Source organism: Rhizobium sp. B21/90 (assembly GCF_019355815.1).
Taxonomy (GTDB): domain Bacteria; phylum Pseudomonadota; class Alphaproteobacteria; order Rhizobiales; family Rhizobiaceae; genus Rhizobium; species Rhizobium rhododendri.
This window is the reverse complement of sequence record NZ_CP072162.1, coordinates 821,515-876,734: the sequence shown is the minus strand read 5'-3', so window position 1 is coordinate 876,734 and position 55,220 is coordinate 821,515. Positions and strand designations below refer to the sequence as shown.

Genomic DNA, 55,220 nt, shown 5'->3' with positions numbered 1-55,220 from the left:
CGACCCCGACCAGGGCAACTTCGACGGCGACAACAACCAGCCGCCGCGCAGGCGCCAGCAGCAGGATCAGCAAGATCAGCAGCAACCCCAGCAGCAGCAACGCCCGCAGCGCGACCAGCCTCCCCAGGGCCAGCCGCCGCGTCAGCAGCCTCCACAGGCTCAGCCGCAGCCGCCGCAGCCTCCGCAGCAGCCTGCTCCGCCGCCGCCGCGTGCTCAGCCCGAGGCCCCTCGCCCGCAACCACAGCCCCAGGCTCAGCAGCCGAGCAGGAGCGAGCCGCCGCGCGTCATTCGTCGTAATGATGGTCAGGTCATAGTGTGCCCGGACGCCGGCCCTGCCTGCAACGAGCCGCACTCGTCGCACAATTGAGCATTGAAGATGCAGGAGGTCTCTCTGAGGCCTCCTGTCCCACCTGACCAGCAGGGCGCGTCAGCTTGCGGCCGTTTCAGTGAGTTGTCAGGTCTGCTTCGCGCGTTGCCGACATGAAGATCTCACGAGCTTCCTCGGCTGACCGCCGGCCTGCTATCGCAGCACGGCAGACGCTGCGCGCAGCCACATAAAGAGGCCCGCGCCGATCAGGCCACATGTCCATCAGGCAGTGCAACGCATCGGATGGACCACTGATCACCCGGGCGTCATCCTGGCTGAAACCCACCTCTACCGGATTGCTCCATTTAACGTGTCGCATGAGCCTGTCTCCTCCTGACCTATGCTTGAGCGTCATCCTCCTCGATGACGCGCAGGCGACATTGTCCATTAGTCCCGATAAAAACACAACCGGTGAAATACGGGGGAGCCGGGCAGCAACGCTTGGTCATCCGAAGGACCAGATGGCAAAGATGTGCGGCTGAAATGTTGGCCTTAGAAATTGCCTCTTGCGCCATCGGCGGTCAGCATCTTGAAGTTGGTCCCATCTGTCAGGATCTTGGCGCAACCGGTGCTGCCATTTGGCGACCGGATGCAAATGCTGCCGTTCGACACCTTGTAACCCTTGCTGCTGCCTTCCTTGTAGGTGAAGCCGTTGGCATTGGTCTTGCCTGCAGCGTTAGGACCGAGGTGCTTGACGATTTCAGCTTTGGTTGCCGAACGAAGCTCGGCGGAATATGCCGGTGCTGAGAGGGCGCACAGGGACAAGGAACCTGCGACGAACAGGTTGGCAATTTTCACGATCATGGTGACATAGACCTCTTGGGGAGCAGGACGGTGCTGCAACGGCGGTAGTCCAAACAGGACGCCAACTCATGCCAAAAATACAGAGGGGCGTGAGATGTGCAATGCAGTTGTTGATTTTTGCAGTGCAAAAATTGTTTCCGGGCCCTTGGGGCCAGCACGATTGCTGTCCAGACGTGGGTCGGGCGGCGCGTGCGCCGCCCGACGAATAGGCTAATTTTATCGATCGACAGTCAGATCGCGGCATCCGGCGTGGGCCGGATTGTTGCAGCGACGGGATCGTTCGGGTTCAGGTCGTCTTCCGGTTGGATAATCGGCGGGACCGCCGGCTTTTCCTGCGTGCGGTCGGGGATACCCGGCGTAAACGTAGGACCGCGTGGCGTCTCGGCGTCTGGCTGTGGAAGAGGATCGCGATTAGGCATGGATTTCTCCTTCATCAATTAGCGGCACCTAGACTAACGACACCGCCTGCCATTCGTTCCGCCTTGTATAAGGAATCTGGAATGAGCCTGCGCATAACGAGAAAAGAGCCCCGAAGGGCTCTTTTCAGACTTGTTACAGGCGGATGATGACGCCGTTGCGGCGGTGATGGCGATGCCATTCGCGACGGTTGTGGTAGCCGCGATCACGACGCCACTCTCCGCGACCATGGCGGAATTCACGACGATCGTGACGCCAGTTCCGGCGCTCATGGCGATTGTGGCGCCAGCGTTCGTCGCGGACCTGCACCACGTCGGACGACTGTGTGATCTGGACTGGAGCCAACGGAGCGGCAGCTACCGGAGCGGATACGGCAAACAGCGAACCTATCGCCATGGACGCAGTCAGAAACGCTGTGGCAAAAATCTTCATAATCGATCCCTCATTGAACAAAAAATATGCAGTCGCTTACCAAATGCGCGAGCAGCCTTTGTGTTCCACAACGAAGAGATGAAGTGTCAGGTCTCGGAGATACGAATGCATGCACGGACGGAAGCTATAAGGCACCGCAAAGATGTCTGCACCCTGCAGCGCCAGTGAAAACTACAAACCGATCCGCATCCCGACGACGAGAATGGGGAGTGCCGCAATCATGCAGGTTATTGCCAGAGCCGCAGCAAACTTGTGCAGTTGCGCCCGCCTCGCCTTACGCTCGTCCCACTCGATACTCATCGACCGCCCCCTCGGCTCCACAGAATACAAATGAAACATCGAACATGCAGGAAGTCGAGTGGGGCCGCGCTCAAAGATATTGACTCTCCGACACAGAACGGGAGCGTTCATTGCGCGGAGAGGTAGAGGCATCGATGAAGAGCGGATTTCGGCTTGCCGATCAAATAGTACACATCCGACCACAAACTGTTGATCGGGATATGGAAAACCCGTGCCGCCTTTAACATCCCCTTAAATCGCCGCATTTAAAGTTCAACCGACAGCTGGGTCGTGGGGCACCTTTTTGCAGGGACTTTGCCTGTCGGCCCGCGTGCAGCATCATCACCGAAGGGTTGACCGGTCCGCAATGGCAGGAAAAGGCAGATCAGGTCAGCGCATCGAACCGTCCTTCGCCGGCAAGTCCGACCGCGATGACGACGAGCTGACAATCGACGCCGACGATCGCATAGTCGGTGGCTCGCCCGCTAAGGGCTCCGGCAAGGCGCGCGAAAAATATCCCAAGGGTCGAAAGACTGCCCGGAGCGGGCGTGGCGGAGGCCGCAACAGAGCGCAGCGCCGCGAAGGCCTCGGCTTCATTGGCCTGATCCGACGGCTTATATACTGGTGTCTGGTGCTGGCCCTGTGGGGCGGCATCGGCGTTGCCGGCATCGTTCTCTACTATGGGTCGCGCATGCCGAGCGCCAGCACGTGGCAGATCCCGGCCCGCCCGCCCAACGTCAAGATAAACGCCATGGACGGGACGTCGCTTGCCAACCGCGGCGCCACCGGCGGCGAGGCGCTTGCCCTCGAGGACATGTCGCCCTTCATCCCCGAGGCCATCGTCGCCATCGAGGACCGGCGGTTCTATTCGCATTTCGGCGTCGACCCCATTGGTCTCGCCCGCGCGTTCACGACCAACCTGTTGACCGGCCACACGGTTCAGGGTGGGTCGACCCTGACGCAGCAACTCGCCAAGAACCTCTTCCTGTCACCCGACCGAACGATGGAGCGCAAGGTCCAGGAGGTGTTGCTCGCCCTCTGGCTGGAGCACACCTACACCAAGGACCAGATCCTTGCGATGTACCTCAACCGCGTGTTCTTCGGCTCGAATGCCTTTGGCGTCGAGGCCGCCTCGCGGCGCTATTTCAACAAATCCGCCCGTGATGTGAACCTGGGCGAAGCCGCTATGCTCGCCGGCCTCGTCAAGGCGCCCTCGAAACTGTCGCCGATACGTGATCCAGCGGCAGCCCATGCTCGCCAGCAAGTCGTGCTGCAGGCGATGCGCGACCAGGGTTATGTCACAGATGCCGATATCAAGACGGCACTGGCAGCCCCTCCGACCCGCGCCAAGAGTTTCTGGAATGGCGCCCAGAATTATGCGGCCGACATGGTGATGGACCAGCTGCCGGGCCTGATCGGCCCGATCAAGGAAGATGTCGTCGTCGAGACCACCATCGACATGGCGATGGAGGCCAAGGCCGAGCAGGCGCTGGGCGATGTGCTCGATCACGATGGTAAAAGGCTAGATGCCTCGCAGGCAGCGTTGATCTCGGTCGACGGAACAGGCGCCATCCGCGCCATGGTCGGCGGTCGCGACTATGCAGAAAGCCAGTACAACCGAGCCGTCACCGCCAAGCGCCAGCCGGGATCGGCCTTCAAACCATTCGTTTACGCTGCGGCGATGGAAATGGGCCTGACGCCGACATCCGTGCGCAATGATGCGCCCATCAAGATCGGCAACTGGACGCCGGAAAACTACGAGCAGAAATATTCCGGCGTCGTGACGCTGGCGACTGCCCTTGCCCATTCTCTCAACACCATTGCAGCCCAGCTGGTGATGGAGGTCGGCCCGCCGAACGTGATCAAGCTTGCCCATCGCCTCGGCATCGATTCAGAACTGCAGGACAATGCCTCGATCGCGCTTGGAACATCCGAAGTGTCGCTGCTGGAGCTGACATCCTCCTATGCGGCCTTCATGAACGGTGGCTACAAGGCCACACCGCACGTCATCACCAAGGTGACGTCCGCCTCCGGCAAGGTGCTTTATACCGCGAATTTCAGCGATCCGCCCCGCGTCCTCAGCCCGAGCGTCGTTACCAACATGAACTACATGATGGAAGGCGTCATGGCATCGGGCACAGGCAAGGCGGCCCGGATTCCGGGCTGGCAGACGGCCGGCAAGTCCGGCACGACGCAATCCTTCCGCGACGCGCTGTTCGTAGGCTTCACCAACGACTTTACGACAGGCGTCTGGTTTGGCAACGACGACGGCAAGTCGATGAAGAAGGTCACCGGCGGCAGCCTGCCGGCAAAGGCGTGGAAGGAATTCATGATCGCTGCCCACAAGGGCCTGACGCAAGCACCGCTGTTCGGCGGCGGCCAGGTGATCGACGGCAGCATGCCGATGGCGCAGTCCGGCGGCGATGCCGGCGACCAGTCGACGATCTCGGGCATCATCTCCGGGGTGCTCGGCGGCCCGACAACCGGCAACATTCCCCCGAAGACGCCAGCGAATTCTCCAGCCGGCACCTATCCTCCAGCGCCGGTCAATCCGGCAGTGTCGGCAAGACCCGCTGCTGTGCCGCAGCAGGCACCGGCTGCTATCGCCAACAACGACGAGCCTGTCGACATGCCGCCGGTCGGACCCGGCGCGGACAGCAACCCCTATGCCTCGCAAAGCCCGACGCCGCCCGCCGATATCGGCGAATCGCCGTCCGATGCGCGCCCTCGCCGAACCACCCTGCTCGACTATCTCATGGGCCGATAACACCCCTTGACGTTTGATTTGACCGTTGCCACTTGCAGGATGGACCAAGGGCTGGTCTGATGCGGGTTCACGCCTCTTTCCGGGGTTGCCGCCAGAAGCTGCAACACCTTGAAATAAAGCATGGGCTTTGCCGGATTCCGCTTCATTTCCAGCCTTGCAGTCCGCAAAATCGCTACTTATATAGCCGACATCACCGCAGCTAAGACTGCGCAAACCGCAAGACTATCCCGTAAGGGGCTGTCCCAGAAATGCCTGACAGGGGTTTCGACAGTCTGCTTCAATGGAGAGAATGACATGGCAAAAGTAATTGGTATCGACCTTGGAACGACGAATTCCTGCGTATCCGTCATGGACGGGAAGGACGCCAAGGTCATCGAGAACGCAGAAGGCGCGCGTACGACCCCATCGATGGTGGCTTTCTCCGAAGACGGCGAACGCCTCGTCGGTCAGCCGGCCAAGCGCCAGGCGGTGACCAACCCAACGAACACACTCTTCGCTGTCAAGCGCCTGATCGGCCGCCGCTTCGAAGATCCGACTGTTGGCAAGGACAAGGACCTCGTCCCGTTCAATATCGTCAAGGGCGATAATGGCGACGCATGGGTCGAAGCCAACGGCAAGGGCTATTCCCCTGCACAGATTTCCGCGATGATCCTTCAGAAGATGAAGGAAACGGCTGAAGCCTATCTCGGCGAGAAGGTCACCCAGGCCGTCATCACCGTACCAGCCTACTTCAACGACGCGCAGCGTCAGGCCACCAAGGATGCAGGCCGCATCGCCGGCCTCGAAGTCCTGCGCATCATCAACGAGCCGACGGCAGCAGCGCTCGCCTACGGTCTCGACAAGAAGGAAGGCAAGACCATTGCCGTGTACGACTTGGGTGGTGGTACCTTCGATATCTCGATCCTCGAAATCGGTGATGGCGTCTTCGAAGTGAAGTCGACCAACGGCGACACCTTCCTCGGCGGCGAAGACTTCGACATGCGCCTGGTTGAATATCTGGCAGCCGAGTTCAAGAAGGACAACGGGATCGACCTGAAGGGCGACAAGCTTGCACTGCAGCGCCTGAAGGAAGCCGCTGAAAAAGCCAAGATCGAACTGTCCTCGTCGCAGCAGACCGAAATCAACCTGCCCTTCATCACCGCCGACGCAACCGGCCCGAAGCATCTGACGCTGAAGCTGACGCGCGCCAAGCTGGAAAGCCTGGTCGACGATCTGGTCCAGCGTACAGTTGCGCCATGCAAGGCAGCCCTTAAGGATGCCGGCGTAACCGCAGCCGAGATCGACGAAGTCGTTCTGGTCGGCGGCATGAGCCGCATGCCGAAGGTTCAGGAAATCGTCAAGCAGCTGTTCGGCAAGGAGCCTCACAAGGGCGTCAACCCTGACGAAGTCGTTGCCATGGGCGCGGCCATCCAGGGCGGCGTTCTGCAGGGCGACGTCAAGGACGTCCTGCTGCTCGACGTGACGCCGCTGTCGCTCGGCATCGAAACCCTCGGCGGCGTGTTCACGCGCCTCATCGAGCGTAACACGACGATCCCGACCAAGAAGAGCCAGACCTTCTCGACCGCAGACGACAATCAGTCGGCCGTGACGATCCGCGTTTCCCAAGGCGAACGCGAAATGGCGCAGGACAACAAGCTGCTCGGCCAGTTCGACCTCGTCGGCCTGCCGCCAGCTCCGCGCGGCGTACCGCAGATCGAAGTCACCTTCGATATCGACGCCAACGGCATCGTCCAGGTTTCGGCCAAGGACAAGGGCACCGGCAAGGAACAGCAGATCCGCATCCAGGCCTCGGGCGGCCTTTCCGACGCCGAGATCGAGAAGATGGTCAAGGACGCCGAAGCCAACGCCGAGACCGACAAGAAGCGTCGTGACGGCGTAGAAGCCAAGAACCAGGCCGAAAGCCTGATCCACTCCAGCGAGAAGTCGCTGAAGGACTTTGGCGACAAGGTTTCGGAAGCCGACCGCACGGCGATTGCCGACGCGATTGCGGCGCTGAAGAGTGCAACCGAAGCCTCCGAGCCGGACGCCGAGGACATCAAGGCGAAGACCCAGACTTTGATGGAAGCGTCCATGAAGCTCGGCCAGGCGATCTATGAAGCTCAGCAGGGTGGCGATGAGGCCGCAGCTGCAGCCGATGCCGCAAGGCACTCTGCCGCTGACGACCACGTCGTCGACGCCGACTACGAGGAAATCAAGGACGACAAGAAGTCCGCATAAGTCACAAGCGCAAGCCGAAACGGTTTTGCGGAAACTTAAGTCCGGCTGCCTTTTGGCAGCCGGAAATCCATTTCCGGGGTCTAATCCTGCATGGCTAAAGCAGACTATTACGAAATTCTCGGTGTCTCGCGCTCTGCGGACGACAAAGAGCTCAAATCTGCGTTTCGCAAGTTGGCAATGGTGCATCACCCCGACAAGAACCCGGGTGATCATGAAGCCGAGCGCAAGTTCAAGGAATTGAACGAAGCCTACGAAATGCTGAAGGACCCGCAGAAGCGGGCAGCATACGATCGATACGGTCACGCGGCTTTTGAGCATGGCGGCATGGGCAATGCTGGCGGCGGCATGGGCGGCGGCGGCGGTTTCTCCGATATCTTCGAAGACATCTTCGGCGAAATGATGGGTGGCGGGCGCCAGCGCCAGCGCTCGTCCGGCGGCCGCGAACGCGGTGCCGACCTTCGCTACAACATGGAAATCTCGCTCGAGGAAGCCTTTGCCGGCAAGACCGCGCAGATCCGTGTTCCGACTTCCATTACCTGCGACGTCTGTTCCGGCTCGGGCGCCAAGCCCGGCACCCAGCCAAAGACCTGCTCGACCTGCCAGGGATCCGGTCGCGTGCGCGCAGCCCAGGGCTTCTTCTCGATCGAACGTACCTGCCCGACCTGCCACGGCCGCGGCCAGATCATTTCCGACCCCTGCATCAAGTGCCAGGGCCAGGGTCGCGTTACCGAAGAGCGCTCGCTGTCGGTCAACATTCCGGCCGGTATCGAGGACGGCACCCGCATCCGCCTGCAGGGCGAAGGCGAAGCCGGCACCCGTGGCGGCCCTGCCGGCGACCTCTACATGTTCCTGTCGGTCAAGCCGCACGAATTCTTCCAGCGCGACGGGGCTGACCTCTATTGCGCCGTGCCGATTTCCATGACGACCGCAGCACTAGGCGGCACGATCGACGTGGCGACGCTCGATGGCACCAAGTCGCGGGTCACCGTTCCCGAGGGCACGCAGGCTGGCAAGCAATTCCGCCTGAAGGCCAAGGGCATGCCCGTTCTTCGCTCGGCCCAGGTGGGCGACCTTTATATCCAGGTGCAGATCGAGACCCCGCAGAAGCTCACCAAGCGTCAGCGCGAGCTGCTGCAGGAGTTCGAACAGATTTCTTCACAGGATAACAATCCGGAATCGACAGGCTTCTTCGCCCGCATGAAGGATTTCTTCGACACCCTCAGCGAGTAGGCATCTCGGCCGGATTTTGAGACTTGAAGCCGGTTGCGGAAACGCTGCCGGCTTCGTTCGTTGAGCTAAAGATGCATTGCGGGCGACAGGTTGGTTTTGTGCCGCAATACCTCTCGCCTTTTTCGTCAACCCAATGATAGGATATACTAATTGAGCCCGGCAACTCAGCCGAGGCAGTGATTTGACGAGAGAAACTGCATGTTTCCGCTTTCGCATATGATGAAGGCTTTCATTCGCAAGGGCCGGCTGACGGTCATCGACGCAGACGGCAAGCGCCACGTATTTTCCGGCACCGAAGGCCCCCACGTCACGATGAGGCTGACGGACAAAAAACTCTACAGGACACTGGTCTTTAATGCCGAACTTGCTGCCGGCGAGGCCTATATGGACGGCACCATGCGCTTCGAGGAAGGATCGACATTGCGTGACTTCCTCACGCTGTTCTCGATCAACCGCCTGTCGCTCGGCTCCTATCCGATCCAGAAAATGCTGCGTACTATCAAGATGAGGTTCCGCAAGCGCCAGCAGTCGAACAGGAAGGGCCAGGCGCAACAGAACGTCGCCCACCACTACGATATCGGAAACGAGTTTTACAAACTCTTCCTCGACGAAAACATGCTCTATTCCTGCGCCTATTTCCGCGAGCCTGGCGAAACGCTGGAGCAGGCGCAGCGCAACAAGCTCAGGCTGCTGGCGAGCAAGCTCGGTCTGAAACCAGGCATGAAGGTCCTCGATATCGGCTGCGGTTGGGGCGATCTGGCGCTTTATCTCGCCAAGCTGGAAGACATCGAGGTTCTCGGCGTCACCCTTTCCCGCGAACAGCAGGCACTTGCCACCGAGCGGGCACGCAAGGCAGGCCTTGGCGACCGCGTCACGTTCGAGCTTCGCGACTACCGCGATGTCATCGGGTCCTTTGATCGCATCGTCTCGGTCGGCATGTTCGAGCACGTCGGCGTCCATCATTACGACGAGTTCTTTGCCAAGCTGAATTCACTGATGCCGGATGACGGTGTCGCCGTGCTGCACTCCATCGGCCATATGAGCCCACCCGGCATGGCCAGCGCCTGGCTGCGCAAATACATCTTCCCCGGCGCCTATTCGCCGGCGCTGTCGGAAGTGTTCGAGGTCGTCGAGCGCAACAGCCTGTGGGTGACCGACCTCGAGTTCCTGCGCGTGCATTACGCGACGACGCTGCAGCATTGGGCATCCCGCTTCGAGACCAACCGCGACAAGGTGGTGGCCCTCTATGACGAGCGTTTCGCCCGGATGTGGGAATTCTATCTGATCAGCGCCGAGATGATGTTCCGCACGGGAAGCCAGCTCGTGTTTCACATGCAGCTATCCCGCTCCCGCGATGCCGCCCCGATCGTCCGCGACTATATCATCGACCAGCAGCGAGCCTACATCGAGAAGGAGAAGACGCTCGATATGACCGTTTAGGCGCTCGCCTGTGAGTTTCGGCTGGGCGAAGTGCATGCCCACGCTGCCAGTCGGCTGAGGCAGTGCCCGAACGGAAACATTCCGGCCACGATTTTACCACCGTAATGTCAATTGGCTGACACCCGGTTGTAATGCTCCCCGTTTATCCCTTCGGCAAACGAGGAGATCGCTATGCACGCCGCCGAATTGACCATGTCGGAGATGTTGAGAGACCCGATGATCCGCCTGATGCTGCGCGCCGATCGGGTGCCGCTGCGTGATTTTGCGAAACTCTTGGAAGATGCGGCGAACGCCCGGACAAAGGGCCGGCAGGAAGACGCTCAACCTTTGCGGACACCGCTTGCGCATTGAGGTCGGCTGGGGCGACCCGTCCCGCAGAATGACGGCAAGTATCGGGGGGAGGAAGTCCCCTCACCTACCGCTGCTATTTCAGATAGGTGCGCACGACATCGATGAGTTCCGCCGCGCCTTCCTCGCGCTCCGCTTGGCGGAGGTCCGCTGCCGCAAGGTGCATGCGGATGTGATCTTCCATCACCTCGCCCATCAGGCCATTAATCGCACCGCGGACGCCGGCGATCAGCTGCATAACCTCTTCACAGCCCTTTTCGTCCTCTAGCATCCGTTCGACGCCTTCCATCTGACCACGGATGCGCCGCACCCGGTTGATGAGTTTCTGCTTTTCCCGGATCGTGTGGCTCATTTGAATGCTCTCCCGACGACGCCGCGATACTCAGGCCGCACGGGCTTCGACCTCGACCGTCACATGCGAAAGATCGTGGATCGCAGCCAGTTTTTCACGGTAGTAGGACGGCGCGTGCGGGTTATCGGTAACGATCGAGACGATGGCGCCGTGATGGCCGGGCCCGAGTTGCCAGACGTGAAGATCGAGGATCTCCGCCCCCTCGCGGGTCATGATGTCCTTGATCTCCTCCGGCAGGTCCTCGTCATCGCTCTGGTAATCGAGCAGAACGCGCCCGCTGTCGCGGACAAGTACCCAGGACCAGCGCGCGATGACGATACCGCCGACGATGCCGATGGCCGGGTCAAGCCAGAGCCAGCCATAAATGCTTCCGAGCACGAGCGCGCCTATCGCCAGAACAGATGTCAGCGCATCCGCCAGCACATGGACATAGGCGGCACGTAGGTTCTGGTCCTTGCCCCCATGCCCATGATGATCCCCATGATGTCCAGCATGGTCATGGGAATGGTGGTGGCCATGGCTATGATGGTGATCGTCCCTGAGAAGCCATGCGCAGACGATATTGACAAGCAGGCCGACCACGGCCACGAAGATCGCCTCTTGGAAGTTGATGGAAACCGGCGACCGCAGGCGCAAGAAACTCTCCCACGCAATCATCAGAGCGATCAGCGCCAGTACAACCGCGCTGGCAAAGCCCGCGAGATCGCCGAGCTTGCCGGTACCGAAGGAAAACCGCGGATTATTGGCGTGCCTGCGGGCGTAAAGATAGGCCAGCGCGGCGATCAGCATGGCTGCAGCATGCGTGGACATATGCCAGCCATCCGCCACCAGCGCCATCGAGCCGAACATATTCCCGGCAACGATCTCGATCACCATCATCGATGCCGTGATGGCAATGACGAGCCAGGTGCGACGCTCGTTGCGAGCATGGTTTTCACCGAGAAACAAATGGTCATGGGCAGCGCCCAACGTGCGGCCGTGATCGTGCGACAGGGTCATGTTGGAAAATTCCTGATTGGTAGAATAGGGGGGTACCCTATTTAGCGTATGGCCGCAAGATTGAAGCTACTCATCGACACAGGTGCTGGCGGCACGTCAGGCGGGCCGGCTCATAGAGGAGTTGGTATGAGCGCCGTCCGCTTGCCCGTAAGTATTTCTTCTGCCGCCAGGCGTCCAATGAGTGGGGCAAGAATGACACCCGGATGGCCTCCCGCGATATAGAGGCCAGTCATCTGCGGCAGGAAGCCGACACGCGGCATGCCGTCGGGAAACGTTGGTCGCCCGCCTATGGTGGCGGTTGCCATGGCCGTATCACCGGGTAAGTCGAGCTCGTCTCTTATCACTTCCAGCATTCGCTTGCCGATGGTCGACGGTCCGTTGACGTCCCCGTCGTCCACATAGGACTTGGCAACCATGAGCATATTATTGCCAGCTTGACGAACTTCCAGCTGTGGGCTGCGGAGTATATGGCTGATAAAAGGCGCGCTGCAGAAGTAGCGCAGGAGCAAGGCTGGCGACACCGCGATGCCGGTGTCGATACCCAACTCACCTGTTAGCGTACTGATGCTAGCTCCTGCAGCCAACACCACGACATCGGCTTTGATCACGTCGTCCGCAAACTTGACGCCAGTGACGCGACCGTTGCAGGTTTCCACGGAAGCGACCTTGCCTCCCAATCGCGCCGATGCGCCCGCCGTAACAGCCGCGCTGACGAACACCGCAGCCAGTCGCGCAGGGTCGACCGCCAGATCGCGCGGAGAATAAACGGCAAGCTCGGGCACCCGACGCAAACACGGCTCCATCTCGGCGATGGCACGGCCCTCCAAAAGTGTCACGTCTTCGCCGGCAAGCTTGTGGAGATTCCCGAATTCCTCTGTCTGCTCTGGTGTTGCCTTCCAAAGAAGCGATCCTTTGCGGGCCTCCGCAAGGGCTTCAGGCAAGACGGACTTCAGGCGGCGATACTCCTCGATCGCCTCTCGCCAGAGAATATAAGCACGATCTCCGGGCGTTCCGTTTATGACATTTATCCAGCCGAAAGACTGCCCGGTAACGCCACCGCCTGGCTGGCTTCTCTCATCTATAAGCACGACCTCGCCACCCATCATCGCAAGGTGATAAGTTATGGCAGCGCCTATTATGCCGGCGCCGACTACGATGATGCGTGGCTTGTAAACTGACATGAATTTGAACTCGAAGAAGCGCGGGTTAAAATGTATCGCTAGGCATTAGGCGTGACGGTGGCGTGACGATATGCATGTCGAGACTAACTACCTATCATCCCCTTCCCACCAAAACGCCTGTCACGCGACAAGCTTTTCCAGCCGTACCTTGCCATTCCGCACCGATCGGCATAGCTCTCACCGGACACACGAATCCCGGATCCCGATGCCGCATAAGGTCTCCCTCTCGCGCCTGAAACTCACCGACTTCCGCAACTATGCGGCAGCGGCGCTGGATCTGGACGGGCGGCATGTGGTGCTGACCGGCGATAACGGGGCCGGCAAGACGAACCTGATGGAAGCAGTCTCGCTGCTGTCGCCGGGCCGCGGCCTCAGGCGCGCCGCCTATGGCGATATCACCCGGGTCGGGGCGGCCAATGGCTTCTCCATCTTTGCGGAGATCGAGGGTATGGACGGCAGGGTCGAGATCGGCACCGGCGTCGATACAACGGACGAGACAGCAGTCCGCCGCCTGCGTATCAACGGCACCACGGCCAGAACCGTCGACGAATTGACCGACCACCTGCGTGTCGCCTGGCTGACGCCGGCCATGGATGGACTTTTTACCGGCGGCTCCTCCGACCGCCGGCGTTTTCTCGACCGGCTGGTCCTGTCGCTCGATCCGGCACATGGCCGCAGGGCCACCGATTTCGAGCGCGCCATGCGCAGCCGCAACCGCCTGCTCTCCGAAGGTCGTTTCGACCCTGCCTGGCTTTCCGGCATCGAGCAGCAGATGGCAAGCCTCGGGATTGCGATGGCGATTGCCCGCGAGGAGATGCTCGGACTGCTGTCGGGCCTGATCGACGCCAGCCGCGAGGCGACCCCCTTTCCCTCGGCCTCCCTCACCCTCTCCGGTTTTCTCGATGGCGGGCTTGATGGCCCCGCCGTCGATCTCGAGGACCGCTATGCCGACATGCTGCGCGACAGCCGCTGCCGCGACGCCGGCGCAGGACGAACATTGGATGGGCCGCACCGCGCCGACCTCAAGGTTCGCCATCTCGAAAAAGACATGGACGCCGGGCGCTGCTCGACCGGTGAACAGAAGGCTCTGCTGGTCGGTCTCGTGCTGGCGCATGCCCGACTGGTCGGCAATTTGACAGGCCACGCGCCCGTGTTGCTGCTCGACGAGATTGCCGCCCATCTCGATGAAAACCGCCGGGCGGCGCTGTTCGACCTGATCGACGGTCTCGGCGGCCAGGCCTTCATGACCGGCACCGACCGGGGCATGTTTTCGGCGCTCGGTGAGCGCGCCCAGTTCCTGGGCGTCGATCACGGTGCCGTCCAGCCATGACGCACCGCTTTTGCGCGAGCCGGATGCGAATGATAGGATGATGACATGGAACCCTTGAACCCCGATGAAATCGAGCGCTACCGCCGCCATATCCTGCTGCCCGAGATCGGCGGCGCCGGCCAGCAGAAGCTGAAGGCAGCCCGTATCCTGGTCATCGGCGCCGGTGGCCTCGGGGCGCCGGTGCTGCAATATCTGGCCGCCGCCGGCATCGGCACGCTCGGCATCGCCGACGACGACCGCGTATCGCTGTCGAACCTGCAGCGCCAGGTGATCCACGACACCGGTACCATCGGCGAACTGAAGACGCAAAGTGCCGCTGACGCCATCGCGCGGCTGAACCCCCATATCCGCACCATCCGCTTCGAGGAGCGGTTTGCAGCCGAGACGGCAATGCGGCAACTCGCCGGCTTCGACCTCGTGGTCGACGGCTCCGACAATTTCGATACCCGCTATGCGGCTGCTGACGCCGCACATACCGCCGGCAAGCCGCTCGTTTCCGGTGCCGTCGGCCGCTTCGACGGATCGCTGACCGTGTTGAAGCCCTATGAAACCGGCCCTGACGGCCGTCTCAACCCGACCTACCGCGATTTGTTTCCAGCCCCGCCACCGGAGGGCCTGATCCCCTCCTGCGCCGAGGCCGGCATCATAGGCGCGCTCACCGGCGTCATCGGCACGCTGATGGCGACGGAAGCCATCAAGCTCGTTACTGGCATCGGAGAACCGCTGATCGGCCGGCTGCTGCTCTACGACGCGCTTGCTGCAAGGTTCGACACCATCCGTTATGCAAGGCGCACCAAGCCGGCTAAGGTGGGTGGCACCGCTGGATCATGAGCGGCCTGGAACTGCACCGACTGGACGAAGACTTTACCGGTTGGGACGCCTTGCTGACGCTCATCCAGATCTCATTTGCCGGCATGGAAGGCCGCATCGACCCACCCTCGTCGGCAAAAGCCCTGACAGCCCAGTCATTGCGACAAAAGGCCGGAGCCGAAATCAGTTTTATAGCCATGCAGGAGAAGATCTTAGCCGGCTGTATATTTTGTCGATTGGAACCCGATTGCCTCTACATAGGCAAGCTGGCGGTTCTGCCGACACTGCAGGGCCGAGGTATAGGTCGAAGGCTCATCGAGGCTGCGGAACAGCTCGAGCGGCGCAAAAAACTTCCGGCGCTGCGGCTCGAAACACGTATCGAACTCGTCGAAAATCACGCAACATTTGCCGCCTTGGGTTTTTGCAAGACCGCCGAAAACGCCCATCCCGGCTTCGACCGGACCACCTCGATCGAAATGCGGAAGTCCTTGCTGCCGGCAGGTTAGCCATCGCTAAAGACGAGCGCTTGCCCGCGGATCCTCGGGCCTGACCCGAGGAAACTCAGCGCCCCGGCAACACCCGGTTGGGTGGCCTGTGGCTATCCATGAAGGCGCGGATGTTGATGATCACTTTGTCGCCCATCTCGATGCGGCCCTCGATGGTGGCAGAGCTCATATGCGGCAGGAGCACGACCTTGCCTTCGTTGGCGAGCTTGATCAGCTTCGGGTTGACGGCCGGCTCGTTGGAGAAGACGTCGAGGCCGGCGCCGGCGATCTTGCCGTCGCGCAGGATGTTGATCAGGGCCGGCTCGTCGATGATGTCGCCCCGCGCGGTGTTGACGATGAAGGCGGTTGGTTGCAGCAGCGCCAGCCGTCTTGCCGAGATCAGATGATAGGTGCCTGGTGTCGAGGGGCAGTTGATCGAGATGATATCGACGCGGGCGAGCATCTGGTCGAGGCTGTCCCAGTAGGTCGCCTCCAGCTCGTCCTCGGTCTCCGGGCTGACTTTGCTGCGGTTGTGATAGTGGATCGAAAGGCCGAAGGCCTTGGCACGGCGGGCGACGGCGGTGCCGATGCGGCCCATGCCGACGATACCGATGCGCTTGCCGGAGAGCCTGCGGCCGAGCATCCATGTCGGCGACCAGCCGGCCCATTCGCCGGGCTTGTCAGTCAGCACCCGCGCGCCCTCGGCCAATCGCCGCGGCACGGCGAGGATAAGCGCCATCGTCATGTCGGCAGTATCTTCGGTCAGCACGCCCGGCGTGTTGGTTACGGTGATACCCTTTCGCGCCGCAGCGTCCACGTCGATGTGATCGGTGCCGTTCGAGAAGCCGGCAATAAGTTTCAGCTGCGGGCCCGCCTGTTCGATAAGGGCCGCATCGATCCTGTCGGTCACCGTCGGCACCAGCACATCGGCCGTCTGCATCGCCGCCGCCAGTTCGCTGGCGGTGCGCGGCCGGTCGTCGATGTTGAGCTCGGCGTCGAACAGCTCGCGCATCCGCGTCTCGACCGCGTCGGGAAGTTTGCGCGTCAGATAGACTTTTGGTTTTTTCTTCGTTGTCATGACGCCCTGCGATGCCTTGTTCAGAGGTCCTTAACCAAGACCAGACATAATTTTAACGTTGCGGGCAGTTCTACCAGACCCGCAGTCGAAGACAAACAGAAGTCGCTTTCGGCGTCCACGCATTTGCGGATGGCCGGAACGAAGCGCGCCCGGGCAGCGCGCCAAGGTAATCGAACGGAATTCTGATGCGGAGCACCATGTTCAAATCCTGCACGGCATTGGCACTCGGCCTGATGATGATGGCCGGCTCGACCCAGATCGCCAACGCCCAGGCAGCCAAGGGTGCCAGCGGCTTGCCGCTGCCACGCTTCGTGACGCTGAAGTCGAAGCGCGTCAACCTGCGCATCGGCCCGAGCAGCGATTACGCGGTCTCATGGCTCTATACCCGCGCCGGCCTGCCCGTCGAAATCATCCAGGAATACGACAACTGGCGCCAGGTACGGGATGCCGACGGCACGGAGGGCTGGGTCAACCAGTCGCTGCTGTCAGGCTCGCGCGCCGCGATCGCCGCCCCGTGGATGAAGGGCAAAGGCAAGGAAGTCTACGTCAACATGCGCCGGGATCCGCAGCCGTCGAGTTCCGTTATTGCCAAGCTCGAGCCCGGCGTCGTCCTCGATGTGCGCGAATGCAACGGCACCTGGTGCAAGACGACAACCGATGGAACCGAGGGCTGGGTGGCGCAATCGGAAATCTGGGGCGCCTATACCGGAGAGGCCTTCAAATAAGCCCGGCTTCCTTGGCCAGCTTCGACAGAGACTTGTCAGGCCGGGGGCCGATCTGCTGGATCACAGTACCTGCCGCCAGGCAGCCAAGTTTGCCGCAATCGCGGAGTTCCCGTCCCTGCGTGTAGCCGTAGAGGAAGCCGGAGGCGAACAGATCGCCAGCCCCTGTCGTGTCGACAAGCTCGTCCAGCTCGATGGCGTCGACTTCGTAGCGCTCGCTGCCGCGTAGGATAACAGCCCCGTCTTCGCTCATTGTCACAGCGGCAATCTTGCAATCGCGGGCGATCAGCGTCAGCGCTTCCTCGAAATCCTCTGTCTCGTAGAGGCTGAGTGCCTCCTGACGGTTGGCAAAAACGATATCGACGGTGCCAGAGCGCATCAGCTCGAGAAATTCGTCCCGGTAACGGCCGACGCAGAAGCTGTCGGAGAGGGTCATCGAGACCTCGCGGCCGTTTTCATGGGCGATACGGGCGCATTCGCGGATCGCATCCTTGGCGCGCGGCGGATCCCAGAGATAGCCCTCGAAATAAATGACCTTGGAATCGGCAACGACATCGGCTTCCACGTCCTCGGGTCCGAGCTCGACGCAGGCACCGAGATAGGTGTTCATCGATCGCTCGCCGTCCTCGGTAACGAAAATCATCGAGCGGGCCGTGGGCGGAAACGTCTCTTTCGGTGCGGTCTCGTAGTGGACGCCGAGCGCGCGAATATCGTGGGTAAAGATTTCGCCGAGCTGGTCCTTGGCGACCTTGCCGAAATAGGCAGCCTTGCCGCCGAAATTGGCAATGCCTGCCGCCGTGTTGCCGGCGCTGCCGCCGGAGGCTTCGATGGCCGGTCCCATGCGGGAATAGAGCAATTCGGCACGCTCAGCGTCGATCAGGTTCATCGCCGCCTTGGTGATGGCGTTGTCGATCAGGAACTGGTCGTCGCACCGGGCGATAATATCGACGATGGCATTGCCAACGGTGAGTACATCGAAACGTGTCATCAAAATGGAACCCCGGTCACTGTCTTCGCCGGTGTCCGGTCATATCGGGTTTTGAAAAGTTTGGAAGGTGGAATCGCCACCGCCCGTCCAAGAAATGCCAAGTGGTCACAGAGCCGTCACTTTCGCCGTGTACATATTCATCAGGCGACAGGCATGGACGGTCGGTAGATCGTTAGAGCCTTTATCGCTTGGGGTGAGAAACCCTGGCTTCCATTGAACGCGCTGACCACGGATGTACTGGCAGACGGCGATGGAAGCAGATCGCCGGGATGACCGGCTGCGGAAAAGCGGGCAATGCCCGCTTTTTTTGTGCCTTTTTTCCGGATCGACTAACGAACGCCGGCAGACGTTCGCCGTACCCCGAAGAAGAGCGAAACACCCAGCAGCGTTGCGGCGAGACAGATCAGGCAGACGCAGACGAGGCAAACGCCGATCCATCCGGCAAGCGTCCAGGCCATGCCACCGGCGAATGCGCCGAGTGCACCACCGGAAAACGTCGAAACCATATACATTGTGTTCAACCGGCCGCGGATCTCATGACCGATGGCAAAGATCCGCGTCTGGTTGGCGATCTGGCCGCTCTGCAGGCCGAAATCGAGCAGGTTGACGGCAACGACCAATGCCAGCAGGTGTGTCGTCCCCAGGGTGGCAGCAATCGCGAAACTGGCGAGCAGGGCGCAGAAGGCAAGAGCATTCACCCGCGAGGAACCCCAGCGGTCGGCAAGTCGCCCTCCAATCGGCGCCATCAGCGCACCGGGGGCACCCCACAGCCCGAAAAGGCCGGCAGCGGCGGCTCCGAGGCCGAAGGCAGGGCTCGCGAGATGGAATGCCAGCGTCGCCCAGAATGCCGAAAAAGCGCCGAAAGCCAGGAAATTCATCCCCATCGACAACAGCAGCGGCCGGTGCTTCAACAGCGGCACAAGCGAGGCCAGCAGCTTGCCATAGCTCATTTTCTGCATCGTCTGCGGTCGCTGCGGCATGAAGGCCGGAACGAAGAAGAAAAGAATCAGCGTGAGAACCGCAGCAAGGCCGTACGACGCACGCCAGCTGTCGGTATATCCCGCCACAAGACCGGAGACTGTGCGCGACAACAGGATGCCCATGACCAGGCCGGTGGTCATCGTACCGACGACCCGGCCCCGCTTTTCTGCCGGCACCAGCGAGGTGGCGAGCGGGATCAGCACCTGTGGCACGACGGTGACCAGCGCAAGACAGGCGCTGGCACCGACAAGCACGCCGATACCGGGCGCAAGCGCCGCTCCGAGAAGGCCGATCGCCGTCAGCGCCATCAGCCAGCGCAGCAACCTGCGTGGCTCGGCAATATCGGCGAGCGGCACCAGCAGGAGAATGCCGAACGCGTAGCCGACCTGGGTCGCCACCGCGACCAGCGACGACACATGCTCGGGAACGCCGAAGCTGACGGCGATCTGGCCGAGCAGAGGCTGACAGATATAGATATTGCCGACCATGACGCCACAGGCGGCGGCCATCAGAGGTATGGTGCCGCGATGGATTTCAGGCAACGACTGCGAATTTGGCATCAAAAGACTCACATTGGCATAAGCGCGCAGAACGTCATGCTTCGGCTATCTTGTCGAGGTCGCAGGGTGTGCCGATTATGCAATGCAGCATCCCGCTCGTGGCCGAGGTAAGCGGCGGCCACAGCATTCGAGGTTGGCAACGCGCAATGTATCCGGGTTAGGATGTTCCAGTTCTCCAGCGACGTCTCCGATAGGCCAACCCATTGACCGCCACACCTACTCAATCCTTGCAAGCCGATCCAGTGGCTGTGCTGCACGGACTTCATGTCTTCACCGACGGCTGCGTCGAGCCCGGTTCCGGCGATGGAGGCTGGGCCTATGTCGTGTATCGCGATGGACTCGAGATATCCTCGGGCTGCGGCGGCGTCGCAAAGACCGCCAACAATGCGATGGAAATCATGGCTGTGCTGGAGGCCGTCGCCTGGATCGCGAGCAATGCCGCCGAACAGCCCGTCGTCGTCTGGTCCGATTCGCTCTACGCCGTCAGGGGCTGCAACGCCTTTCGACAGATATGGAAAGGCAACGGCTGGAAAAAGATCGACGCCAACCCGAACGTCCGGCGAAGGACGATCGCCCATGCGGAGCTCTGGAAGGCACTCGATCTAAAGCTGTCGCAAAATGCGCTTATCAGGATCGACTGGTGCAAAGGCCACTTCGGCATAGACGGCAACGAGCGCGCCGACGCGCTTGCCGATCAGGGCCGACGCACGATCCAGTGGCAGGGCAGGCGGACGTGAGGACCCGGCCACGGATGGCCGGGCTTTGTCGCCGGATCAGGCTCAGTTGGTAGCGGGCGCCGGCGCGGCGGCAGCATCCGGCAGCGGTGCCGGCGTATCGGCCAGCGTCCGGAGATAGGCGATGACGTTGGCGCGGTCGGTTTCCTTCGGCAGGCCCGCAAAGCCCATTGCCGTGCCCGGAATGTATTTCTTCGGCGCCGCCAGAAAATGCGTGAGATGGTCGTACGTCCACTTTTCCGAGCTGCCCTTGGAAAAATCCTTGATGGCTGCGGAATAGCCAAAGCCCTCATGCGCGGCGATCGGCCGGTCGACAATGCCGTAAAGGTTCGGCCCGACCTTGTTCGGCCCGCCCTTGCTGCCGTCATGACAGGCCTGACACTTCTTGAAGATGGTTTCGCCAACCTTGGCATCGGCCTTCTGCAACAGCTGGGCAATCGGCGTTTCCGGCGCTGCCGCAGCAGTCTTGCCGCTGGCACCGCCAGCCGGTGCCGTCTCGTCGGCGACAATGATAAAGCCCGGCTTTTCCGGCGGCTCCGAAGCAAACAGCGCGCCGGACACCAGCGACACCGACTTCAACACGAACAACGTCGCCAGAAGCGCACCGAGTCCCATGTTCACGTAGGATGAATTCATCTGCTATGTTCCCCTCCCCGGCAAACCCGCCGGCCCCATCTTGAATTCGGCCGAAACCTGTGTCTTCTGACTGTCCCTTACAAAACTCTCCACCCAGCTCGGAACATCACACTTTTTGACATTTTTCCGACGGGAATAAAAGGCCAACAATGACGTACCTCGATATCGGCAAGACGCTGGTCCTCATCCCCGCCCGTCTGGCGTCTACCCGGCTGCCGGGCAAACCGTTGGCCGACATTGCCGGCTTGCCCATGATCGTACAGGTTGCCATGCGCGCGCGCGAAGCGGCTATCGGTCGCATCGTCGTCGCCGTCGACCATTCCGACACGTTCGACGTCGTAAGAGACGCAGGTTTCGAGGTGGTGATGACCCGCGAGGACCATCAATCCGGCTCCGATCGCATTCACGAGGCGCTGCGCGCTGTCGATCCGGACGGTCGCATCGAGACAATCGTCAATGTCCAGGGCGACCTGCCGACCATCGACCCCGCCACGATCCGCGCTGCCCTGAAGCCGCTCGAAGATACAGCCGTCGATATTGCGACGCTGACGGTGGAAATCCGCGACGAGGAGGAAAAGACCAATCCCAACGTCGTCAAGATCGTCGGCTCGCCGCTGTCGGACAGCCGGCTGAGGGCACTCTATTTTACCCGCGCCACCGCCCCCCATGGCAAGGGGCCGCTCTACCATCACATCGGCCTCTACGCCTATCGCCGCGCGGCGCTCGAGCGCTTCGTGACGCTTGCCCCATCGACGCTGGAAAAACGCGAATCGCTCGAGCAGCTGCGCGCGCTCGAAGCCGGCATGCGCATCGACGCCGAGATCGTTGACACGGTTCCGCTGGGTGTCGATACTCCGGCCGACCTCGAAAAGGCCCGCCGAATGCTCTCCGGCGCCTCTCTCTGACGGATTTTTCATGACAGCCAAGACCAACAAGATTGCCTTTCAGGGCGAATACGGCGCCAATTCCGACATGGCATGCCGCGACATGTTTCCCGACATGCAGCCGCTGCCGTGCCAGACCTTCGAGGATGCGTTCACCGCTGTCGACAATGGCGATGCCGATCTGGCGATGATCCCGATCGAAAACACCATCGCCGGCCGTGTTGCCGACATCCACCACCTGCTGCCGGAATCCAACCTGCACATCATCGGCGAATATTTCATGCCGATCCGCTTCCAGCTGATGGTGCTCCCGGGCGTTACCCGTGACGAGATCCGCACCGTCCACAGCCACATCCATGCGCTCGGACAATGCCGCAAGATCGTTCGGGCCAACGGCTGGAAGCCGGTCATCGCCGGCGACACTGCGGGCGCTGCCAAGCTGGTGCAGGAAACAGGCGACCGCTCGATGGCGGCGCTGGCCCCCCGGCTGGCCGCCGACCTCTACCATCTCGACATCATCGCCGAGAATGTCGAGGATGTCGAAAGCAACACGACACGCTTCGTCGTGCTGGCCCGCGACGAGGCTTGGGCCGAGCGCACATCGAAGGAAGAAAAGATCGTCACGACTTTCGTCTATAATGTCCGCAACATCCCGGCCGCCCTCTACAAGGCGCTCGGCGGTTTCGCCACAAACGGCATCAACATGACCAAGCTCGAGAGCTACCAGCTCGGCGGAAAGTTCGTGGCCACCCAGTTTTACGCCGACATCGAAGGCCATCCGTCGGACCCGAACGTCCGACAGGCGCTGGAGGAACTGCGGTTCTTCTCCGAAAAGGTCCGCATCCTCGGCGTCTACAAAGGCCACCCGACGCGCGGCTCGATGTAGGCATTGCAACTGCCGACCGTCACACAGAAGGAAAACGCCATGGCCACGCCACCCCGCCGCCCGGTCAGCCCGATGGACGCCGCAGAGGCGCTATTCAAACCGACAAAGAAGCCCGTCGCCCCTGCAGTCGAGCGCCCTGCCGTGCCCAACACGAAGGAGATGGTGTCGATCAGGCTCGACAGCGACGTGCTCGCCCACTTCCAGGAAGACGGTCCCGGCTGGCAGGACCGCATCAACGACACGCTGCGTGCAGCCATGCTGGCCAAGGATTAGCATCCGGCCACACTCCATGCCGGGATAACGCGCAGAACGCATGGCTCCTGCAGCAGACCGGCAATTGAATGGACCCTCATGATCACCTTCCAGCCTATGCTTCCCGCAGAGTTCCCCGCATACCTGGATTACTTCATCGCTGACTACGCAGATGAAATTGCTGAGAACTATGCCATGTCTTCGGCCGCTGCGCGGATACGGGCTGAGCGCGAGGTCGCGGCGGAGCTTCCGGCCGGCCCGCAAACCGCAGGCCAGGAATTGCTCTGCATATTCAGCGAGCAGAACCCAGCGCAACCCATTGGCTATCTCTGGTATCGCTCCGACAAAGACCACCAATCGGCTTTTGTCTGCGACTTCTGCATACTTCCAAAGTACCGGGGACAAGGTCGCGGTCACTCTGCTCTGGCTGCCCTGGAAGCGATGATGCGGCAACAGGGATACACGGAGATCAAGCTGCGTGTGGCTGCCGATAACGCGCGCGCTCAACACCTATACGCCGTCGGCGGCTTTCGCGTCACTGGGCTCAATATGTCCAAACGCATCGACGCTGAAGCGATGCCGCAAAAAGCCCTTGCCAACGAGCCCATCATCTGACTTTCCGAATTGAGTGTGCACACACCTGATCCGGTGCATTCCGCGCGCTAAGTAACGATTACCGGCGGCAGGGAAATGCCGCGGAACAGGAGAGTTCCATGAAGATCACCCGCAGCGGTTCGCTTCCATCGGCCAAGGGCCCATCCGATTACTTCACCGGCACGGTGCGCATCGATGCACCGTTCAAGGGCGAAGATCCCGCCCGGATCGGCGGCGCCACCGTCACATTCGAACCCGGCGCACGCACCGCCTGGCACACGCACCCGCTCGGCCAGACCCTGCTCGTGCTCTCCGGCTTCGGCCGTACGCAGCGAGAGGGCGGCCCGATCGAAGAGATCCGCCCCGGCGACATCGTCTGGTTCGCGCCGGGTGAGAAACACTGGCACGGTGCTGCACCTTCAACAGCCATGAGCCATGTCGCCATCGCCGAAGCGCTTGACGGCAAGGTCGTCGATTGGCTCGAGCACGTCACCGACGAGCAGTACGAGGGCTGATAGGATCACGCATCGGTCGCTGCAGGTGATGCTGGCTGACGCTTTGCAGCCTCGCGCCGGCACCACTCGTCGGCAGCACTGCCCATAGTCTGGCCGACAGCCGTCTTAAGCCAGGCCATGAAGGGGCGGTCGAACCTGAATCCGTCGCCACATTGCGCCTGGAAAAATCGACGGACGTTCTGCGTGTTGCGGTAGGATGCCGTCACCGGCGTCGCGCGCGTGATTTCACTGCTATGCCAGTCGAATGCCATTAGCCCCACTCCCCGTCTACCCCTGCACCGCGTTGGTATCCGCAGTCTCATTTACCCGTAATGCACCACGGTTCCATGCACCAAGCTCACGGCAGATCATCAATATGTGAATGGGCATGTTGCAGTGCAATGTGCTAAGTAGTTAGCTTACTACCTATCCACTACGATGAAGGTTGAAAAGCATGTCGGAAGATAAGAGCACACATCTGGTATCCGTTCTCAAGACCATGATCAGAGACCACGGCATGCCGCGGTCCCTGGATGAGATCACCGATCCGGACTTTCGCAGCATGGCAGTCGCGCATATCGATGAATTCGATGAAGCCCGCGATGAATGTGAAAGCGACCTCACCCTGAACTGATGCGGAACTGCGGTGCAGCCTACTGATCCGGTTCGCAAACACGCAGGCGATGGCCATCGGGATCGAGCGCCACGAAGGTCTCTCCGAAATCCATCGTCGTCAACTCCTGCGCAATCGGCATTCCCTGGCTGCACCATTCCCGGTAATGGGCGGCAATGCTGCCCTTGCCCGGCAGGGCAAAGCCGATTTCTCCGCGATTTCCAAGCGCTGAAGGCTGAGGTTCCACAGAACTACGACGCCAGAGCCCGAGCATGAAACCGCTATCGAGCGCAAAGGCGGCATAATTCGGCGAATCCGCTACGGGTTCGCGACCAAGAAGGCCGCGATAGAAAACGACGCTCTCGGCCGGGTCCTTGACGTAGAGAATGATGAGATTGGGATTAGTCATTGTCGCTGCTCCTTGTTGTCGATGGAGCAACGATAGCAGCAACCACTGACAGTTTATGGCAGCAGCGTGGGCAAGGCATCTGAGTTGTTCTTCTATGTTGCGCCACCCGCTTTCGCCTCGCCGAACTCCTCCATGACGGCCTCGATAAAGCTTTTGAGTTTCGGGGTCTGGCGGCGGTCGGGGTGGAAAAGAAGATGCATCGGTCGCGTCTCCGTCCGGTAGTCCGCCAGCACCCTGACGAGACGACCATCGGCCAGCATGTCCCGCGCGTGGTCGTGGGCAATCAGCGCGATGCCGAAACCGCCCACCGCAGCCGAGAGCAACCCCTTTGCATCGTTCACCCGCAAGCGCCCCTGCACCTTCGGTTCATAAACGCTGTCGCTCATCTCGAAACGCCAGTGATAGTTCTCCGGCTGCGACCACAGAGCCTGCCCCAGGCATTCGTGGTGTTCGAGATCGGCAGGATGGGTCGGAGTTCCGCGTTCCCGCAGGTAGTCCGGCGAGGCACAGAGCACGACGCGAAACGGCGCAAGCCTGTACTTGGTGAGGGTCGTGTCCCCGACATGCCCGATGCGGAACACCGCCTCGAAGGACTCCTTGACCGGATCGACATACTTGTCGTCGAGAACCAGATCGATTTCCACGTCGGGGTATCGACGCAGATAGCGGGTTACGAGACCGATCAGGCTCTGTGAGCCGAACGAAACGGGAGCGTTGATGCGCAGGCGCCCCTGCGGCGTGCCCTTGGCCTGCTCCGCAACGGCATCGGCCCAGTCGGCATCCGCCAGCACCAGCTTGCACCGGTCATAGTAGGTCCGACCGATCTCGGTGACGCTTTGCCGCCGGGTGGTGCGATAGAGCAGGCGGGCGCCGAGGCGCGCCTCGAGATAATTGACATGCTTGGCGACCATCTGCTGCGAGATGCCGAGCACGTTGGCGGCAGACGCAAAGGAGCCCATCTCCACCGACGTGACATAGGCATTCATGCTGACGAGACGATCCATTCCCTACTCCTGGTAGTGATTGTTACCATCTTATTGCGATTTATCGCGATGTGAATAGGAATTATGGTGCATTTGTCTCTCCACGAAGGAGACGGGCAATTCGGAGTATTTGACATGAAAATCGGAATTATCGGTGCCGGCAATATCGGCGGCGCGCTCGCAGGCCTGCTTGTCAAGGCGGGACACCAGGTCGATATCGCTAACTCGCGCGGTCCGGCCACGCTTTCAGAATTAGCCGCGAAGACAGGTGCACGCGCGGCAACTGTTGAGGCAAGCGTGCTTGACAAGGACGTTGTGGTCGTGACTATCCCCCTCAACGCCATCCCGTCACTGCCTCGCGACCTCTTCGCCAACGTGCCCGCGAAGACCATCGTCATCGACACCAACAACTACTATCCCCGCGAACGCGACGGCGCGGTCGCCGACATCGAAAACGGCATGACGGAAAGCGCCTGGGTGGCAAAGCAACTCGGCCGCGACGTGGTGAAGGCATTCAACATGATCTACGCCACGAGCCTCGCCAAGCTTGGCAAGCCGGCGGGCCAGCCGGGTCGCATAGCAATTGCAGTGGCCGGCAACGATCAGGCCTCGAAAGCCGTCGTTATCGGCCTGATCGATGAGATCGGTTTCGACGCTGTGGATGCCGGAAGTCTGGACGACTCCTGGCGCCAGCAACCGGGCTCGCCTGTCTATGTGAAGGATCATGACGCAGCCGGCGTACGCCAGGCGCTGACGGAGGCTAGCCCTCAACGGACGGACCAGTGGAAGGCAACTCCGCGCAGCCCCGGCACCTTCGACGCGCCTGCGTAAACGCCAGCAACCTGACGAACCAGATCCTGCGCCTAACCTGCAGGATCTGGTCGCCCTGCATCATGCATTCCGGGCATAGTCGTCGATCTCGCGCCACTCTTTCATCAGCACCGCCCGACGGCGGGGATAACGACCGTCCTGAACGGTCATGTCGCCGATCCGGTCTGTGCGGAAATGCCGGTAGTCGCCACGCAACTCGCACCACGCCGCCATGATGCGGATATGCTCGAGATAGCCGAGCGCGAACGGCCAGACCCTTCGGACGGAGACGGCACCGCTTTCGTCGGTATAGTTGAGCTCGAGAATGCGCTCCATGCGGATCGCCCGACGGATGACCGAAAGGTCCGCCTTGTCTTCGCTTATGCGGCGCGGACCGACCAGCAGCGTCGCCGAATCGATTTCGTCGCGCATTTCTTCAGGCAGCACGGCGGCGATCTTGGCCATCGCATCGGCGCCGGCCGCGGCCAGTCGCGGCTCGGCGGCACGCGCCACCCACCGCGAACCGAGCACCAGAGCCTCGATCTCGTCCTGCGAAAACATCATCGGCGGCAACATGAAGCCCGGCTTCAGCACATAGCCGACGCCGGCCTCGCCTTCGATATGCGCCCCTTGCGCTTGCAGGCTGGCAATATCACGGTAGAGCGTCCGCAGGCTCACGCCCGTCTCCTCCGCCAGCGCCGCCCCAGTCACTGGACGGCGATGGCGACGCAGGGCCTGCAGGAGAGTCAGCAGCCGCTCGGAACGGGCCATGGCAAATATCCGCCTAGCGCTTCCACTCGATCCAGTCGCGCATCAGCCGGTGGGCAATGGCACCCTTCGGTGGCGAGGTGTGGCCGGATGCATCCACCCGCTCCAGCATTGCCAGCGTCTCCTCCGGCGTAAACCAGCGACAGTCGTCGAGCTCAGTGGAGTCAATGTGGATTTCGGTGGATTTCGCTTCGGCATAGCAGCCGATCATCAGCGAATGCGGCATCGGCCACGGCTGCGAGGCATGATAGCGGATGCGGCCGGTGGCGATGCCGGATTCCTCGTGCGTCTCGCGGCGCACGGCGCTTTCGATCGTCTCGCCCGGCTCGACGAAACCGGCAAGGCACGAATACATTCCCGGCGGGAAGTGGTGGCTTCGACCGAGCAGACAGAGCTCTCGGGCCTCATCGACGACGAGCATGATGACGACGGGGTCGGTGCGCGGAAAAATCGTGTGCTGGCAGGCTGTGCAGATGCGCTTGTAGCCGCCGAGATGGCCTTCGCTTGCAGATCCGCAACGGCCGCAAAAACGGTTGTCGCTATTCCAGCGGAGGAGGCTGGCAGCCTGTGCCGCCTCGCCCAGAATTTCGCCTTCGAACAGATGCTCGCGCCACAGCGCCCGCATGTCTGTCGCCTTGTATTGGCTGGCAAGATCATCGGCCCCTATGCCCACCGGCACCGCGAGCCGCGGCTCGCCGCTCTTCTTGTAGCCAAGCAGCACCGCATTATCCCAATCCGGATCGAGCTCGGCCAGTTCGTATTTGGCAAACAGCGGATCGAGGATCTGGCCGTCATGCTTCAGCACCAGCTTTTCGCCGGCAAAGGCCAGGATATGGGTCCCGTCGATGGACAGCGCTTTTTCCACCGAGCTTTCATCGCGATGCTCAGAGTCGCGGTTCAGTGCGTTCTCGGCAAAAGCGGTAAGGCTGCTGGGCTCGGGGTGGGGCGCGTCGGAGGTGAAGAGGGAATGGCTCATGGGGACAGGGCTTTCTGCATTCGGGTCATGAAGGCGCGCATCTCGTCGTCCTCATAGGGCTTCTGATGGCCATGACCCCAGACGGGCCCAGGCCAGTTCGCATCCCCTTCGGACCGCGCAATGACATGAACATGCAGCTGTCTGACAATATTTCCAAGGGCGCCGACATTGATTTTCGTAGCCCCGGTGACGCTCTTCAACGCGCTCGACACCATATTCGTCTCGAAGGTGAGCAAGGCCTGGTCGAGAGGTGTAAGCTCGAAAATTTCAGAGATTGCCTGCCGGCGCGGCACCAGCACAAGCCATGGCCAGCGGCGATCCTTCATCAGGCGCAGGTCGCAAAGACCTGTGATCGCAACAGACACTGTGTCCTTCGCCAGGCGATCATCGAGCACGAATGGGCTCATGGTGTCTCCTCCAGTATTTTTTCAAATGTTTAGCAGTTTTTTTGTGGGCGTGCTTGCATTTGATGGCGAGATTGCCGATATGTCGCTCCGGGAGGTTGGTGGTGGACGAGCCACTCGCCAACCGGGTCAGGTCCGGAAGGAAGCAGCCCCAACGAGCCAGGCACGGGTCATCGTGCCAGCCTCCCACCCTTTTCTCATAGCGATGTCCGGCTTGCCCGGCGATAAGCAGGGCGATGAGCGAAATCGAGCGACCAGCAAATTCAGCCGCGTCGACCGGCACCGGCTACAGGGTACTGGCCCGCAAATATCGCCCCAAGGATTTTTCGGACCTGATGGTCGGCCAGGAGCCGATGGTCCGCACCCTGACGAACGCCTTCGAGACCGGCCGTATCGCCCAGGCCTACATGCTGACCGGCGTGCGCGGCGTCGGAAAGACGACGACCGCCCGCATCCTGGCGCGTGCCCTGAACTACAAGACCGCCGAAATCGACACGCCCACCATCGACCTGCGCATGCTTGGCGAGAACTGCCAGGCAATCATGGACGGCCGCCACGTCGATGTCATCGAGATGGACGCCGCATCGCACACCGGCATCGACGACATCCGGGAAATCATCGAGCAAGTTCGCTATCGCCCGGTGTCGGCACGCTATAAAGTCTACATCATCGACGAAGTGCACATGCTGTCGACTGCCGCCTTCAACGGCCTGTTGAAGACGCTGGAAGAGCCGCCCGAGCACGTCAAATTCATCTTCGCGACGACGGAAATCCGCAAGGTGCCGATCACGGTGCTGTCGCGCTGCCAGCGCTTCGACCTGCGCCGCATCAGCGCCTCCGATCTCGTCGGCCTGTTCTCCACCATAGCCGCCAAGGAAGGCATCCGAGCCGAGGCTGAGGCCCTGGCGATGATCGCCCGCGCCGCCGAAGGCTCCGCCCGCGACGGCCTGTCGCTGCTCGACCAGGCAATCGCCCATGGCGGTGGCTCGGTGCAGGCCGATACCGTGCGCTCGATGCTCGGCCTTGCCGACCGCGCCCGTATCGTCGACCTGTTCCAGCATATCGTCAAAGGCGACGTTGCCGCTGCCCTTGCCGAATTCAATGGCCAGTACGAGGCCGGCGCCAATCCCGTCGTCGTGCTCACCGATCTTGCCGATTTCACCCATTTGGTGACGCGCCTGAAATATGTGCCCGACTCGGCCAACGACCCCTCGCTGAGCGAGATCGAACGCATCAGCGGCCTCGAATTTTCCCGAACGCTTGCAGTCACCACCCTGTCGCGCATCTGGCAAATGTTGCTGAAGGGCATTCCGGAGACAGAAAACTCCTCGCGCACGGCGGGTGCCGCCGAAATGGTGCTGATCCGCCTCGCCCATGCCGCCCACCTGCCCTCGCCGGAGGATGCCGCAAGGCGCCTGGCCGAAATCGGCAGCGACAGCGGCGGTGGCGGCAGTTCGCGTCCCACCCCATCGGGAAACGGTAACGGCAACGGCGCTGGCGCTTCCGTTGCCTACCAGCCAGCCACATCCAGAAACGCCCCCGAGGCGGCCCCGCGCGCAAACAGCGGAGCAGCCACGATGCTGCGCGCCGTCCCCGATGCCGCGCCGCAGCCCATCGCTGCAGGGCGCACCGAGGCAAAGCCCGTCGAGGCTCCGAAGCCGAGCGTCGCCATCCGGTCGATCGGCGATATCGCCGACCTCTGCGGCGTCAAGCGCGATCCCCGGCTGAAGGCCATGGTGCGCACGTTCCTGCGGCCGGTGAAGCTGGAGCCCGGCCATCTCGATGTCAGCCTGGCGCCCGGCGCGCCCGGCACTCTGCTCAATGAACTCGCCCTGAAGCTCAAGGAATGGACCGGCATCCACTGGGTCGTCAGCCTCAGCCGCGATGGCGGGGCACCGAGCGAGACCGAGGCCGAGACCAAGGCGCAGGCACAGCGCATGGTCGATGCCAGCCAGGACCCGGACGTCGCCGCGATCCTTTCGCAGTTTCCTGGCGCCAAAATCATCGACGTGCGCGTCCGCGCCGATCCGGATGACGATGCAGGCGATGAACCGCTCGCCGCCCCAGCCGTTGCCGAATCCGACGAAGGCGATATCCTGCCGGGCGACGACATAGAATTCTGATCGAACACCAAAAGACAGCAGAGAAGGAACGAAGGCGATGCGCGACATCATGGGAATGATGGGCAAGGTCAAGGAAATGCAGTCCAAGATGGAAAAGATGCAGGCAGAAATGTCTGACATCCATGCGGAAGGCAAGTCGGGCGGCGGTCTCGTCACCGTCACCCTGAACGGCAAGGGCGAGATGATCTCGCTGAAGATCGACCCGTCTCTGTTCAAGGAAGACGATGTCGAAATCCTGGAGGATCTCGTCGTCGCAGCCCACACCGATGCCAAGGGCAAGGCCGAGGCCATCGTCGCCGAAAAGACCAGGGAACTGACCGCCGGCCTGCCGATCCCTCCCGGCTTCAAGATGCCTTTCTGAGACCGGGAAGCAACCGCAGCCTGAATATCACCGGAAGGACGGTCGCGCCATGTTCGGCTGTCGTGCGTTTCGGCGGCGAGCCGTCAGGCCTGCGCTTCGATCTTCTCGCGAAACTGCTTGTGCAGCGGCGTCGACAGATAGCGCTCCCGGTCCTTGGGCGACAGCTTGCGGCCGAATGTCTTCATCATCTCCGGCATCGTCACCCGCTCGCCTTCGAACGGCCGGTATTCGACACCGGTACCTGAAGACAGCGACGCCGGCTTCAGCACGCGGCAGTAGATGCCGGGCAGACCGGCATTCATGTAGCGCTTGACGAACTTCGGGTCGCCCATCTTGGCCGCGAAGGTGGCGCAGGGGATGCGCGGCGATGTCACCTCGAGCACGAGATCGCCCGCCACGAAACGGTCGCCGACGGCAACACTGGTATTGTCGAGCCCGTCGATGACGACGTTCTCGCCGAACAGGCCGGGCGGAACCGGCTGTCCAAGTTCGCGTGCCCACCAGTCGAGCGTCAGCGAGCCCTCGACGTATACCGCCTGGCAGGGACCTCCATGGTGCTTTCGATTGCAGACGGCGTCGCCGATCAGGCCGTTTTCATCGATCATGACCGCGCCGGAAACCGGATGCTTGTTGATGCCAGTCTTGTAGCTCTTGCCGGGTAGTTTTTCGGCATTGCCGGTGCAGACGGCGAGAATTTTCATGGGATGCTGTCTCCTGACGCGATTCCGTTTCTCTAGCATATGGTCTAAGAACGCCCCATGGCAAAACGAGTCACCGGTCCCGAAATTGAAAAACTGATCCAGTTGCTGGCCAAGGTGCCCGGCCTCGGGCCGCGTTCGGCGCGCCGGGCGGCGCTGCATCTGATCAAGAAAAAAGACCAGTTGCTCGGCCCCCTCGCGGTGGCCATGGGCGAGGCCCACGACAAGGTCAAGATCTGCTCGCACTGCGGCAACGTCGACACCGTCGACCCCTGCACGGTGTGCACAGACGACCGCCGGGACCAGGCCGTCATCATCGTCGTCGAGGATGTCGCCGACCTCTGGGCGCTGGAGCGAGCAGCAGCGATGAACACCGCATACCACGTGCTCGGCGGCACGCTGTCGCCGCTCGACGGCGTCGGACCGGACGACCTCAACATCCGTGGCCTTGTCGCGCGCGTCGCCGAAGGCGGCATCCGCGAGATCATCATCGCCGTCAACGCTACCGTCGAGGGCCAGACGACAGCGCACTACATCACCGACCAGCTCGCAGGCCTCGACGTCAGGATCACCCGATTGGCCCATGGTGTGCCCGTCGGCGGCGAGCTGGATTATCTCGACGAAGGCACCCTGACGGCGGCATTGAGGGCGAGGACGCTGATATGAACGAGAGATCGACGATGCGGATGATGGATATGACATCGCCCCCCTCCACCCTCCCTCATTCCTGTGCTCGTCACAGGAATCCAGCCATGGCGCGTCTGCGCCATGAGAAAACTCTGCGTCATGGAAAGTGTTTGTCGCCCAAGGACTTGGGCGACTGGATTCCTGTGACGAGCACAGGAATGAGGGAAATCGGGTCCCTCATCATTCTCGTCCTCCTCACACTCCTCCCGCTACCCGCCTTGGCAGCGCCCTCGAAGGCCGACGTCGAAGCGCAGTTCCAGGCCTGGGTCAAAACCGAGATCTATCCGGAAGCGCGCAAGGCCGGCGTCTCGGAAAAGACGCTGAACGCCGCCTTTGCCGGTGTCCAGTTGAACTGGAACCTGCCCGATCTTGCGCCGCCCGGCTTCCCGCCGGTGAAGCAGCGGCCGCAGAGCCAGGCAGAATTCTCGTCACCGGCACCCTATTTCAACAATGACCGGCTGCAACGATTGGCCGTCACCGGTCGCGGCTTCGCCTCGCAGTATTCTTCGACGCTGAAGCGGATCGAGAAAACCTATGGCGTGCCCGGCTCGATCGTGCTTGCCATCTGGGGCCGCGAGACCGGCTTCGGCGCCGCCACCATGAAGAACTCGGCGATTGCCATCCTTGCGACCGACGCCTTCATGTCGACCCGCAAGGAGATGTTCCGCACCGAGCTGATCACTGCCCTCGGCATTCTCGAGCATGGCGACATCGGCCCAGACCAGTTCAAGGGCTCCTACGCCGGTGCGCTCGGACAGCCGCAGTTCATGCCGTCGAGCTATCTGAAATATGCAGTCGATTTCGACGGCGACGGTCATCGCAACATCTGGACGTCGGTGCCGGACACTCTGGCATCGATTGCCAACTACCTGGTCCAGAAGGGCTGGCAGCGCGGCCGTGGCTGGGGTTACGAGGCGACGATACCGGCCGCTGTTTCCTGCGCCCAGGAAGGCCCGGATCTCGCCAAGCCGATTGGAAAATGGGCGGCGGACGGCATCACGCGCGTTAATGGCAGCAGCTTTCCGGCCAGTGAATTGAAAGCATCCGGCATGATGCTGGTGCCGGCCGGCCGCGACGGCCCGGCCTTTATCGTCACGCCCAATTTCTATGTCATAAAAGAGTATAACAACTCTGATCTCTATGCGCTCTATATCGGCAATCTCGCCGACCGCATCGCAGACAATGCCGGCGCCTTCAAGGGACCATGGGGCGATGTCGGCAAGATGCTGCGCTCGGATGTCGCCGCAATGCAGAAGGCGCTGCAGCACAAGGGCTACGATGTCGGCGGGACGGACGGCTTGCCGGGCTATAAGACACGGCGCTCGATCGGCCAGTGGCAGGCAAAGAACGGCGAGCGGCCGAGCTGTTACCCGGAGGCAAGAATGATGGGTGTGCTTAAATAGCCGCTGGCGATTGCAGACCTTGCAATTTGGTAAAAACCTGGCTATATCGCATTCAAATTCTTGATCGTCTGATGAAGGGTGGGCCGCGAGGACCCGCTCTTTTTTATTAGCTCGAGCATGGAATGCCAAATTTTCCAGGAGCGCATGCTTGTCGGACCTGACACACGCCGAAGACCCCAACGAACCCCGCCTGATCGTCGAAACCGGTCTGGACCAGCGCGTTGCAGCCATCATCGAACCGGTGATTGTTGACCTCGGCTACCGCCTCGTGCGCGTCCGGCTGATGAACCAGAACGGCGCGACGCTGCAGATCATGGCCGAGCGTCCTGACGGCACCATGACCGTCCAGGATTGCGAGGCGGTATCGCAAGCCGTTTCACCGGCTTTGGATGTGGATGATCCGATCGATAAGGCGTATCATCTAGAAGTGTCGTCGCCGGGCATCGATCGCCCGATGGTGCGCAAGTCGGATTTCAGTCGCTGGCAGGGCAACCTCGTCAAGTGCGAGACCTCGATCCTTGTGGATAACCGCAAGCGCTTCCGCGGCAAGATCATCGCCGTGGATGCCGATGGATTTACCATCGAACGTGACCAGCCGGCCTACGGCGAAGATCCGAAGGTCGTTATTCCGTTCACGACGCTAGCCGAAGCGAAGCTTATTCTGACTGACGATCTCATTCGTGACGCGCTGAAGGCCGACAAGCTGGCCAAGGCAGCGAACCAGAACGAACAAGAAGAAGACGAAGATACTTCACCGATAGACTAACCGCCCACGGGACGGGAACCCGGGCAGGAAGACGGAGAAATTAAAATGGCAGTCAGTGCGAACCGCCTGGAACTTCTGCAGATCGCAGACGCCGTGGCGCGCGAAAAGGTCATCGATCGCGAGATCGTTCTTGCCGCAATGGCAGACGCGATCCAGAAGGCTGCGCGCTCCCGTTACGGTTCGGAATCGAACATCCGCGCGGACATCAACCCGAAGACCGGTGAAATCCGTCTGCAGCGTCTGCTCGAAGTGGTCGAAGTAGCCGAAGACTATGCGATCCAGATCCCGTTGGAACTGGCCCGCGACCGCAACCCTGACGCTGCCCTTGGCGACTTCATCGCCGATCCGCTGCCACCGATGGATTTCGGCCGCATCGCCGCCCAGTCTGCCAAGCAGGTCATCGTCCAGAAGGTCCGCGAAGCCGAGCGTGATCGTCAGTACGACGAGTTCAAGGAACGCGTCGGCGAAATCATCAACGGCACCGTCAAGCGCGTCGAATACGGCAACGTCATCGTCGACCTCGGTCGTGGCGAAGGCATCATCCGTCGCGACGAGATGATTCCGCGCGAAAACTTCCGCTACGGCGACCGCGTCCGCGCCTTTGTCTACGACGTCCGCCGCGAACAGCGCGGTCCGCAGATCTTCCTGTCGCGTACCCATCCGCAGTTCATGGTGAAGCTCTTCACCATGGAAGTGCCTGAAATCTACGACGGCATCATCCAGGTGAAGTCGGTTGCCCGCGACCCGGGCTCGCGCGCCAAGATCGCCGTCATCTCGAACGATTCGTCGATCGATCCTGTCGGCGCCTGCGTCGGTATGCGCGGTTCGCGCGTCCAGGCTGTTGTCGCCGAACTGCAGGGCGAGAAGATCGACATCATTCCGTGGAGCCAGGAGCCGGCGACTTTCGTCGTCAACGCCCTACAGCCTGCAGAAGTCACCAAGGTCGTGCTCGACGAAGATGCAGAGCGCATCGAAGTCGTCGTGCCGGACGAACAGCTGTCGCTGGCCATCGGCCGTCGCGGCCAGAACGTCCGCCTCGCTTCGCAGCTGACCGGCTGGGACATCGACATCATGACGGAAGCCGAGGAATCGGAACGCCGCCAGAAGGAATTCAACGAACGCACCACCCTGTTCATGGATGCGCTCGACGTCGACGAGATGGTCGGCCAGGTCCTTGCCTCCGAAGGCTTTGCCCAGGTCGAGGAACTCGCATTCGTCGATCTCGAGGAAATTGCCTCGATCGACGGTTTCGACGAGGAAACCGCCCAGGAAATCCAGCAGCGTGCACGCGAATTCATCGAGCGTAACGAAGCCGAGATGGACGAGAAGCGTAAGGCGCTCGGCGTTGCCGACGAATTGCTGCAGATCAACGGCATGACCGCCCAGATGATGGTGGCGCTCGGCGAAGACGGCATCAAGACGCTGGAAGACTTTGCGGGCTGCGCCTCCGACGACCTGATCGGTTGGACCGAACGCAAGAACGGCGAGACCAAGAAGTTCGAGGGCCTGTTCTCCAAGCTGGAGGTTTCGCGCGTCGAGGCCGAACAGATGGTCATCCAGGCACGTCTGGCCGTCGGCTGGATCACCGAAGACGAAGCAACTGTGCAGCTTGCAGAGGTGGCGGAAGCCGAACCTGAGGCTGAGCGCGATGCCGAGCAGGGAGCATGACCGCGGCACTCCAACAGGATGTTGCGCTTGACGACGACGATGTACCGACCGAGGAAAAAAACGGTCGCATGTGCATCGTCACCCGCGAGAGCGGTGATTTGGACGACCTGATCCGGTTCGTCGCCGCGCCAGACGGCACGGTGGTACCGGATCTGAAACGGCAATTGCCGGGACGCGGATGCTGGGTCAAGCTCGACCGGGCAACAGTCGACAAGGCGGTGGCAAAGAAGCTCTTTGCCCGCGCCCTGAAGGCGGATGTGAAGGCATCCGAGGATCTCGGCGAAACAGTCGAGCGGCTGCTGAAGATGCAGCTTGCCGGCATGATGCATATGGCCCGCAAGGCCAGCCAGTTTATCAACGGCTCGTCGAAGGTCGACGGGGCAATCAGATCAGGCGGCGCAATTGCCGTCTACCACGCCGCGGACGCAGCCGATGACGGCGTCCGGAAAATCGACCAGGCCCGCAAGGCCTGGCATCTCGGAATGGAAACCGAGCAGGAAATACCATCTTCCCGTCCGTTCACGACGGCGGAAATGGACGAACTGATGGGCCAGAACGCTTTTATCCACGCCTGCGCGCTTGCAGGGCAGGCGGGTGAAGGTGTAGTGAAACGCGCAAACCTGCTCGAACGGTACCGCAACGGCGGTCAGTCCCGGGCAACGGGCGCCGCTGGCCAGCTAAAACAATGACGCGGACATCGGTGAACGCCGGACGCATCGTTAAGGTACATCGAATTAAAGACAGGGTCTGATGGTAGTCATCCGCCCTGTTTGAAGGAACAGGACCGGAATGACTGACAACAACGACGAAAAGACGCTGAGCGCATCGGGTAAGAAGACCCTCACACTGAAACCTTCAGGCGTGAACCAGGGCACCGTGCGTCAGGATATGGGTCGGGGTCGCACCAAAGCGGTCGTGGTCGAGACTCGCAAGCGCCGCCCTCTACGCCCGGAAGACGACAAGCAGGTGATCACGCCGGTCACGGCCCCAGCGCCTGCCGCTGCTGCACGCGTCGAGGCTGCACCGCAGCCTGCGGCCCGTCCGGCCCAGCCGCAGATCCAGACCCGCGTCAACCAGCCGAGCGGCATTGCTCCGCGTGCCCAGCCGGCAGCGCCGACCTACCAGGCGCGTCCGCAGCAGGATCGCCCGTCGCGTCCGGTCGTGCTCAACCACCTTTCGCCAGACGAGATGGATGCCCGCCGCCGCGCGCTTGCCGATGCGCAGGCCCGTGACGCTGCAGATGCCATACGCCGCGCCGAGGAAGACGCCCGCCGCAAGATCGAAGACGAAAAGCGCCGCATCGAGGAAGAGGCTGAAGCCGTTCGTCGCGCTGCCGATCTCGCTGCACGCGGTCCCGAAATCGCAGCTGCCGAAGCCGCCGCAGAAGCAGCGGCCGAGGAAGCAGCCCGTATCGAGGCTGCAAAGCCTCAGCCGGTTGCAGCTCCGCTCGTTCGCCGTGCAGATGCCGGCGCTCCGGCCGCACGCCCCGCCGTCGGCGATGTTGCCGGCCGCCGCAAGCCTCTTGGCGAAGAAGAAGAGAACCGCGGACCGCCGCGCACTGCCGTCATTCGCGGCAAGGTCGTTCGCGTCGAGCCGCCGAAGACACCGGCTCGTCCGAAGACCGAAGAAGAGCGCCGCCGTGGCAAGCTGACTGTCACGACAGCCAATGTCGATGACGACGGCACGGGTCGCGGTCGTTCGCTGTCGGCCATGCGTCGCCGCCAGGAGAAATTCCGTCGTGGCCAGATGCAGGAGACCCGTGAAAAGGTCCTGCGCGAAGTGATCCTGCCGGAAACCATCACCATCCAGGAACTCGCACAGCGCATGTCCGAGCGCGCCGTCGACGTGATCAAGTTCCTGATGAAGGAAGGCCAGATGATGAAGCCGGGCGACGTTATCGACGCCGATCTTGCTGAACTGATCGCGGTCGAATTCGGCCACACGGTCAAGCGCGTATCGGAATCGGACGTCGAACTGGGCCTGTTCAATGGCTCCCAGGAAGACGAAGAGCTAGTCTCGCGTCCTCCGGTTGTCACCATCATGGGCCACGTCGACCACGGCAAGACCTCGCTGCTCGATGCTATCCGCAAAACCAGCGTTGTGTCCGGCGAAGCTGGCGGTATCACCCAGCATATCGGTGCCTACCAGGTCGAGCAGAACGGCCAGAAGATCACCTTCATCGACACCCCGGGCCACGCCGCGTTCACCGCCATGCGTGCCCGTGGTGCGCAGGCTACCGACATCGCCATCCTGGTGGTCGCGGCCGACGACAGCGTCATGCCGCAGACGATCGAATCCATCGCCCATGCCAAGGCTGCCGGCGTGCCGATCATCGTCGCGATCAACAAGGTTGACAAGCACGAAGCCGATCCGCAGAAGGTCCGTAACCAGCTGCTGCAGCATGATGTGTTCGTGGAAACCATGGGCGGTGAAGTGCTGGACGTCGAAGTCTCGGCCAAGACCGGCCTGAACCTCGACAAGTTGCTCGAAGCCGTGCTGCTGCAGTCGGAAATTCTCGACCTCAAGTCCAACCCGTCGCGTCCTGCCGAAGGTACGGTCATTGAAGCCCAGCTCGACCGCGGTCGTGGTCCGGTTGCGACTGTTCTCGTCCAGAAGGGCACGCTGCGTCCCGGCCAGATCATCGTTGCCGGCGATCAGTGGGGCCGCGTTCGCGCGCTGGTCAACGACAAGGGCGAGCAGGTCAAGGAAGCCGGGCCCGCCACGCCGGTCGAGGTTCTCGGCCTCTCCGGTACGCCGTCTGCCGGTGATCGCTTCGCGATCGTCGACAGCGAAAGCCGGGCCCGCGAGATTTCCGAATATCGCCAGCGCCTCACCCGCGACAAGGCCGCTGCCCGTCAGTCCGGTCAGCGCGGCTCGCTGGAACAGATGATGACGTTGCTTCAGAACAACGTTCTCAAGGAATTCCCGCTAGTCATCAAGGGCGACGTGCAGGGCTCGATCGAAGCCATCAACGGCGCGCTCGACAAGCTCGGCACCGACGAAGTGCGTGCTCGCATCGTCCATTCGGGCGCCGGTGCCATCACCGAATCGGATGTCTCGCTGGCCGAAGCCTCGGGTGCCGCGATTATCGGCTTCAACGTCCGCGCCAACGCACAGGCACGCGCGTTCGCCGAACGAGAAGGCATCGAGATCCGCTATTACAGCATCATCTACGATCTCGTCGACGACGTGAAGCAGGCAATGTCTGGCCTCCTTTCGCCAGAACGCCGCGAAACCTTCATCGGCAACGCCGAGATCCTCGAAGTCTTCAACATCACGAAGACAGGCAAAGTGGCCGGTTGCCGCGTTACCGAAGGCAAGGTCGAGCGTGGAGCAGGCGTCCGCCTTATCCGCGACAACGTCGTTGTCCACGAAGGCAAGCTCAAGACACTCAAGCGCTTCAAGGACGAAGTTTCCGACGTGCCGATGGGCCAGGAGTGCGGCATGGCCTTCGAGAACTACGAAGACATGCGTGCCGGCGACGTCATCGAATGCTTCCGCGTCGAACACATCACGCGTACGCTCTGATCGTTCGCGCATTATTGCCAAGATATCCAAACCGCCGGTGCAAACCGGCGGTTTTTTGTTGAATTCGGCCGACGAACAGTCGAATGCTGCGCGACGTTATCCTCAAGGCTTCTCATATGCTTACATCACCGCTGTCGCAGGACGACCGTTTCAGCCTGTCCTACATCCGCCAGCCCGGTGAGGAAGCCCATGTCATCAGCGAGGCCATCGGGCGGTTCGGCCATCCACTGACCCCGCGCGCCAGCATCAACGGCTGGTACCTTATGGTCGGCGTCCTCGGTGGCGCAGCGCTCAGCCTTTTTCTCAACATCTACCGCAGCCTCATCCTGCTTCCCTCATTTGGGCCGACGCCGCTGATCGATGTGTTCAACCTGATGCTCATCTGCTCGGTCCCCTGCCTTGCCGTCTGCGTGCTGATGATGCTTTCGCTCCGGCGCGAGGCCTACCTTCAGCGGAGCGCAAGGGCGAGCCGCATCCTCCCGGATGCCACCGTGATGGTCAGCGTCTCGCCGGAGGGTATCTCCTGGGAACGGCCCGGCGCCACGACGACCTTGGCCTGGACAATGATTTCCGCCATCGAGGAACGGCATGGCCGTATCGAGTTCGACAGCGAGGCGACGGTCCACTACATCCCGGCCCATGCCTTCCATAACCGGCAGGAACAGGACGCGGTTCTGGCTCGAATTCGCAACCTCTGGCAGCCGCCCGCCCCAGCAAAGCCTTGACCTTTTCAGCATATCAGGGCATGTGAGCCGCTTTATCGCGTCCCTTTGGACGCCGCTGATGGAAACACCATGACCAGACCCACTACCTCCGCGCCCTCGCAGCGCATGCTTCGCGTTGGCGAACAGGTCCGAGGCGCCATAACGCAGGTGCTGCAGCGCGGCGAAGTCCGCGAGCCGGTCCTCGAAAAGACTGTGCTTGCCATCTCGGAAGTCCGCATGTCGCCGGACCTGAAGGTTGCCACCGCCTACGTGTCGCCGCTCGGCGTCGCCGACCACGATACGATCATCGATCTGCTCAACAAGCACGCCAAATATATACGCGGCCGCGTCGGCCCGCTGCTTCGCCAGCTGAAATACATGCCGGAAATCCGCTTCAAGGACGACACGAGCTTCGATAACTACAAGAAGATCGACGATCTCCTGAAGTCGCCGGAAGTGCAGCGCGATCTCGGCCCCGATACCGACGACACCCAAGCATAGTAGAGACCGATGTCCAGACCCAGAAAACCAAAGGGCCGCCCGGTTTCCGGCTGGCTGATCCTCGACAAGCCGATCGATTTCGGCTCCACCGAGGCTGTCTCGAAGATCAAATGGCTGTTTAACGCCCAGAAGGCCGGCCACGCCGGTACCCTGGATCCGTTGGCCTCGGGCATGCTGCCGATCGCGCTCGGCGATGCGACCAAGACGGTTCCCTACGTCATGGACGGCCGCAAGATCTATGAATTCACCGTCACATGGGGTGAAGAGCGCGCCACCGACGACCTCGAGGGCGAAGTCACGCAGAGTTCGGACAAGCGTCCGACCGAGGAAGACATCCGCGCCCTGCTGCCGAACTACACTGGCGTCATCAACCAGATCCCGCCGCAGTTCTCGGCTATCAAGATCGCCGGCGAACGGGCCTACGATCTCGCCCGCGAAGGCGAGACCGTCGATATCCCGTCCCGCGAAGTCGAGATCTTCCGCCTGACGCTGCTCGCCTGCCCCGATGCCTCCACGGCGCATTTCGAAGTCGAATGCGGCAAGGGCACCTACGTCCGGGCGCTCGCCCGCGACTTCGGCCGCGACCTCGGCTGCTACGGCCACGTCTCCGGCCTGCGCCGCACGTTCGTCGCGCCATTTGGCGAAGAGACGATGGTGCCTCTTGCAGAGTTGGTGGCGCTGGAAGCCATCGAGGATATGGAAGAGCGCCTCGCCGCCCTCGACGCGCTGGTCATCGACACCGCAGAAGCCCTGTCATCCCTCCCGCATCTCGCCATCACCGACGAACAGGCCCACCGCCTCAAGATGGGCAACCCCATCCTCGTCCGCGGTCGCGATGCACCGGTCGCCGAGAGCGAAGCCTATGCCACGGCGCGCGGCAAGCTCATTGCCATCGGCGAGATCGGCGAAGGCGAGTTTCGGCCGAAGCGGGTGTTTGTCTGAGGGGGGGGAGCGGAAATTTTCTGAGCTTGATCGATAGTCAGATAGTTGAAATATCTTTACTAAAAAAAACATAATTCCAAAAGTTCGCCGCTGGAAAATAGAACTCGACTGCAGCCGCGAATCGCGCTCAATAGAGGGATGAGCGGAATAATTGAAATAAATAACATTCGAAACATCAAGAAGTTGCGTTTCAACATCCCCGATAGGGGAGTTTGGCTTCTTACTGCCGGCAACGGGGCCGGCAAAACGTCCTTGTTGGCTTGCCTACGCCGTATCGGTCACCCTACGGCATTCCCCTTCACTTTCCATCGTCATTGCAATCAGATCGGCTAGACAACCACGCAAGTGGAACGATTTCCTACGAAATAAATGGCGAAACCGTTTCGTACGCATACAGAGGTGAACGTTGGACTCCGCGGCCTCGGAGTAACTCACATCTCTTTGAGAGACTCGGATATGCATCAGTGATTTATATTGGAGCAACGGCGGACAGAATTACTCCAAGACCCGAGGATTTCGACCCATCATTAGTACGAGCCGTTAGTCAATTCATCATCAGAGAAGCAAACCTAATATTTGAGAACAATAAATTTTCGATGCTTCGCACTATTAATCTTACTCGCGGCGCCGGAAACGACGCATTTGTGTTGGCTATAGCTGGAACTCCAAACACCTATCATTCTGAAAAAAATTTCAGCCTAGGTGAACTATGCGTACTTAAGCTTCTACGAGTTCTAAAAGACGTCAGCAACAATAGCATGATAATTATTGATGAGCTTGAAATGGCGCTTCATCCGAGGGCGCAGATTAACCTACTGCGCTTTTTAGAAGATCAGGCGCAAAGGAAGTCACTCACGGTTATATTTTCAACGCATTCTGTAACGTTATTAAAGACCGCAAAAAAACGACATATTATATACCTAGAAAAACAAGACGATGGAGAAATAAAACCCATTTACGGCTGCTTTCCCACTTACGCAATTGGCAATATTGCATCGGACGAAGAGACGCTTCCTGACATTATGATGTATGTGGAGGACCTTTTTGCAAGAGATATGACTACTGCTTTTTTTGAACAATTTGCCAATGACCGCTTCGATAACCCCACAGAGCGCCCTACCGCGAAGGTCGTGCCTGTCGGGGGATTTAAAGAAGTTGTCGCTTTTCTGGATCGAAATAGATCTGTGCTTCCAGATCATTGCATACAGAAGGCGGTCCTAGACGGAGATGTGTCTTCAGAAACGGTCGCACAATGGCGCCAGAACAATAATCATAACCAGCTGGCGAAGTTTCAAGCTCTCGAGGAACACATAAGCTATCTCCCATTTACGCCTGAAGTCGGAATGATGAGCTATATAACACAAAACGCACAATCATTTGAGCAAAGTTTACGCCTCAAATGCGGTGACAATCAGCTTAGAATCGGACCATTGCTCTTGACCTACGACCCAAGCCTTGCCGGGAGTCAGCTAAGAGCGTCTGCAAAGAAAGCATCCAGTGAGCTTATAGACTATATTGCACAACGGACCCAGCGCTCAAATGAGACGGCACGGGATCTACTGTGTAGCTTGTTCGCAAATTCAGCATGGCAAATGTATCGGGCTGATTTCATGAGGCTATTCGGTCGTATGCTTTAAATAACTCCTTTAATGTGATTGTAGGAGCGAGTTACTAGTGGATGGAATCTAACGCTTGGTGCCCGCGTTTAACGGCGGCGATGATTTTGTCGGGATCGGCGGTCCAAGTGAAGGGCTTTGGCTTTTTGTTGTGCTCAACGAGGAAACGGTTGATGGCGGCCTGGAGATCGACGACGGAATGGAAAACGCCGCGTTTCAGACGCCGCTTCGACAGCCTGGCGAAGAAACCCTCCACCGCGTTGAGCCATGAGCTTGAAGTCGGAGTGAAGTGGAAGGTGAAACGCTCGTGACGGTCGAGCCAGGCTCTCACCTTGGGATGCTTGTGGGCAGCATAGTTGTCGAGGATGACGTGGACGGCCTTGTCGTCCGGCACCTGGGCGTTAATGGCGTTGAGGAAGCGGATGAACTCCTGATGACGATGACGCTGCATGTTGCGACCGATGACGGTGCCGTCGAGCACGTTGAGGGCGGCAAACAGCGTGGTTGTGCCGTGCCGCTTGTAGTCGTGGGTCATGGTGCCGAGCCGACCCTTCTTCATCGGCAGGCCCGGCTGGGTGCGGTCGAGCGCCTGGATTTGGCTTTTCTCATCGACCGACAACACGACGGCGTGGGCTGGCGGATCAACATAGAGGCCGACAACGTCTCGCAGCTTGTCGACGAATTTCGGGTCGTTGGACAATTTGAACTGCCGCCACCGATGAGGTGCGAGGCCATGCGCTTTCCAGATACGCCTGACTGCGCTGGCGCTGATGCCGGCGGCCGTCGCCATCATGTCGGCCGTCCAGTGCGTCGTCTCGCCCGGCGGATCAGCCAGCGTCAGGGCCACCACACGCTCGGCGACATCGGGTCCGAGCCGCACAATACGCGACGGCCGCGTCTTGTCGCGCAGGAGACCCTCGACGCCTTCTGTGGCGAAGCGCTCTTGCCAGCGCCATACGCAGGTCTTCGATTTGCCGGTCTGGCGCATAATCTCGACAGTTCCGACGCCATCGGCACTCAGCAGGATGATCTCGGCCCGCCAGACGTGCTTTTGGGGCGCATTGCGATCCCTGGTCAAGGCCATCAGGCGTTGGTGATCTGTTGGCGAAACGGTGAACGATATTCCTGTGCGCATGCGCCAGACTCGCATGCCAACCCAGCAAATGGAATCCCATACAGGACTCTTATGTCAGGCGGTAACCACTAGGTAGCCACTTTTTGACGCGTTCTCTGCCACACCGTCCATCCTTCCTCCCCTCTTCCCTTCCCACCCCGAATAGTCTATAGGCTGCGCCAGCACTGGGCATGCCCATTTGCTTTCGCGGCCAAAGCTGGACGACATCTCGGCTTTTGGCGACTTCTTCCTCCTCATCGAAAGGACCATCCGATGTCGATTACTGCTGAGCGCAAGTCTGCGCTGATCAAGGAATACGCAACTGTCGAAGGCGACACAGGTTCGCCTGAAGTACAGGTTGCTATCCTGACCGAACGGATCAACAATCTGACCGGCCATTTCAAGGACCACAAGAAGGATAACCATTCCCGTCGTGGTCTGCTGACGATGGTTTCGAGCCGCCGTTCGCTGCTCGACTATCTGAAGAAGAAGGACGTATCCCGCTACAGCAAGCTGATTGCTGCCCTCGGTATCCGTCGTTAACAATTTTGCGGCGGGCGTTCCTGACGGGACGCCCGCCGGACTTTTATGACCGGGTCGCACTGGCCCAAATCCCGATGCCTGACCGCGCCACGATATGATCCGCGCGACAGGCAAGGGGCGGCGAACCGGATGGGCCGGCTTCGCCAAGACATAAACCGTTGACCTGTCATGGGGCAGGATTGCCGGACGCTTTCGCCAGGACCCTTGGTCCAGGCCGTCTTCGAGGTCCAGGACCTGAAGCCGCAATGCCGGACACGATTGTCTCCGTCCACCGCCTGAAGGCGAGACGGAAACGCCGGAAAAAGCCTCCCGCTGTCTTGCCCGTGACCTGTCACACAATGCGGTCGACGATGCGCCTTGCCCGAACCGGCGGTGGCGCGTTTTCCCGCATCAGGCAAGGATACGATATGTTCGACGTACACACAGTGGAAATCGAGTGGGCAGGACGCCCGCTGAAACTCGAAACCGGCAAGATTGCCCGTCAGGCTGACGGCGCTGTTCTCGCCACCTACGGCGAGACCGTGGTTCTGGCCACCGTCGTTTCGGCCAAGTCGCCGAAGCCGGGCCAGGATTTCTTCCCGCTGACCGTCAACTACCAGGAAAAGACCTACGCAGCCGGCAAGATCCCGGGCGGCTATTTCAAGCGCGAAGGCCGTCCGAGCGAGAAGGAAACGCTGGTTTCCCGCCTCATCGACCGCCCGATCCGCCCGCTTTTCCCGGCTGGCTACAAGAACGACACGCAGGTCGTCGTAACCGTTGTCCAGCACGACCTTGAAAACGATCCCGACATCCTCGCCATGGTTGCCACCTCGGCTGCCCTGACGCTCTCCGGCGTTCCCTTCATGGGCCCGATCGGCGGCGCGCGCGTCGGCTACATCAATGGCGAATACGTCCTCAACCCGCATCTCGACGAGATGGACGAATCGGTTCTCGACCTCGTCGTTGCCGGCACGCAGGACGCCGTCCTGATGGTTGAATCGGAAGCCAAGGAACTCTCCGAAGAAATCATGCTCGGCGCCGTCATGTTCGGCCACCGTGGTTTCCAGCCGGTCATCGACGCGATCATCAAGCTCGCTGAAGTTGCCGCCAAGGAAGCCCGTGACTTCCAGGCGGAAGATCATTCCGAACTCGAAGCCGAAATGCTGAAGCACTTCGAAGCCGAGCTTCGCGAAGGCTACAAGATCACCCAGAAGGCCGACCGCTACGCAGCCGTCGACGCCGTCAAGGCCAAGGTCAAGGCTCACTACTTCCCTGAGGGCGTTGAGCCGAAGTATTCCGCCGAAGTCATCGGCGCCGTCTTCAAGCACCTGCAGGCGAAGATCGTTCGCTGGAACATCCTCGACACCAAGAGCCGCATCGACGGCCGCGATCTGTCGACCGTTCGTCCGATCGTCTCGGAAGTTGGTCTGCTGCCGCGCACCCACGGTTCTGCCCTGTTCACCCGCGGCGAAACCCAGGCGATCGTCGTTGCCACGCTCGGCACCGGTGAAGACGAGCAGTATGTCGATAGTCTGACCGGCATGTACAAGGAACGCTTCCTTCTGCATTACAACTTCCCTCCCTACTCGGTTGGCGAAACCGGCCGCATGGGCTCCCCGGGCCGCCGCGAAATCGGCCATGGCAAGCTCGCATGGCGCGCCATTCGTCCGATGCTGCCAACACCTGAGCAGTTCCCCTACACGCTGCGCGTCGTCTCCGAGATCACCGAGTCCAACGGCTCGTCCTCGATGGCTACCGTCTGCGGCACCTCGCTCGCGCTGATGGATGCCGGCGTTCCGCTCGGCCGCCCGGTTGCCGGTATCGCCATGGGCCTGATCAAGGAAGAGGACCGCTTTGCAGTTCTCTCCGACATCCTCGGCGACGAAGATCATCTCGGCGACATGGACTTCAAGGTTGCCGGCACGGAAGGCGGCATCACCGCCCTTCAGATGGACATCAAGATCGAAGGCATCACTGAAGAGATCATGAACGTCGCGCTGAACCAGGCGAAGGACGGTCGTCTTCACATCCTCAACGAGATGTCCAACGCCATTTCCGAAGGCCGTGGCCAGCTGGGCGAATTCGCTCCGCGCATCGAGATCATGAACATCCCGGTCGATAAGATCCGTGAAGTCATCGGCTCCGGCGGCAAGGTCATTCGCGAAATCGTTGAAAAGACGGGCGCCAAGATCAACATCGAAGACGATGGCACGATCAAGATCGCATCCTCGTCCGGCAAGGAAATCGAAGCGGCCCGCAAGTGGATCCACTCGATCGTTGCCGAGCCTGAGATCAACCAGATCTATGAAGGCACGGTCGTAAAGACCGCCGACTTCGGCGCTTTCGTCAACTTCTTCGGCGCACGCGACGGTCTAGTGCACATCTCCCAGCTCGCCGGCGACCGCGTTGCCAAGACGACTGACGTCGTCAAGGAAGGCCAGAAGGTCTGGGTCAAGCTGCTCGGCTTCGACGAACGCGGCAAGGTTCGCCTCTCCATGAAGGTCGTCGACCAGGCCACCGGCCAGGAAATCGTCGGCGAAAAGAAGGATGCCGCAGCCGAATAAGCTGCGCCTTCGCTTGCATCTCCGGGGCGCGGGACAAGTTCCGCGCCCCTTTTCTATCCGCCTTTGACACGAGATAAGCCATGAGCCGCGACGCCCTGAAGACCCTGTTCCATCCCTTTGCTTCCGCCACCGTGGCTGCACCCGGTGAAGGTGAACGCATCCTGTTTCTCGGCGCCGAGGCCGGCTTCGCGCTGCCGCCCGAGTTCAAGGCGAGCCTGACTGCAGTGCAGGGTTTTCGCCCTCTCTATCGCCAGCTGCAGGCAAGCCGCATCGAGGCGACGCCTGAGATCGAGGGAACGGACTATGACGGCGCGCTGGTTCTCTGCACCAAGCACAAGGGCGAGAACGAGGCCAACATCGCCGAGGCGCTCGCAAAGGTGAAACTCGGCGGCCTGATCGTCGTCGCCGGCGGCAAGGAAGACGGCATTGCCTCGCTGCGCAAGCGCGTCGAAGGCCTGGGCCTGACCATCGACCATATGCCGAAATATCACGGCGTGGCCTTCTGGTTCGGACGCCCGGAAGACACGGCGCCCATGCTGGCCAAGCTTCAGAAGCCCGCAACCCGCGTTGACGGCCGCTTCACCACGGCACCGGGCATGTTCTCCCACGAGCGCATCGACGCTGGCTCCGAACTTCTCGCCTCACGCCTGCCGGCCGACTTTACCGGCGACGTCGCCGACTTCGGTGCCGGATGGGGTTACCTCGCCGTCGAAATGGGCACCCGCTCGCCACGTCTTGGACGCATCGACCTCTATGAGGCCGACCATGCCGCGATGGAGGCAGCCAAGCTCAATCTCGCATCCAATATCCCCAACATCGCGGCGCGCTTCTTCTGGCACGACCTGGCTGGCGAATCCGTGCGCGACAAATACGATCTCGTCATCATGAACCCGCCTTTTCACGAAGGGCATGCCGCCGATCCGTTGCTGGGCCAGGCACTCATCAAGACGGCAGCCGGAGCGATCCGCAGCGGTGGCCGGCTGTTGCTCGTGGCAAACCGTGGCCTGCCCTATGAGCCGGTGCTGGCTGGCCTGTTCAAGAATAGCGGTGAAACTTGCCGCAATGCTCGGTTTAAAGTGTTGTGGGCAAGTAAATAGGTTTGTCCACTACCGGACAATCCGGCATTCATAATAAACTAATTAAGAATAAGCTCGACAGGGCGACGTAGAAGGGCTTATCTTCTGGCGACTGATATTTAACATCCAACGCCAGAAGCTCAATGTCTAAGCAAACGGTCAACGATGAACTGACCACTGTCGCCGGTGTGGGCTCTGCAATAGCTCTTCACGCGCAGAGTTATGGCTTCGACATCGTCCCGATTTGCCGAGCCCTCGATATTGATCCGGACGACCTGCAAAGCCTGACAGCGCGCATCAGCCTAGACCGCATGTGCCGCCTGTTGGAAGCCTGCGCATTAATGGCGAATGATGAAGCCTTCGGACTGAAATGTGCCGCCGGCTTTACGCTCGGCTCCAGCGGTCCGTTTGGCTACGGCATGATGACGGCACCCACCGTTCGCGATTTCCTGGATTTTCTCGTCGACCATCTGGCATTTGCGTCGCAGGTTCGCGACTGTAGTCTTCAGAAGTCAGACAACGGCTCGCTCCTTTCCTGGAATTTCTCCCCATTGGTGTCGAAACGGGATCAGTATGTCGATCTGATCGTCGGCCTGCATCTGCGCCATCTGGGCTGTCTGGTCGGCAAGGACATCGACCGCGTTGGCGTTGGGCTGCAACGGCAGAGGCCGCGTCATCCGGCCTTCTTTCGACAGCACATGACCCGCCATCTGTTGTTTGGCATGCCCGTCAACAGCTTGCACGTGCCGGCCAGCCTTCTCGACCGTCGCAACCCCCGTGGCGACCCTACCCTCTTCAAGCTGATGAATATCCAGATCCGGACCCTGCAGGCGGATGAGGTGACTGAGGAGGAGTTTGTCGAGCAGGTGCGCCGCTACATCCGGCGACGGATCGCCGAGGCGACGCTCTCGCTTGATCTGATCGCAGCCTACTTCGGCTTGTCGGAGCGCACGTTCCAGCGGAGACTGGCAGAATTCGGAACGACGCTCAACGATCTCCGCGACGACGAGCGGCGGCGGCTGTGCCTCGCCTTGCTGCGCGACGGCAGCCTTTCCATTACCACCATTTCCTATCGACTGGGATATTCGGCGCCCAGCGCTTTCACGCGGTCGGTCTATCGCTGGTTCGGCGCGTCGCCCAAGACTTTGCGCAACGTCAATGCCGAAGAAAGCAGCAGACTGCAGGAATCCCGGGGAGATGACCTTGACGCGCCTACACAAATCAGGAAGATTTCATGACGTCGTCTCGATAGGCGACTACAGCCATGAACTGTTGCGCAGAAAGATAAATTTCTGGCGCCCGTCGTTAACGACAGATGAGCCTCTCCATAGTATTCAGCGCTTTCAGCCAGTCATTATCGCGTCGGTCGCCTTGGGCGTAGCGCCGGTAACAGATCTTGCGCCCCCTCATTTAGCGGACCGCCATGCCTAGAATCTTTCCGTCGACGGAATCTACGCCTCCGTCGCCCAAACTCACATCTCGTGAAAAAGATATCTTGCAACTGATAGCCGACGGCCATCGGCTGGAGGAGATCGGCCGGACGCTGGAGCTGCCCGAACCAGAAATCGAGCAGCTGATGAAGACGGTCGAGGAGAAACTGGGAGCAAGCAACCGGCTGCACGCAGTGACCATCGCCGTGCTGCATGGCCATATAGCCATAGGTCCGGAACAGCCAAGATAGGCCCCGCCGTATAGACCGACGCAGCACTGCGCCGGTCTGATGTTTGGTATCAGTCGATTTCAGCCCGCGTCAGCGTTTCCAGCGTCGGCATCGAGGTGATGTTGAAGCCGGAATCGACGTGATGGATTTCGCCCGTCACGCCTGCGGAAAGATCCGACAGAAGATACAGCGCCGAACTGCCGACATTGTCGATCGTCACGGTCTTGCGCAGCGGCGCGTTGTGCTGGTTCCACGACAGGATGGCACGGGCGTCGGCAATACCGGCGCCTGCAAGCGTGCGGATAGGGCCGGCCGAGATGGCGTTGACGCGGATCCCGCGCGGACCGTAATCGGCCGCCAGATAGCGCACCGATGCTTCGAGCGCTGCCTTTGCTACACCCATGACATTGTAGTTCGGGATCACCCGCGACGAGCCGTTATAGGTCAGCGTCAGCATGCTGCCGCCTTCGGTCATCAGCGTGGCAACCCGCTTGGCGATTTCGGTGAAGGAGAAACAGGAGATTACCATGGTCCGCGAAAAGTTATCGCGCGTGGTGTTGGCATAGAGACCCTTGAGTTCGTTCTTGTCGGAAAAGCCAATGGCATGGACGACGAAATCGACGCTGCCCCAGCGGCTCTTCAGGGCATCGATAACGCTATCGACCGAGGCGATATCCTCTACATCGCAGGGCAGGATGAAGTCCGAACCGAGTTCGGCGGCGAGCGGCTTAACCCGCTTGCCGAGCGCATCACCCTGGAAGGTGAAGGCCAATTCCGCCCCCTGGGCAGCCAGCGCCTTCGCGATGCCCCAGGCGATGGAATGATTGTTCGCGACACCCATGATGAGGCCGCGCTTACCCTGCATTATTCCGGTCATTGATTTATCCGTTGTGGCGCTGGAACACGAGCGTAGCGTTGGTCCCGCCGAAGCCGAAGGAGTTGGAAAGCACGGTATCCATCCGGGCGTTGTCGATGCGCTTGCGCACGATCGGAACGCCGTCAAATTCCGGGTCGAGTTCTGTGATGTGGGCGCTCTCGCCGATGAAGCGCTCCTGCATCATCAGGATCGAGTAGATCGATTCCTGGACGCCGGCTGCACCGAGCGAATGGCCGGTCTGCGACTTCGTCGATTGGATCGGCGGAATTTTGTCGCCGAACACTTCGCGGATCGCGCCGATTTCCTTGCTGTCGCCCACCGGCGTAGAGGTCCCGTGAGTGTTGATGTAGTCGACCTCGCCGTCCACTGTCTTCAGCGCCTGGCGCATGCAGCGAATGGCACCCTCGCCCGACGGTGCGACCATGTCGTAGCCATCCGAGGTGGCACCATATCCGGTGATCTCGCAGTAGATCTTGGCGCCCCGCGCCTTGGCATGCTCGAGTTCTTCGAGCACCAGCACACCGGCACCGCCGGCAATGACGAAGCCGTCCCGGCTGACGTCATAGGCGCGTGACGCGGTTGACGGGGTGTCGTTGTACTTTGACGACATCGCGCCCATGGCATCGAACAGGTTGGACATAGTCCAGTCGAGATCTTCGTGGCCGCCAGCAAACATCACGTCCTGCTTGCCCCACTGGATCATCTCCATCGCATTGCCGATGCAATGGGCGGAGGTCGAGCAGGCGGACGAGATCGAGTAGTTGACGCCGTGGATCTTGAACCAGGTGGCAAGGGTCGCCGACGCGGTCGATGACATCGCCTTCGGAACCGCAAACGGGCCGATGCGCTTCGGGCTGTTGTTCTTGATGGTGATGTCGGCCGCTTCGATCAGCGTTCGCGTCGAAGGCCCGCCGGAGCCCATGATGATGCCGGTGCGCTCGTTCCCACCGATATCCGAATCCTCGAGGCCTGAATCAGCGATTGCCTGCTTCATGGCCACGTGGTTCCACGCACCGCCCTGCGACAGGAAGCGCATGGCGCGACGGTCGACCAGATCGGTCGGATCTAGCGACGGCTTGCCCCAGACGTGGCATCTGAAACCGTGCTCGGCAAAATCCGGCGAGAACGAGATGCCGGACTTGGTCTCGCGCAGCGCAGCAGTGACTTCGGCGGCATCGTTTCCGATGGAAGAGACAATACCAAGACCTGTGACAACAACCCGTCTCATGTGTTGGACCTTTTTGTTAGTGTCGAATTGCATGCAGTGGATAGAGGATCGCGCGCGTGAACGCCAATCACTCTGCCTTTTCCTTGGCCAACCCGACCCGGAGGTCGGTTGCCCGGTAGATTTCCTCGCCGTCGGCCTTCATCCAGCCATCGGCGATGCCAAGCACCATGCGGCCGCGCATCACGCGCTTGAAATCTATGCCGAATTGCAGAAGTTTCGTCGCCGGACGAACCATGCCCTTGAACTTCACTTCACCAGTCGAAAGCGCCATGCCACGGCCCGGTTCTCCGAGCCAGCCGAGATAGAAGCCCGTCAACTGCCACATGCCGTCGAGACCGAGGCAGCCTGGCATGATCGGATTGCCGGCAAAATGGCACGGGAAATACCAGTCGTCGGGACGCACGTCGTATTCCGCGCGCACGTATCCCTTGTCGAAGGCGCCACCAGTTTCCGAGATATCGGTAATGCGGTGAACCATCAGCATCGGCGGCAACGGCAATTGTGCGTTACCTGGGCCGAACAATTCGCCGCGACCGCAGCTCAGGATTTCCTCGTAGTTGAAGCTGGATGGTTTCGTCGTCATAAAAATCCGTTTCCCCCGCATGAATGCCTTTGGCGAGTGAGGTTAGTGTAAGATCGGCAGGAATTGAAGCTCTAGCATTGGCTTGTCCATTCCCGCCCACTGATCGGGCACGTTTCACCTTTATGTGGTGGTCGCATACAGGAAGCCCAAGGCCGCTGCCAGAGGCAAATGCTCTAAAAGCCGGACATTGCGGCTTTTTGCCCGTCAATGTCCCCACTCGAACTATTGAAAGCCGGGCAAGCAAAAGATATATGAAGCACTCAAGAATAGTCGACACGACGACTTTGGAGTCCGTTTGATGGCGTTTGCAGCCGAATTGCCGATCGAGACCAGACTGCGCATGGCGGGCCTGCGGCCGACCCGTCAGCGAGTCGCGCTGGGCGATCTTTTGTTCGCCAAGGGCGACCGTCACCTCACCGTCGAGGAACTGCACGAGGAAGCCGTCGCCGCAAAGGTGCCGGTGTCCCTGGCTACCGTTTACAATACGCTGCACCAGTTTACCGAGGCGGGCCTTATCCGCGTACTCGCCGTCGAGAGCGCCCGCACCTATTTCGACACCAACGTGTCGGACCATCACCACTTCTTCGTTGAAGGACACAACGAAGTTCTCGACATTCCGATCAGCAATCTTGTCATCGACAATCTTCCGGAGCCCCCGGAAGGCATGGAAATCGCCCATGTCGACGTGGTCATCCGCCTGCGTCCGATCCAGCGCTAGCTGCCAGTCAGTCCTTCTATAAGACATCGTCCGGATGCCGTCCGGGCCTCGGGCGATAGCCGCGAAAAGTCCAACCGAACCACAAAGCTCCGCCTCGAACCCCGAACGCCGCGATCACCCCGAGCGCAGAGGCGGCATACAGCGGCATTGGCGTCGAATTGGCGGCAACAAAGACGCATGCGCCGATGAGCGCGGCCGTCACATAGATCTCCGGACGCAGGAGCACCGATGGCTCGTTGCTGATCATATCGCGCAGGATCCCACCGAAGGTGGCCGTCAATGTGCCGGTGACGATGGCAACCGTCGGCGAACCCGTGGCTGCCAGGCCCTTGGCGGCGCCCATCACGCAATAGGCCGCCAGCCCGACGGCATCGAGCCAGATCAGCAGCTTGTATCGCGACTCCAGCAGATGCGCCGTGAAGAACACGACGACACCGATCACGCAGCAGACGAGGATATAGGTCGGATTGAGCACCCAGAAGACCGGCAGCCTGCCGAGCACGATGTCGCGCAGCGTGCCCCCGCCAATCCCCGTCACCGCCGCCAGAAACAGGAATCCGATCAGGTCGAGCTGCTTGCGCGATGCCGACAGGGCGCCGGTCGCGGCAAACACGGCAACGCCTGCATAATCGAGGAACGACAGTAGCGACA

61 protein-coding genes and 1 other RNA gene (2 of these 62 only partly in view) are annotated in these 55,220 nt (G+C 60.8%); 38 read left to right on the top strand and 24 right to left on the bottom strand.

All coding sequences use genetic code 11. The features are described 5' to 3' along the window. Window positions 1-367, top strand: partial view of an SH3 domain-containing protein gene (locus J5278_RS04220; protein WP_209182230.1) — the 3' end only. The gene continues 605 nt to the left of window position 1, outside the view; the window shows 367 of its 972 coding nt (coding positions 606-972); the start codon falls outside the window, past its left edge; the stop codon is at window positions 365-367. Window positions 368-443: 76 nt separating this feature from the next. Here the strand turns inward: J5278_RS04220 and J5278_RS04215 are convergent, their stop codons facing one another. From J5278_RS04215 to J5278_RS30875, 5 genes are all read right to left on the bottom strand, one after another. After that, on the bottom strand, window positions 444-686 hold the full coding sequence (locus tag J5278_RS04215) for a DUF982 domain-containing protein (protein ID WP_142831472.1): 243 nt from the start codon (window positions 684-686) through the stop codon (window positions 444-446). Between the two features lie 173 nt (window positions 687-859). Then, complete coding sequence (locus J5278_RS04210) at window positions 860-1,171, bottom strand: hypothetical protein (protein ID WP_142831473.1); 312 nt, start codon at window positions 1,169-1,171, stop codon at window positions 860-862. Window positions 1,172-1,401: 230 nt separating this feature from the next. After that, window positions 1,402-1,590, bottom strand: a complete 189-nt coding sequence (locus J5278_RS04205; protein WP_224129845.1) for a hypothetical protein — start codon at window positions 1,588-1,590, stop codon at window positions 1,402-1,404. A gap of 133 nt (window positions 1,591-1,723) precedes the next feature. Then, complete coding sequence (locus tag J5278_RS04200) at window positions 1,724-2,020, bottom strand: hypothetical protein (RefSeq protein ID WP_209182228.1); 297 nt, start codon at window positions 2,018-2,020, stop codon at window positions 1,724-1,726. Between the two features lie 171 nt (window positions 2,021-2,191). Then, complete coding sequence (locus J5278_RS30875) at window positions 2,192-2,320, bottom strand: hypothetical protein (protein WP_257623386.1); 129 nt, start codon at window positions 2,318-2,320, stop codon at window positions 2,192-2,194. Window positions 2,321-2,666: 346 nt separating this feature from the next. Between J5278_RS30875 and J5278_RS04195 the strand changes: the two genes are divergently transcribed. The 5 genes from J5278_RS04195 to J5278_RS04175 all read left to right on the top strand — a co-directional run bounded on the left by J5278_RS04195 (window position 2,667) and on the right by J5278_RS04175 (window position 10,304). After that, complete coding sequence (locus J5278_RS04195) at window positions 2,667-5,066, top strand: transglycosylase domain-containing protein (protein WP_209182226.1); 2,400 nt, start codon at window positions 2,667-2,669, stop codon at window positions 5,064-5,066. Window positions 5,067-5,360: 294 nt separating this feature from the next. Further along, window positions 5,361-7,283 carry a molecular chaperone DnaK gene (dnaK, locus tag J5278_RS04190; protein ID WP_142831477.1) on the top strand — a complete coding sequence of 641 codons (1,923 nt, stop codon included), beginning with the start codon at window positions 5,361-5,363 and terminating at the stop codon, window positions 7,281-7,283. 90 nt (window positions 7,284-7,373) lie between these two features. After that, the gene (gene dnaJ, locus J5278_RS04185; protein WP_209182220.1) at window positions 7,374-8,513 is read left to right on the top strand and encodes a molecular chaperone DnaJ; all 1,140 of its coding nucleotides are present in this window, start codon (window positions 7,374-7,376) and stop codon (window positions 8,511-8,513) included. Window positions 8,514-8,711: 198 nt separating this feature from the next. Next, the gene (locus J5278_RS04180; RefSeq protein ID WP_209182218.1) at window positions 8,712-9,953 is read left to right on the top strand and encodes a cyclopropane-fatty-acyl-phospholipid synthase family protein; all 1,242 of its coding nucleotides are present in this window, start codon (window positions 8,712-8,714) and stop codon (window positions 9,951-9,953) included. Window positions 9,954-10,124: 171 nt separating this feature from the next. Further along, on the top strand, window positions 10,125-10,304 hold the full coding sequence (locus J5278_RS04175; RefSeq protein ID WP_209182216.1) for a hypothetical protein: 180 nt from the start codon (window positions 10,125-10,127) through the stop codon (window positions 10,302-10,304). A gap of 73 nt (window positions 10,305-10,377) precedes the next feature. On the opposite strand, the gene J5278_RS04170 is transcribed toward J5278_RS04175, so the two are convergent. From J5278_RS04170 to J5278_RS04160, 3 genes are all read right to left on the bottom strand, one after another. Next, window positions 10,378-10,653: a metal/formaldehyde-sensitive transcriptional repressor gene (locus J5278_RS04170; RefSeq protein ID WP_111220898.1), complete on the bottom strand. Its 276-nt coding sequence runs from the start codon at window positions 10,651-10,653 to the stop codon at window positions 10,378-10,380. Window positions 10,654-10,683: 30 nt separating this feature from the next. Next, entirely contained in the window at window positions 10,684-11,652 is a 969-nt protein-coding gene (gene dmeF, locus J5278_RS04165; protein ID WP_209182214.1) for a CDF family Co(II)/Ni(II) efflux transporter DmeF, read from the bottom strand. A 110-nt stretch (window positions 11,653-11,762) separates the two neighbouring features. Further along, window positions 11,763-12,758 (bottom strand): FAD-binding oxidoreductase, encoded by a 996-nt coding sequence (locus tag J5278_RS04160; RefSeq protein WP_247748936.1) that lies wholly within the window; start codon window positions 12,756-12,758, stop codon window positions 11,763-11,765. Between the two features lie 280 nt (window positions 12,759-13,038). Here J5278_RS04160 and recF point away from each other — a divergent pair, with 280 nt between their 5' ends. Genes recF through J5278_RS04145 form a run of 3 tightly spaced genes read left to right on the top strand, consistent with a single transcriptional unit; the run spans window position 13,039 to window position 15,479 of the window. Continuing rightward, window positions 13,039-14,163 carry a DNA replication/repair protein RecF gene (recF, locus tag J5278_RS04155; RefSeq protein WP_209182205.1) on the top strand — a complete coding sequence of 375 codons (1,125 nt, stop codon included), beginning with the start codon at window positions 13,039-13,041 and terminating at the stop codon, window positions 14,161-14,163. Between the two features lie 45 nt (window positions 14,164-14,208). After that, window positions 14,209-14,994, top strand: a complete 786-nt coding sequence (locus J5278_RS04150) for a molybdopterin-synthase adenylyltransferase MoeB (protein ID WP_142831483.1) — start codon at window positions 14,209-14,211, stop codon at window positions 14,992-14,994. Next, the gene (locus tag J5278_RS04145; protein WP_142831484.1) at window positions 14,991-15,479 is read left to right on the top strand and encodes a GNAT family N-acetyltransferase; all 489 of its coding nucleotides are present in this window, start codon (window positions 14,991-14,993) and stop codon (window positions 15,477-15,479) included. Before J5278_RS04150 ends, J5278_RS04145 begins: the two co-directional genes overlap by 4 nt. 55 nt (window positions 15,480-15,534) lie before the next feature. On the opposite strand, the gene J5278_RS04140 is transcribed toward J5278_RS04145, so the two are convergent. Continuing rightward, window positions 15,535-16,536 (bottom strand): D-glycerate dehydrogenase, encoded by a 1,002-nt coding sequence (locus tag J5278_RS04140; protein ID WP_209182203.1) that lies wholly within the window; start codon window positions 16,534-16,536, stop codon window positions 15,535-15,537. Window positions 16,537-16,721: 185 nt separating this feature from the next. Here J5278_RS04140 and J5278_RS04135 point away from each other — a divergent pair, with 185 nt between their 5' ends. After that, window positions 16,722-17,261 carry an SH3 domain-containing protein gene (locus J5278_RS04135; RefSeq protein ID WP_209182201.1) on the top strand — a complete coding sequence of 180 codons (540 nt, stop codon included), beginning with the start codon at window positions 16,722-16,724 and terminating at the stop codon, window positions 17,259-17,261. On the opposite strand, the gene J5278_RS04130 is transcribed toward J5278_RS04135, so the two are convergent. Next, complete coding sequence (locus tag J5278_RS04130) at window positions 17,254-18,246, bottom strand: adenosine kinase (protein WP_209182199.1); 993 nt, start codon at window positions 18,244-18,246, stop codon at window positions 17,254-17,256. The two genes, J5278_RS04135 and J5278_RS04130, sit on opposite strands and share 8 nt — an antisense overlap. Window positions 18,247-18,575: 329 nt before the next feature. Further along, window positions 18,576-19,787, bottom strand: coding sequence for an MFS transporter (locus tag J5278_RS04125; protein ID WP_247748935.1), 1,212 nt, complete (start codon window positions 19,785-19,787; stop codon window positions 18,576-18,578). Between the two features lie 203 nt (window positions 19,788-19,990). Between J5278_RS04125 and J5278_RS04120 the strand changes: the two genes are divergently transcribed. After that, window positions 19,991-20,524 (top strand): ribonuclease H, encoded by a 534-nt coding sequence (locus J5278_RS04120; RefSeq protein WP_209182198.1) that lies wholly within the window; start codon window positions 19,991-19,993, stop codon window positions 20,522-20,524. A gap of 42 nt (window positions 20,525-20,566) precedes the next feature. Here J5278_RS04120 and J5278_RS04115 read toward each other — a convergent pair whose 3' ends face one another. Next, entirely contained in the window at window positions 20,567-21,157 is a 591-nt protein-coding gene (locus tag J5278_RS04115; protein WP_209182196.1) for a cytochrome c family protein, read from the bottom strand. 149 nt (window positions 21,158-21,306) lie between these two features. On the opposite strand from J5278_RS04115, the gene J5278_RS04110 reads away from it, so the two are divergent. The 5 genes from J5278_RS04110 to J5278_RS04090 all read left to right on the top strand — a co-directional run bounded on the left by J5278_RS04110 (window position 21,307) and on the right by J5278_RS04090 (window position 24,288). Further along, on the top strand, window positions 21,307-22,062 hold the full coding sequence (locus tag J5278_RS04110) for a 3-deoxy-manno-octulosonate cytidylyltransferase (protein WP_209182194.1): 756 nt from the start codon (window positions 21,307-21,309) through the stop codon (window positions 22,060-22,062). A 10-nt stretch (window positions 22,063-22,072) separates the two neighbouring features. Then, entirely contained in the window at window positions 22,073-22,927 is an 855-nt protein-coding gene (locus J5278_RS04105; protein WP_209182192.1) for a prephenate dehydratase, read from the top strand. A 39-nt stretch (window positions 22,928-22,966) separates the two neighbouring features. Continuing rightward, window positions 22,967-23,200, top strand: a complete 234-nt coding sequence (locus J5278_RS04100) for a BrnA antitoxin family protein (RefSeq protein ID WP_142831493.1) — start codon at window positions 22,967-22,969, stop codon at window positions 23,198-23,200. Window positions 23,201-23,278: 78 nt separating this feature from the next. Further along, window positions 23,279-23,794, top strand: a complete 516-nt coding sequence (locus J5278_RS04095; protein WP_247748934.1) for an N-acetyltransferase — start codon at window positions 23,279-23,281, stop codon at window positions 23,792-23,794. A 98-nt stretch (window positions 23,795-23,892) separates the two neighbouring features. Continuing rightward, complete coding sequence (locus J5278_RS04090) at window positions 23,893-24,288, top strand: cupin domain-containing protein (protein ID WP_209182190.1); 396 nt, start codon at window positions 23,893-23,895, stop codon at window positions 24,286-24,288. Window positions 24,289-24,293: 5 nt separating this feature from the next. Here J5278_RS04090 and J5278_RS04085 read toward each other — a convergent pair whose 3' ends face one another. Beyond that, window positions 24,294-24,539, bottom strand: a complete 246-nt coding sequence (locus tag J5278_RS04085; protein WP_247749742.1) for a DUF6434 domain-containing protein — start codon at window positions 24,537-24,539, stop codon at window positions 24,294-24,296. A 182-nt stretch (window positions 24,540-24,721) separates the two neighbouring features. On the opposite strand from J5278_RS04085, the gene J5278_RS04080 reads away from it, so the two are divergent. Beyond that, window positions 24,722-24,901, top strand: a complete 180-nt coding sequence (locus J5278_RS04080) for a hypothetical protein (RefSeq protein WP_111220881.1) — start codon at window positions 24,722-24,724, stop codon at window positions 24,899-24,901. A 19-nt stretch (window positions 24,902-24,920) separates the two neighbouring features. Here the strand turns inward: J5278_RS04080 and J5278_RS04075 are convergent, their stop codons facing one another. Both J5278_RS04075 and J5278_RS04070 read right to left on the bottom strand, forming a co-directional pair. Further along, the gene (locus tag J5278_RS04075; RefSeq protein WP_209182187.1) at window positions 24,921-25,289 is read right to left on the bottom strand and encodes a VOC family protein; all 369 of its coding nucleotides are present in this window, start codon (window positions 25,287-25,289) and stop codon (window positions 24,921-24,923) included. Between the two features lie 92 nt (window positions 25,290-25,381). Next, complete coding sequence (locus J5278_RS04070; RefSeq protein WP_209182185.1) at window positions 25,382-26,293, bottom strand: LysR family transcriptional regulator; 912 nt, start codon at window positions 26,291-26,293, stop codon at window positions 25,382-25,384. 114 nt (window positions 26,294-26,407) lie between these two features. On the opposite strand from J5278_RS04070, the gene J5278_RS04065 reads away from it, so the two are divergent. Beyond that, entirely contained in the window at window positions 26,408-27,103 is a 696-nt protein-coding gene (locus J5278_RS04065; protein WP_209182183.1) for an NADPH-dependent F420 reductase, read from the top strand. A gap of 60 nt (window positions 27,104-27,163) precedes the next feature. On the opposite strand, the gene J5278_RS04060 is transcribed toward J5278_RS04065, so the two are convergent. From J5278_RS04060 to J5278_RS04050, 3 genes are read right to left on the bottom strand one after another with little or no spacing between them, the layout of a single operon-like run. Beyond that, window positions 27,164-27,853 (bottom strand): YafY family protein, encoded by a 690-nt coding sequence (locus tag J5278_RS04060; RefSeq protein WP_209182177.1) that lies wholly within the window; start codon window positions 27,851-27,853, stop codon window positions 27,164-27,166. A gap of 13 nt (window positions 27,854-27,866) precedes the next feature. After that, a complete protein-coding gene (gene nudC / locus J5278_RS04055; RefSeq protein WP_209182176.1) occupies window positions 27,867-28,826 on the bottom strand; it encodes an NAD(+) diphosphatase in 960 nt (319 codons plus the stop codon). After that, window positions 28,823-29,233, bottom strand: coding sequence for an HIT family protein (locus tag J5278_RS04050; RefSeq protein ID WP_209182175.1), 411 nt, complete (start codon window positions 29,231-29,233; stop codon window positions 28,823-28,825). The genes nudC and J5278_RS04050 overlap by 4 nt, the downstream gene beginning before the upstream one ends. Window positions 29,234-29,323: 90 nt before the next feature. Between J5278_RS04050 and ffs the strand changes: the two genes are divergently transcribed. The 3 genes from ffs (at window position 29,324) to J5278_RS04035 (ending at window position 31,714) form a co-directional block, all read left to right on the top strand. Then, window positions 29,324-29,420: signal recognition particle sRNA small type (gene ffs, locus J5278_RS04045), an RNA gene on the top strand. A gap of 46 nt (window positions 29,421-29,466) precedes the next feature. Continuing rightward, window positions 29,467-31,353, top strand: a complete 1,887-nt coding sequence (locus J5278_RS04040) for a DNA polymerase III subunit gamma/tau (protein ID WP_209182174.1) — start codon at window positions 29,467-29,469, stop codon at window positions 31,351-31,353. Between the two features lie 37 nt (window positions 31,354-31,390). Then, window positions 31,391-31,714, top strand: a complete 324-nt coding sequence (locus tag J5278_RS04035) for a YbaB/EbfC family nucleoid-associated protein (protein ID WP_111220873.1) — start codon at window positions 31,391-31,393, stop codon at window positions 31,712-31,714. Between the two features lie 83 nt (window positions 31,715-31,797). Here the strand turns inward: J5278_RS04035 and J5278_RS04030 are convergent, their stop codons facing one another. Continuing rightward, entirely contained in the window at window positions 31,798-32,415 is a 618-nt protein-coding gene (locus J5278_RS04030; protein WP_209182173.1) for an MOSC domain-containing protein, read from the bottom strand. A gap of 57 nt (window positions 32,416-32,472) precedes the next feature. Here J5278_RS04030 and recR point away from each other — a divergent pair, with 57 nt between their 5' ends. From recR to J5278_RS03975, 11 genes are all read left to right on the top strand, one after another. Continuing rightward, window positions 32,473-33,078: a recombination mediator RecR gene (recR, locus tag J5278_RS04025; RefSeq protein ID WP_209182172.1), complete on the top strand. Its 606-nt coding sequence runs from the start codon at window positions 32,473-32,475 to the stop codon at window positions 33,076-33,078. A 179-nt stretch (window positions 33,079-33,257) separates the two neighbouring features. Next, window positions 33,258-34,502, top strand: a complete 1,245-nt coding sequence (locus tag J5278_RS04020) for a lytic murein transglycosylase (protein WP_209182171.1) — start codon at window positions 33,258-33,260, stop codon at window positions 34,500-34,502. Window positions 34,503-34,650: 148 nt separating this feature from the next. Then, window positions 34,651-35,268 (top strand): ribosome maturation factor RimP, encoded by a 618-nt coding sequence (gene rimP, locus J5278_RS04015; protein WP_143123263.1) that lies wholly within the window; start codon window positions 34,651-34,653, stop codon window positions 35,266-35,268. Between the two features lie 45 nt (window positions 35,269-35,313). Next, window positions 35,314-36,936, top strand: coding sequence for a transcription termination factor NusA (nusA, locus tag J5278_RS04010; protein WP_209182170.1), 1,623 nt, complete (start codon window positions 35,314-35,316; stop codon window positions 36,934-36,936). Then, window positions 36,933-37,625 carry an RNA-binding protein gene (locus J5278_RS04005; protein WP_209182169.1) on the top strand — a complete coding sequence of 231 codons (693 nt, stop codon included), beginning with the start codon at window positions 36,933-36,935 and terminating at the stop codon, window positions 37,623-37,625. Before nusA ends, J5278_RS04005 begins: the two co-directional genes overlap by 4 nt. 100 nt (window positions 37,626-37,725) lie before the next feature. Further along, window positions 37,726-40,464 carry a translation initiation factor IF-2 gene (gene infB / locus J5278_RS04000; protein WP_209182168.1) on the top strand — a complete coding sequence of 913 codons (2,739 nt, stop codon included), beginning with the start codon at window positions 37,726-37,728 and terminating at the stop codon, window positions 40,462-40,464. A gap of 83 nt (window positions 40,465-40,547) precedes the next feature. Then, window positions 40,548-41,189 (top strand): YcxB family protein, encoded by a 642-nt coding sequence (locus J5278_RS03995; protein ID WP_209182167.1) that lies wholly within the window; start codon window positions 40,548-40,550, stop codon window positions 41,187-41,189. 69 nt (window positions 41,190-41,258) lie between these two features. Further along, complete coding sequence (rbfA, locus tag J5278_RS03990) at window positions 41,259-41,669, top strand: 30S ribosome-binding factor RbfA (protein WP_209182166.1); 411 nt, start codon at window positions 41,259-41,261, stop codon at window positions 41,667-41,669. Between the two features lie 9 nt (window positions 41,670-41,678). Beyond that, window positions 41,679-42,611: a tRNA pseudouridine(55) synthase TruB gene (gene truB / locus J5278_RS03985; RefSeq protein WP_209182165.1), complete on the top strand. Its 933-nt coding sequence runs from the start codon at window positions 41,679-41,681 to the stop codon at window positions 42,609-42,611. Between the two features lie 138 nt (window positions 42,612-42,749). Continuing rightward, entirely contained in the window at window positions 42,750-42,944 is a 195-nt protein-coding gene (locus tag J5278_RS31575; protein WP_209182164.1) for an AAA family ATPase, read from the top strand. A 131-nt stretch (window positions 42,945-43,075) separates the two neighbouring features. After that, the gene (locus tag J5278_RS03975) at window positions 43,076-44,248 is read left to right on the top strand and encodes an AAA family ATPase (RefSeq protein ID WP_209187281.1); all 1,173 of its coding nucleotides are present in this window, start codon (window positions 43,076-43,078) and stop codon (window positions 44,246-44,248) included. Window positions 44,249-44,282: 34 nt separating this feature from the next. On the opposite strand, the gene J5278_RS03970 is transcribed toward J5278_RS03975, so the two are convergent. Then, window positions 44,283-45,362, bottom strand: a complete 1,080-nt coding sequence (locus J5278_RS03970) for an IS630 family transposase (protein ID WP_111223089.1) — start codon at window positions 45,360-45,362, stop codon at window positions 44,283-44,285. A 252-nt stretch (window positions 45,363-45,614) separates the two neighbouring features. Here J5278_RS03970 and rpsO point away from each other — a divergent pair, with 252 nt between their 5' ends. The 5 genes from rpsO (at window position 45,615) to J5278_RS03945 (ending at window position 51,184) form a co-directional block, all read left to right on the top strand. Further along, complete coding sequence (gene rpsO / locus J5278_RS03965; RefSeq protein ID WP_111220861.1) at window positions 45,615-45,884, top strand: 30S ribosomal protein S15; 270 nt, start codon at window positions 45,615-45,617, stop codon at window positions 45,882-45,884. A 407-nt stretch (window positions 45,885-46,291) separates the two neighbouring features. Then, on the top strand, window positions 46,292-48,427 hold the full coding sequence (pnp, locus tag J5278_RS03960) for a polyribonucleotide nucleotidyltransferase (RefSeq protein ID WP_209182121.1): 2,136 nt from the start codon (window positions 46,292-46,294) through the stop codon (window positions 48,425-48,427). 80 nt (window positions 48,428-48,507) lie between these two features. Further along, window positions 48,508-49,524, top strand: a complete 1,017-nt coding sequence (locus J5278_RS03955; RefSeq protein WP_219258313.1) for a class I SAM-dependent methyltransferase — start codon at window positions 48,508-48,510, stop codon at window positions 49,522-49,524. A gap of 122 nt (window positions 49,525-49,646) precedes the next feature. Then, on the top strand, window positions 49,647-50,741 hold the full coding sequence (locus tag J5278_RS03950) for an AraC family transcriptional regulator (protein WP_209182123.1): 1,095 nt from the start codon (window positions 49,647-49,649) through the stop codon (window positions 50,739-50,741). Between the two features lie 257 nt (window positions 50,742-50,998). After that, the gene (locus J5278_RS03945) at window positions 50,999-51,184 is read left to right on the top strand and encodes a helix-turn-helix transcriptional regulator (RefSeq protein WP_161990996.1); all 186 of its coding nucleotides are present in this window, start codon (window positions 50,999-51,001) and stop codon (window positions 51,182-51,184) included. Between the two features lie 49 nt (window positions 51,185-51,233). Here the strand turns inward: J5278_RS03945 and fabI are convergent, their stop codons facing one another. From fabI to fabA, 3 genes are all read right to left on the bottom strand, one after another. Next, entirely contained in the window at window positions 51,234-52,040 is an 807-nt protein-coding gene (gene fabI / locus J5278_RS03940; protein ID WP_142831518.1) for an enoyl-ACP reductase FabI, read from the bottom strand. A gap of 4 nt (window positions 52,041-52,044) precedes the next feature. Then, the gene (gene fabB / locus J5278_RS03935; RefSeq protein ID WP_142831519.1) at window positions 52,045-53,268 is read right to left on the bottom strand and encodes a beta-ketoacyl-ACP synthase I; all 1,224 of its coding nucleotides are present in this window, start codon (window positions 53,266-53,268) and stop codon (window positions 52,045-52,047) included. Between the two features lie 67 nt (window positions 53,269-53,335). Then, on the bottom strand, window positions 53,336-53,851 hold the full coding sequence (gene fabA / locus J5278_RS03930) for a 3-hydroxyacyl-[acyl-carrier-protein] dehydratase FabA (protein WP_111220855.1): 516 nt from the start codon (window positions 53,849-53,851) through the stop codon (window positions 53,336-53,338). Window positions 53,852-54,149: 298 nt separating this feature from the next. On the opposite strand from fabA, the gene irrA reads away from it, so the two are divergent. Further along, complete coding sequence (gene irrA / locus J5278_RS03925; RefSeq protein WP_111220854.1) at window positions 54,150-54,569, top strand: iron response transcriptional regulator IrrA; 420 nt, start codon at window positions 54,150-54,152, stop codon at window positions 54,567-54,569. A 16-nt stretch (window positions 54,570-54,585) separates the two neighbouring features. On the opposite strand, the gene J5278_RS03920 is transcribed toward irrA, so the two are convergent. Next, window positions 54,586-55,220 carry the 3' portion of a trimeric intracellular cation channel family protein gene (locus J5278_RS03920; RefSeq protein ID WP_142831520.1) on the bottom strand. Its footprint extends 1 nt past the window's final position, so only the last 635 of its 636 coding nucleotides appear in the window; only part of the start codon is in view: it crosses the right edge, with 2 bases visible at window positions 55,219-55,220; the stop codon is at window positions 54,586-54,588.

Bases quoted from the DNA above. Each gene is read 5' to 3' on its own strand.
- J5278_RS04215 (WP_142831472.1), bottom strand. From the start codon at position 686: ATGCGACACGTTAAATGGAGCAATCCGGTAGAGGTGGGTTTCAGCCAG.
- J5278_RS04210 (WP_142831473.1), bottom strand. From the start codon at position 1,171: ATGATCGTGAAAATTGCCAACCTGTTCGTCGCAGGTTCCTTGTCCCTG.
- J5278_RS04205 (WP_224129845.1), bottom strand. From the start codon at position 1,590: ATGCCTAATCGCGATCCTCTTCCACAGCCAGACGCCGAGACGCCACGC.
- J5278_RS04200 (WP_209182228.1), bottom strand. From the start codon at position 2,020: ATGAAGATTTTTGCCACAGCGTTTCTGACTGCGTCCATGGCGATAGGT.
- J5278_RS30875 (WP_257623386.1), bottom strand. From the start codon at position 2,320: ATGAGTATCGAGTGGGACGAGCGTAAGGCGAGGCGGGCGCAACTGCAC.
- J5278_RS04195 (WP_209182226.1), top strand. From the start codon at position 2,667: ATGGCAGGAAAAGGCAGATCAGGTCAGCGCATCGAACCGTCCTTCGCC.
- dnaK (WP_142831477.1), top strand. From the start codon at position 5,361: ATGGCAAAAGTAATTGGTATCGACCTTGGAACGACGAATTCCTGCGTA.
- dnaJ (WP_209182220.1), top strand. From the start codon at position 7,374: ATGGCTAAAGCAGACTATTACGAAATTCTCGGTGTCTCGCGCTCTGCG.
- J5278_RS04180 (WP_209182218.1), top strand. From the start codon at position 8,712: ATGTTTCCGCTTTCGCATATGATGAAGGCTTTCATTCGCAAGGGCCGG.
- J5278_RS04175 (WP_209182216.1), top strand. From the start codon at position 10,125: ATGCACGCCGCCGAATTGACCATGTCGGAGATGTTGAGAGACCCGATG.
- J5278_RS04170 (WP_111220898.1), bottom strand. From the start codon at position 10,653: ATGAGCCACACGATCCGGGAAAAGCAGAAACTCATCAACCGGGTGCGG.
- dmeF (WP_209182214.1), bottom strand. From the start codon at position 11,652: ATGACCCTGTCGCACGATCACGGCCGCACGTTGGGCGCTGCCCATGAC.
- J5278_RS04160 (WP_247748936.1), bottom strand. From the start codon at position 12,758: ATGATGGGTGGCGAGGTCGTGCTTATAGATGAGAGAAGCCAGCCAGGC.
- recF (WP_209182205.1), top strand. From the start codon at position 13,039: ATGCCGCATAAGGTCTCCCTCTCGCGCCTGAAACTCACCGACTTCCGC.
- J5278_RS04150 (WP_142831483.1), top strand. From the start codon at position 14,209: ATGGAACCCTTGAACCCCGATGAAATCGAGCGCTACCGCCGCCATATC.
- J5278_RS04145 (WP_142831484.1), top strand. From the start codon at position 14,991: ATGAGCGGCCTGGAACTGCACCGACTGGACGAAGACTTTACCGGTTGG.
- J5278_RS04140 (WP_209182203.1), bottom strand. From the start codon at position 16,536: ATGACAACGAAGAAAAAACCAAAAGTCTATCTGACGCGCAAACTTCCC.
- J5278_RS04135 (WP_209182201.1), top strand. From the start codon at position 16,722: ATGCGGAGCACCATGTTCAAATCCTGCACGGCATTGGCACTCGGCCTG.
- J5278_RS04130 (WP_209182199.1), bottom strand. From the start codon at position 18,246: ATGACACGTTTCGATGTACTCACCGTTGGCAATGCCATCGTCGATATT.
- J5278_RS04125 (WP_247748935.1), bottom strand. From the start codon at position 19,787: ATGCCAAATTCGCAGTCGTTGCCTGAAATCCATCGCGGCACCATACCT.
- J5278_RS04115 (WP_209182196.1), bottom strand. From the start codon at position 21,157: ATGAATTCATCCTACGTGAACATGGGACTCGGTGCGCTTCTGGCGACG.
- J5278_RS04110 (WP_209182194.1), top strand. From the start codon at position 21,307: ATGACGTACCTCGATATCGGCAAGACGCTGGTCCTCATCCCCGCCCGT.
- J5278_RS04105 (WP_209182192.1), top strand. From the start codon at position 22,073: ATGACAGCCAAGACCAACAAGATTGCCTTTCAGGGCGAATACGGCGCC.
- J5278_RS04100 (WP_142831493.1), top strand. From the start codon at position 22,967: ATGGCCACGCCACCCCGCCGCCCGGTCAGCCCGATGGACGCCGCAGAG.
- J5278_RS04095 (WP_247748934.1), top strand. From the start codon at position 23,279: ATGATCACCTTCCAGCCTATGCTTCCCGCAGAGTTCCCCGCATACCTG.
- J5278_RS04090 (WP_209182190.1), top strand. From the start codon at position 23,893: ATGAAGATCACCCGCAGCGGTTCGCTTCCATCGGCCAAGGGCCCATCC.
- J5278_RS04085 (WP_247749742.1), bottom strand. From the start codon at position 24,539: ATGGCATTCGACTGGCATAGCAGTGAAATCACGCGCGCGACGCCGGTG.
- J5278_RS04080 (WP_111220881.1), top strand. From the start codon at position 24,722: ATGTCGGAAGATAAGAGCACACATCTGGTATCCGTTCTCAAGACCATG.
- J5278_RS04075 (WP_209182187.1), bottom strand. From the start codon at position 25,289: ATGACTAATCCCAATCTCATCATTCTCTACGTCAAGGACCCGGCCGAG.
- J5278_RS04070 (WP_209182185.1), bottom strand. From the start codon at position 26,293: ATGGATCGTCTCGTCAGCATGAATGCCTATGTCACGTCGGTGGAGATG.
- J5278_RS04065 (WP_209182183.1), top strand. From the start codon at position 26,408: ATGAAAATCGGAATTATCGGTGCCGGCAATATCGGCGGCGCGCTCGCA.
- J5278_RS04060 (WP_209182177.1), bottom strand. From the start codon at position 27,853: ATGGCCCGTTCCGAGCGGCTGCTGACTCTCCTGCAGGCCCTGCGTCGC.
- nudC (WP_209182176.1), bottom strand. From the start codon at position 28,826: ATGAGCCATTCCCTCTTCACCTCCGACGCGCCCCACCCCGAGCCCAGC.
- J5278_RS04050 (WP_209182175.1), bottom strand. From the start codon at position 29,233: ATGAGCCCATTCGTGCTCGATGATCGCCTGGCGAAGGACACAGTGTCT.
- J5278_RS04040 (WP_209182174.1), top strand. From the start codon at position 29,467: ATGAGCGAAATCGAGCGACCAGCAAATTCAGCCGCGTCGACCGGCACC.
- J5278_RS04035 (WP_111220873.1), top strand. From the start codon at position 31,391: ATGCGCGACATCATGGGAATGATGGGCAAGGTCAAGGAAATGCAGTCC.
- J5278_RS04030 (WP_209182173.1), bottom strand. From the start codon at position 32,415: ATGAAAATTCTCGCCGTCTGCACCGGCAATGCCGAAAAACTACCCGGC.
- recR (WP_209182172.1), top strand. From the start codon at position 32,473: ATGGCAAAACGAGTCACCGGTCCCGAAATTGAAAAACTGATCCAGTTG.
- J5278_RS04020 (WP_209182171.1), top strand. From the start codon at position 33,258: ATGAGGGAAATCGGGTCCCTCATCATTCTCGTCCTCCTCACACTCCTC.
- nusA (WP_209182170.1), top strand. From the start codon at position 35,314: ATGGCAGTCAGTGCGAACCGCCTGGAACTTCTGCAGATCGCAGACGCC.
- J5278_RS04005 (WP_209182169.1), top strand. From the start codon at position 36,933: ATGACCGCGGCACTCCAACAGGATGTTGCGCTTGACGACGACGATGTA.
- infB (WP_209182168.1), top strand. From the start codon at position 37,726: ATGACTGACAACAACGACGAAAAGACGCTGAGCGCATCGGGTAAGAAG.
- J5278_RS03995 (WP_209182167.1), top strand. From the start codon at position 40,548: ATGCTGCGCGACGTTATCCTCAAGGCTTCTCATATGCTTACATCACCG.
- rbfA (WP_209182166.1), top strand. From the start codon at position 41,259: ATGACCAGACCCACTACCTCCGCGCCCTCGCAGCGCATGCTTCGCGTT.
- truB (WP_209182165.1), top strand. From the start codon at position 41,679: ATGTCCAGACCCAGAAAACCAAAGGGCCGCCCGGTTTCCGGCTGGCTG.
- J5278_RS31575 (WP_209182164.1), top strand. From the start codon at position 42,750: ATGAGCGGAATAATTGAAATAAATAACATTCGAAACATCAAGAAGTTG.
- J5278_RS03970 (WP_111223089.1), bottom strand. From the start codon at position 45,362: ATGCGCACAGGAATATCGTTCACCGTTTCGCCAACAGATCACCAACGC.
- rpsO (WP_111220861.1), top strand. From the start codon at position 45,615: ATGTCGATTACTGCTGAGCGCAAGTCTGCGCTGATCAAGGAATACGCA.
- pnp (WP_209182121.1), top strand. From the start codon at position 46,292: ATGTTCGACGTACACACAGTGGAAATCGAGTGGGCAGGACGCCCGCTG.
- J5278_RS03955 (WP_219258313.1), top strand. From the start codon at position 48,508: ATGAGCCGCGACGCCCTGAAGACCCTGTTCCATCCCTTTGCTTCCGCC.
- J5278_RS03950 (WP_209182123.1), top strand. From the start codon at position 49,647: ATGTCTAAGCAAACGGTCAACGATGAACTGACCACTGTCGCCGGTGTG.
- fabI (WP_142831518.1), bottom strand. From the start codon at position 52,040: ATGACCGGAATAATGCAGGGTAAGCGCGGCCTCATCATGGGTGTCGCG.
- fabB (WP_142831519.1), bottom strand. From the start codon at position 53,268: ATGAGACGGGTTGTTGTCACAGGTCTTGGTATTGTCTCTTCCATCGGA.
- fabA (WP_111220855.1), bottom strand. From the start codon at position 53,851: ATGACGACGAAACCATCCAGCTTCAACTACGAGGAAATCCTGAGCTGC.
- irrA (WP_111220854.1), top strand. From the start codon at position 54,150: ATGGCGTTTGCAGCCGAATTGCCGATCGAGACCAGACTGCGCATGGCG.